This is a genomic window from Pirellulales bacterium (assembly GCA_036499395.1).
Classification (GTDB): Bacteria; Planctomycetota; Planctomycetia; order Pirellulales; family JACPPG01; genus JACPPG01.
Window position 1 is genome coordinate 173,015 of record DASYDW010000019.1, and the last position, 57,671, is coordinate 230,685.

43 protein-coding genes (1 of these 43 cut by a window edge) are annotated in these 57,671 nt (G+C 61.7%); 24 read left to right on the forward strand and 19 right to left on the reverse strand.

Features of this window, described 5'->3' with window-relative positions; genetic code table 11:
* From VGN12_04230 to VGN12_04245, 4 genes are all read left to right on the forward strand, one after another.
* Positions 1-18 carry the end of a DUF1553 domain-containing protein gene (locus VGN12_04230; protein ID HEY4308641.1) on the forward strand. 2,838 nt of this gene lie to the left of the window's left edge, so only the last 18 of its 2,856 coding nucleotides appear in the window; its start codon lies off the left edge, out of view; the stop codon is at positions 16-18.
* Positions 19-33: 15 nt separating this feature from the next.
* Positions 34-1,524, forward strand: coding sequence for a DUF1501 domain-containing protein (locus VGN12_04235; GenBank protein HEY4308642.1), 1,491 nt, complete (start codon positions 34-36; stop codon positions 1,522-1,524).
* A 250-nt stretch (positions 1,525-1,774) separates the two neighbouring features.
* The gene (locus VGN12_04240; GenBank protein ID HEY4308643.1) at positions 1,775-2,113 is read left to right on the forward strand and encodes a DinB family protein; all 339 of its coding nucleotides are present in this window, start codon (positions 1,775-1,777) and stop codon (positions 2,111-2,113) included.
* A 219-nt stretch (positions 2,114-2,332) separates the two neighbouring features.
* Complete coding sequence (locus VGN12_04245) at positions 2,333-4,174, forward strand: hypothetical protein (protein ID HEY4308644.1); 1,842 nt, start codon at positions 2,333-2,335, stop codon at positions 4,172-4,174.
* Between the two features lie 99 nt (positions 4,175-4,273).
* Here VGN12_04245 and VGN12_04250 read toward each other — a convergent pair whose 3' ends face one another.
* A complete protein-coding gene (locus VGN12_04250) occupies positions 4,274-6,733 on the reverse strand; it encodes a hypothetical protein (protein ID HEY4308645.1) in 2,460 nt (819 codons plus the stop codon).
* Positions 6,734-7,259: 526 nt separating this feature from the next.
* Between VGN12_04250 and lysS the strand changes: the two genes are divergently transcribed.
* The 4 genes from lysS (at position 7,260) to ilvE (ending at position 12,431) form a co-directional block, all read left to right on the forward strand.
* Positions 7,260-8,780: a lysine--tRNA ligase gene (gene lysS / locus VGN12_04255; GenBank protein ID HEY4308646.1), complete on the forward strand. Its 1,521-nt coding sequence runs from the start codon at positions 7,260-7,262 to the stop codon at positions 8,778-8,780.
* Between the two features lie 39 nt (positions 8,781-8,819).
* Entirely contained in the window at positions 8,820-10,685 is a 1,866-nt protein-coding gene (locus VGN12_04260; GenBank protein ID HEY4308647.1) for an FtsX-like permease family protein, read from the forward strand.
* Complete coding sequence (locus tag VGN12_04265; protein ID HEY4308648.1) at positions 10,678-11,490, forward strand: ABC transporter ATP-binding protein; 813 nt, start codon at positions 10,678-10,680, stop codon at positions 11,488-11,490. Before VGN12_04260 ends, VGN12_04265 begins: the two co-directional genes overlap by 8 nt.
* Positions 11,491-11,573: 83 nt before the next feature.
* Entirely contained in the window at positions 11,574-12,431 is an 858-nt protein-coding gene (ilvE, locus tag VGN12_04270) for a branched-chain-amino-acid transaminase (protein HEY4308649.1), read from the forward strand.
* A gap of 272 nt (positions 12,432-12,703) precedes the next feature.
* On the opposite strand, the gene VGN12_04275 is transcribed toward ilvE, so the two are convergent.
* On the reverse strand, positions 12,704-13,375 hold the full coding sequence (locus VGN12_04275) for a PEP-CTERM sorting domain-containing protein (protein HEY4308650.1): 672 nt from the start codon (positions 13,373-13,375) through the stop codon (positions 12,704-12,706).
* 267 nt (positions 13,376-13,642) lie between these two features.
* On the reverse strand, positions 13,643-14,335 hold the full coding sequence (locus tag VGN12_04280; GenBank protein HEY4308651.1) for a PEP-CTERM sorting domain-containing protein: 693 nt from the start codon (positions 14,333-14,335) through the stop codon (positions 13,643-13,645).
* 433 nt (positions 14,336-14,768) lie between these two features.
* Between VGN12_04280 and VGN12_04285 the strand changes: the two genes are divergently transcribed.
* The 5 genes from VGN12_04285 to VGN12_04305 all read left to right on the forward strand — a co-directional run bounded on the left by VGN12_04285 (position 14,769) and on the right by VGN12_04305 (position 20,950).
* Positions 14,769-15,782, forward strand: coding sequence for an RluA family pseudouridine synthase (locus tag VGN12_04285; protein ID HEY4308652.1), 1,014 nt, complete (start codon positions 14,769-14,771; stop codon positions 15,780-15,782).
* 322 nt (positions 15,783-16,104) lie between these two features.
* Positions 16,105-17,337: a dockerin type I domain-containing protein gene (locus tag VGN12_04290; GenBank protein HEY4308653.1), complete on the forward strand. Its 1,233-nt coding sequence runs from the start codon at positions 16,105-16,107 to the stop codon at positions 17,335-17,337.
* Between the two features lie 260 nt (positions 17,338-17,597).
* Positions 17,598-18,584 carry a hypothetical protein gene (locus VGN12_04295; protein HEY4308654.1) on the forward strand — a complete coding sequence of 329 codons (987 nt, stop codon included), beginning with the start codon at positions 17,598-17,600 and terminating at the stop codon, positions 18,582-18,584.
* Between the two features lie 170 nt (positions 18,585-18,754).
* The gene (locus VGN12_04300) at positions 18,755-19,876 is read left to right on the forward strand and encodes an alpha/beta fold hydrolase (protein HEY4308655.1); all 1,122 of its coding nucleotides are present in this window, start codon (positions 18,755-18,757) and stop codon (positions 19,874-19,876) included.
* Positions 19,877-19,981: 105 nt separating this feature from the next.
* The gene (locus VGN12_04305) at positions 19,982-20,950 is read left to right on the forward strand and encodes a sugar phosphate isomerase/epimerase family protein (protein HEY4308656.1); all 969 of its coding nucleotides are present in this window, start codon (positions 19,982-19,984) and stop codon (positions 20,948-20,950) included.
* Between the two features lie 33 nt (positions 20,951-20,983).
* Here the strand turns inward: VGN12_04305 and VGN12_04310 are convergent, their stop codons facing one another.
* The gene (locus VGN12_04310) at positions 20,984-22,324 is read right to left on the reverse strand and encodes an MFS transporter (GenBank protein ID HEY4308657.1); all 1,341 of its coding nucleotides are present in this window, start codon (positions 22,322-22,324) and stop codon (positions 20,984-20,986) included.
* A gap of 192 nt (positions 22,325-22,516) precedes the next feature.
* Between VGN12_04310 and VGN12_04315 the strand changes: the two genes are divergently transcribed.
* From VGN12_04315 to VGN12_04330, 4 genes are all read left to right on the forward strand, one after another.
* On the forward strand, positions 22,517-22,711 hold the full coding sequence (locus tag VGN12_04315; protein HEY4308658.1) for a hypothetical protein: 195 nt from the start codon (positions 22,517-22,519) through the stop codon (positions 22,709-22,711).
* A gap of 167 nt (positions 22,712-22,878) precedes the next feature.
* Positions 22,879-23,199, forward strand: coding sequence for a DUF997 family protein (locus VGN12_04320; protein HEY4308659.1), 321 nt, complete (start codon positions 22,879-22,881; stop codon positions 23,197-23,199).
* Positions 23,189-24,904 (forward strand): sodium:solute symporter, encoded by a 1,716-nt coding sequence (locus VGN12_04325; GenBank protein ID HEY4308660.1) that lies wholly within the window; start codon positions 23,189-23,191, stop codon positions 24,902-24,904. The genes VGN12_04320 and VGN12_04325 overlap by 11 nt, the downstream gene beginning before the upstream one ends.
* A 52-nt stretch (positions 24,905-24,956) precedes the next feature.
* Positions 24,957-26,585: an MFS transporter gene (locus VGN12_04330; GenBank protein HEY4308661.1), complete on the forward strand. Its 1,629-nt coding sequence runs from the start codon at positions 24,957-24,959 to the stop codon at positions 26,583-26,585.
* A 26-nt stretch (positions 26,586-26,611) separates the two neighbouring features.
* Here the strand turns inward: VGN12_04330 and VGN12_04335 are convergent, their stop codons facing one another.
* The 3 genes from VGN12_04335 to VGN12_04345 all read right to left on the reverse strand — a co-directional run bounded on the left by VGN12_04335 (position 26,612) and on the right by VGN12_04345 (position 29,937).
* Positions 26,612-27,229, reverse strand: a complete 618-nt coding sequence (locus tag VGN12_04335) for a cupin domain-containing protein (GenBank protein ID HEY4308662.1) — start codon at positions 27,227-27,229, stop codon at positions 26,612-26,614.
* Complete coding sequence (locus VGN12_04340) at positions 27,226-27,819, reverse strand: sigma-70 family RNA polymerase sigma factor (GenBank protein ID HEY4308663.1); 594 nt, start codon at positions 27,817-27,819, stop codon at positions 27,226-27,228. Before VGN12_04340 ends, VGN12_04335 begins: the two co-directional genes overlap by 4 nt.
* Before the next feature lie 213 nt (positions 27,820-28,032).
* On the reverse strand, positions 28,033-29,937 hold the full coding sequence (locus VGN12_04345; protein HEY4308664.1) for an amino acid permease: 1,905 nt from the start codon (positions 29,935-29,937) through the stop codon (positions 28,033-28,035).
* A gap of 248 nt (positions 29,938-30,185) precedes the next feature.
* On the opposite strand from VGN12_04345, the gene VGN12_04350 reads away from it, so the two are divergent.
* The 3 genes from VGN12_04350 (at position 30,186) to VGN12_04360 (ending at position 34,440) form a co-directional block, all read left to right on the forward strand.
* The gene (locus tag VGN12_04350) at positions 30,186-31,217 is read left to right on the forward strand and encodes an SMP-30/gluconolactonase/LRE family protein (protein HEY4308665.1); all 1,032 of its coding nucleotides are present in this window, start codon (positions 30,186-30,188) and stop codon (positions 31,215-31,217) included.
* Between the two features lie 44 nt (positions 31,218-31,261).
* Complete coding sequence (locus VGN12_04355; protein ID HEY4308666.1) at positions 31,262-32,740, forward strand: AAA family ATPase; 1,479 nt, start codon at positions 31,262-31,264, stop codon at positions 32,738-32,740.
* Positions 32,741-33,756: 1,016 nt separating this feature from the next.
* Positions 33,757-34,440 (forward strand): hypothetical protein, encoded by a 684-nt coding sequence (locus VGN12_04360; GenBank protein HEY4308667.1) that lies wholly within the window; start codon positions 33,757-33,759, stop codon positions 34,438-34,440.
* A gap of 279 nt (positions 34,441-34,719) precedes the next feature.
* Here VGN12_04360 and dxs read toward each other — a convergent pair whose 3' ends face one another.
* The 9 genes from dxs to VGN12_04405 all read right to left on the reverse strand — a co-directional run bounded on the left by dxs (position 34,720) and on the right by VGN12_04405 (position 45,835).
* Entirely contained in the window at positions 34,720-36,633 is a 1,914-nt protein-coding gene (gene dxs, locus VGN12_04365; protein HEY4308668.1) for a 1-deoxy-D-xylulose-5-phosphate synthase, read from the reverse strand.
* Positions 36,634-37,530, reverse strand: coding sequence for a farnesyl diphosphate synthase (locus tag VGN12_04370; GenBank protein HEY4308669.1), 897 nt, complete (start codon positions 37,528-37,530; stop codon positions 36,634-36,636). It abuts the gene before it with no gap.
* Between the two features lie 53 nt (positions 37,531-37,583).
* The gene (xseB, locus tag VGN12_04375; protein HEY4308670.1) at positions 37,584-37,964 is read right to left on the reverse strand and encodes an exodeoxyribonuclease VII small subunit; all 381 of its coding nucleotides are present in this window, start codon (positions 37,962-37,964) and stop codon (positions 37,584-37,586) included.
* 283 nt (positions 37,965-38,247) lie between these two features.
* Positions 38,248-39,375 carry a radical SAM family heme chaperone HemW gene (hemW, locus tag VGN12_04380; protein HEY4308671.1) on the reverse strand — a complete coding sequence of 376 codons (1,128 nt, stop codon included), beginning with the start codon at positions 39,373-39,375 and terminating at the stop codon, positions 38,248-38,250.
* 87 nt (positions 39,376-39,462) lie between these two features.
* Positions 39,463-40,242 (reverse strand): DUF2071 domain-containing protein, encoded by a 780-nt coding sequence (locus tag VGN12_04385; protein ID HEY4308672.1) that lies wholly within the window; start codon positions 40,240-40,242, stop codon positions 39,463-39,465.
* Between the two features lie 167 nt (positions 40,243-40,409).
* Positions 40,410-41,351, reverse strand: coding sequence for a lipid kinase YegS (yegS, locus tag VGN12_04390; GenBank protein HEY4308673.1), 942 nt, complete (start codon positions 41,349-41,351; stop codon positions 40,410-40,412).
* Positions 41,352-41,395: 44 nt separating this feature from the next.
* Positions 41,396-42,565 carry a hypothetical protein gene (locus tag VGN12_04395; protein HEY4308674.1) on the reverse strand — a complete coding sequence of 390 codons (1,170 nt, stop codon included), beginning with the start codon at positions 42,563-42,565 and terminating at the stop codon, positions 41,396-41,398.
* On the reverse strand, positions 42,566-43,981 hold the full coding sequence (locus tag VGN12_04400; GenBank protein HEY4308675.1) for an NAD(P)-binding domain-containing protein: 1,416 nt from the start codon (positions 43,979-43,981) through the stop codon (positions 42,566-42,568).
* 372 nt (positions 43,982-44,353) lie between these two features.
* On the reverse strand, positions 44,354-45,835 hold the full coding sequence (locus VGN12_04405) for an amidohydrolase (protein HEY4308676.1): 1,482 nt from the start codon (positions 45,833-45,835) through the stop codon (positions 44,354-44,356).
* 259 nt (positions 45,836-46,094) lie between these two features.
* Between VGN12_04405 and VGN12_04410 the strand changes: the two genes are divergently transcribed.
* A complete protein-coding gene (locus VGN12_04410) occupies positions 46,095-46,712 on the forward strand; it encodes a DUF1361 domain-containing protein (protein ID HEY4308677.1) in 618 nt (205 codons plus the stop codon).
* Position 46,713: 1 nt separating this feature from the next.
* On the opposite strand, the gene VGN12_04415 is transcribed toward VGN12_04410, so the two are convergent.
* Positions 46,714-48,099 (reverse strand): DUF2092 domain-containing protein, encoded by a 1,386-nt coding sequence (locus VGN12_04415; GenBank protein ID HEY4308678.1) that lies wholly within the window; start codon positions 48,097-48,099, stop codon positions 46,714-46,716.
* Between the two features lie 158 nt (positions 48,100-48,257).
* Positions 48,258-48,929, reverse strand: a complete 672-nt coding sequence (locus VGN12_04420) for a TetR/AcrR family transcriptional regulator (GenBank protein ID HEY4308679.1) — start codon at positions 48,927-48,929, stop codon at positions 48,258-48,260.
* A 310-nt stretch (positions 48,930-49,239) separates the two neighbouring features.
* On the opposite strand from VGN12_04420, the gene VGN12_04425 reads away from it, so the two are divergent.
* Positions 49,240-50,616 (forward strand): efflux RND transporter periplasmic adaptor subunit, encoded by a 1,377-nt coding sequence (locus tag VGN12_04425; protein HEY4308680.1) that lies wholly within the window; start codon positions 49,240-49,242, stop codon positions 50,614-50,616.
* A 22-nt stretch (positions 50,617-50,638) separates the two neighbouring features.
* Here the strand turns inward: VGN12_04425 and VGN12_04430 are convergent, their stop codons facing one another.
* Positions 50,639-50,818: a hypothetical protein gene (locus tag VGN12_04430; protein ID HEY4308681.1), complete on the reverse strand. Its 180-nt coding sequence runs from the start codon at positions 50,816-50,818 to the stop codon at positions 50,639-50,641.
* On the opposite strand from VGN12_04430, the gene VGN12_04435 reads away from it, so the two are divergent.
* Both VGN12_04435 and VGN12_04440 read left to right on the forward strand, forming a co-directional pair.
* Positions 50,799-54,209: a multidrug efflux RND transporter permease subunit gene (locus VGN12_04435; protein ID HEY4308682.1), complete on the forward strand. Its 3,411-nt coding sequence runs from the start codon at positions 50,799-50,801 to the stop codon at positions 54,207-54,209. The genes VGN12_04430 and VGN12_04435 overlap by 20 nt on opposite strands.
* A gap of 61 nt (positions 54,210-54,270) precedes the next feature.
* Positions 54,271-57,591: a multidrug efflux RND transporter permease subunit gene (locus VGN12_04440; protein HEY4308683.1), complete on the forward strand. Its 3,321-nt coding sequence runs from the start codon at positions 54,271-54,273 to the stop codon at positions 57,589-57,591.
* Positions 57,592-57,671: the final 80 nt, after the last annotated feature.

Genomic DNA, 57,671 nt, shown 5'->3' on the forward strand with positions numbered 1-57,671 from the left:
TTCATCTTTGTGGACTGACGTGCCATGCCGGACATGAATGACGACACTCGACTGACTCACGCCGGGCGCAACATGCTCGATCGGCGCGGCTTTCTCAATAGCTCGATCGGCGGGCTGGGATCAATCGCGCTGGCCGGACTGCTCCAGCGGCAGGGGCTGTTGGCTGCGACGAATCAGCAACCTTCACAGCGCCCCGCCATTCGCACCGAGGCACCGTTGGCCGCGCGCACCGGGCATTTTCCTGCGCGGGCCAAGCAGGTGCTGATGATCTTCTGCTCGGGGGCCTGCAGTCCGCTCGATACTTGGGACTACAAGCCGGAATTGATCAAGCGCCACGGGCAGCCGATGCCGGGCTTCGAAAAGCTGGTCACGTTCCAGGGACCGTCGGGCAATTTGACCAAAAGCCCTTACGAGTTCCGACCGCGCGGGGCCTCGGGCAAGTACGTCTCGGATCTGTTGCCACACCTGGGCGAGCAAGTCGACGAAATGTGCTTCATTCATTCGCTCACGGCCAAGAGCAACACGCACGGCCCGGGCGAAAACCAGATGAGCACGGGCTTCACGATCGAGGGCTTTCCGAGCATTGGCGCTTGGGTGAGCTACGCCCTGGGGAGCGAGAACGACAATCTGCCGGCCTTCGTGGCGATACCCGACCCACGCGGAGGCCCGCAGACCGGGCCAGCCAACTGGTCGAGCGGCTTTCTGCCGGCCGTGTTTCAGGGAACCAGCTTCACCAGCGATCGCCCCATCACGAACCTGGCGACGCCGGTTGGGTTGTCCGCAGCCGACGACAACGCCGCTCGCGACTTCGCGCGCTTCTTGAACGACAAGCATCTGGCACAACATGGCGGCGATAGCGAACTAGCGGCGCGGATTGCCAGCTATGAACTGGCGGCGCGTCTGCAACTGAGCGCGCCCGAGGTGGGCGATCTGTCGCGTGAAAGCGCCGCCACGACCGAAATGTACGGCGTGAACGATGCCAATCCGTTGCTGGCCGGTTTCGGCCGAAATTGCCTGCTGGCTCGGCGGCTGTTAGAGCGCGGGGTGCGGTTCGTGCAGCTCTTTAATGGCGCTTATGCGATGGGCGAGGGCGTAGGCAACTGGGACGGCCATAAGCAACTGAAAAGCGATTACGACCGCCACGGGCCGATCCTGGACAAGCCGGCCGCGGCACTGCTGCGCGATATGAAAGCCCGCGGGATGCTACAAGATACGCTGGTCGTCTGGACCACGGAATTCGGACGCATGCCGGTGTTTCAGCAAGGCGCGCAAGGCCGAGATCACAATCCCGAAGGGTTCACAGCCTGGATGGCCGGGGCCGGCGTAAAGCGGGCGTTCAGCTACGGTGCAACCGATGAGTTCGGCTATCGGGCCGTCGACAAACCGGCGACGGTCTATGATTTTCATGCCACGATCCTGCACCTGCTGGGTTTGGATCACACCCGGCTGACCTACACACATAACGGCGCCGACCGCCGGCTGACCGATGTTCACGGCCACGTGATCGAGGGCATTCTGGCCTAAAGAGCCCGCTGAAGAAGTCGACCGAGTTACGCGATCGCACGAACTGCTAGGGCGGAGGGCATCATGACCCAGGCATCGCCTGACGACATGGCAATCGGTGCGGCGTTTCTGGTCCAGTCGCGCGATCGCCTGGCCGCGGCACAGCAATTGATTCTTCACTGCGAGTTGCAACTGGACAAGCAGCAGTTGTGGTGGCGCCCCCGAGAAAGTCAAAACAGCGTCGGCAACCTGATCCTTCACATGACGGGCAATGTGGCGGGAACGGATCGTCAGTGTCGTGGGGGGAGCGGAGAGCGTGCGAGACCGGGCGGCGGAATTTGCCGAGCACGGACCGATCGCTCGCGATCAATTGCTGGCAGAGTTTCAGCAGTCGGTCGCCGACGCCGACGCGGTGCTGGCCCGTCTACCCCCCGCGCGGCTGCTGGAACCGCGGTCTTATCAAGGCGTCAACCGCCAATTCGATCTTGACAGCATGGCGGTAATTTTTCACACCCTATTGCATACGGCAGGTCACGCGCAGGAAATCGTGTTCATGACGCGACTTACACTTGGCGATGTGTACAAGTTCGCCAATCCGATCGGGAAATGAACAGCCAATTCCGCGGAGAATGCCGGCAAACTCTCGTCTGACGGGCTAGCGGCGCACGGGAAAATCGCGGCTCATGCGCGGTTGCCTCAGCGGCAGGAGCCCCCTATAGAAAAAGCAAGGTAGGACGCATACAGGGGCTTTTGCCTTTTCACTCCAATTCGGACATACTAACGGGCGGAACAGAGTTAAACACCACCTCTATTGCCACTTGGGGCGGCGATGGCAATTGCGTTCACATGTCCGAACTGCCTGGCTGATCTGAAGTTGAAAGATCAGTACGCAGGGGAATGCGTGAACTGTCCGCGCTGCAAGGTGCTGATGGTCGTGCCGGACATCGCCGACGAAGAGGAAGAGGACGAGCCGCGGCCTCCGGACGAGGAATCTTATCAGCCGAGCGAAGACGAATGGCTCGCGCATTTGGCGCAGCATGGCAAAGAGGAACCCGCCCCCGAAGCTAAGAAGGAATCGGCGCCGGCCGTCGACGTCGGTAAGGATCCGGCAGAAAAGATCCGATTTTTTTGCAAGAGCTGCGGCACGAAAATGAGCGCCGCGCCGGGGCATGCGGGACGGCGCGTCACCTGCCCCCAGTGCCACGCCAAGCAGCGCATTCCGGGCGGGCCCGACCTTTTCGGAGACACGAGCCAGGCGACGGCGGATCACACGGCGACGCGCCCGATAACGCGTCCCGACGGTGTGAAAGTCGGAAGCTCGGAAAGCCTGTTCGATGCGCTGGACGATGTGACGCTGCATGCAGGCCGACCACTTTCCCCCTATTCGCAAGCGGCACACGAGGAGTGGGAGCGGCGCTCAGCATTGCGAGAGCCGCACTGGCTGAAGTCCTGGTCGACGGTGTGGGTGGCTGCCGGGACGGCCGGCGGATTGATGCTGGCCTGGGTGCTGATGGCAGCGCCGAGCTTCTTTCGCGACCATATCCAGCCCTACTTCGACAAGCACGTGGCGCCCGCGATCGGCATGAAGGAAGAAAAGCCGACCCAGCAGTTCAAGGAAGTGAGCGAACAAGCGATCGCGGCGTGCGATGCGCTGGTGAAGGATCTGCGGCGGATCACGGACGTGCATGCGGCGAAGGCCACCATGCCGCAGTACATAACCGACCTGACGCAGATGTTTACGCTGCAGAACTCGGTCGAGACGTTGCGCGGGCGGATGGGCAATGCCCAGTCGGCCGACGAGTTTCAGAAACTGCAGGCGCGGATGCGCGACAGCCAAGACTGGCTGGACGTCGAGATGAAACGATGCTCGAAGATCTCAGGCGTTCCGCGCGTCATGGCCGATGCGCTGACCGAGGCCATCAAGCATGACGCGACCGGGCAAATTGCCACGACGTTGAAGCAGTCGGCGCTGGGGCGATCGCTGCTGGCCTGGGTCCCGGACTTGAAAATCCCGGACAACTACAAACCGGATGCGCCCCCGGAGCCGCTCGCCCCGCCGACGGATCCCGTGCCGCGCGCCGCAGGACGTATCGCGTTTCCGACTGTGGAGACGACGCCCTCTGCGGAGACGAGCACGATGACGGTCGAGAACGCGACAGCCGAACCGGCCCCGGTAGTGGACAAGTCCGCGCCGGTCGAAGGATTCGACGATTCGCCCGAAGTCGTCAAGGCTCGCGAGGCGGTCGCGCTCCTGGAAAAGTATGTCGGCATCCAAGAGAAGTTGATCGACGTTTCGGCCCGGATCGAGGATCAGAAAAGTGCCGCACAGAACGCGGTGCCGTGGATCGCGGCGGTCAAGAATTGGCAGGCGATGGAAAACATCCACGACGAGTTGGCCGGCCAGGAATTCGGCACGGTTGAAGCGGCCAAGTACACCGCGGCCAAAGAACGAAGCGATCTGCAATCCAAACAAATCGTCGCCGAGTTCGAGAGACTGGAAGAGATCGAGCTCCTGCCGGTTTTGAACAAGCGGCTGGTGAAGCAGAAGGGCAAAGCAGTCGGTTCGGCCGAAGCCATGGCCGAGGCCAACGACCCCGACAGCAAACCAATCCGATCATCGGCCCCCGCGGCGCTAAAACGCGTGCCCAAGAAAAAAGGGGACACGGAATAAGGGCCCAAGCTATCGCGGCCGATTCGCGTTTCTCATCAACGCGAGCGTTTGCGTTGAGCGAAGTTCGATAAACGGCGCGACGCCCAGAACTCGCGGCGACTAGTACTCTTTGTCCGCGCCCCCCTTTTTCCATTTGCGCTTGGGATTTTCCGACTCGTTTTCGGACGGGGCAGGACGGTATTCGGGAATCTCGACGACCAGGATTTCGACCGTCAGTGGCTCGGTCTTTTCCATCGCCCGTCGCGTGGCCGATTTTGTTTCTTCGGTGTCTTCCTCCATGTCCTCGGCGCCTTCCTGACGCGTGAAGATCACGTCGACGGTACGATCCTGCCCGTGCTCGACGCCCTGGCCCATCCAGTCGATCCACCGTCCGTCAGGGCGTGCGCGACTGGTGGCACCTTTCAGTTGTGCGTGATAGTGCGTATTCAGCTTGAACAGGCTGGCCGTTTCCTCGATGCGTACGTAATGCACCGCTAGCGGCGTGATGTTCAGTGACTGCAGCCGCTTCGGCAAATCGTCGGGCCAGCACATGTGATACTCGGCCACCACGTGGGCGTCGTCGTGCAGTTGCAGCGGGAAACGGCCGGCGCGCGTGGCCACGCTGTCGCCGCCGGGTTTCTGTTCCGTGGGGGCGGTCGAGATTGTTGTTCCGCCGACCGTCGATTTTGCCGAACGATTGATCATGTGCTCGTGCCCCGCGCCGGACTGCGCCGCGGTATAGAAACGAGCATTGAGCGAGCGGACGAACTCCTCGGTCGATTTCATCCAGGCGTAGCGCGACTTTTCTTCCTTCTCAACGCGTTTTTCCTTCCCCCCGCGCTGCGCCGTGCGTTGTGCGTTGGCCTCGCCGCGCCTGGTGCGTGGTTTCTGCTTGAGGGGCTCCTCTTTGCGCGGGATGTGTTTGACCACGACTAGCATGCCGGGATCGTGAACCAAGTCGCCGAAGTTCGCCCCCAGCTTGATCTCGTCGGGGCCTTCATCCCAATGTGCCTGATTTAATTCCCCCAGCGCCATGCGCATGGCCTTGGTCGGCACGGATACGCCCAGTTGCAGCCCATCATTGAAATCGGCGAAAGTCTTAGCGTCTTCGGCACTTTTTGCCAGACTCGAGACGACGTCGTCACTCCAAATGCCCTTGATCACTCCGCGCAGCGCCGCGATGTCCCCGTGCGACTCCTCGTCGGTGGCGGCGTCCGGCGAACTGGCAACCGGCAGGCTGCCCGAGTTCATGCCCAGCAATCGATCGACCGCGGCAGCGCTGTAACTGGTGAAGCGGCGTTCCAACTCGCGCCGTGACGTGTCGTCGATCTTTGTGCTGTTGAACAGGTGGGCTTGCGCCATCAGGTTCTTGGGATCAGGCTTCATCAAGATCGCCATGACGGCGCTACGTTGATCGGCCGAGGCGCTCTTGTGCAAGGCGGCATCGGCCAGGGCCGAGCGCACCTCGGGCGAGGCTCGATCGTCGAGCGCCGCCAGTAATTGCACCTGCAGCGCCGGATCGGCCGTTCCGCCGGGGCGCAGCAGTACCGCATTCACGGCTGCCGCCAGCAGCATGTCTTTCTCTTCTTTGGCGGGCTTGATGAGAATCGCCCGCGCGGCCATGCCCGTGACGATCGGGTCGGCGACCGCGGTCCTCAATTCACCGAGCAATAGCCTCTTCAGCGCGTTCCGCGCGGTTGGCGTTTGATTGGCGCCGAGCGCGCCGATGATCGCCCCCACGGTGACATCTTCACTATTCACCACTTCGGGCGCAGTAGGCGCGGCCGCCGGAGTTGCGGCCGGCGCCGCAGCGTCCGTAGGCGGAGCGCCAGCGGCCGGTGCAGCCGCGGCCGGCGCCGACTGATTACGCTTATCCAAAAATGCACGGACGCGCGGGTCAGTGGCGTCGACAGTCGTACCATCGGGCAACGTGATCTTGCCGTCGGCAGAGATCTTAATGTCGGGCATCCCGGCCGGGGCAGCCGCCGGGGCCGCGGGCGTGCCTACTGGATTGGCCGGCGCGCCTGCCGCCGAAGCGACTTCCGTACCAGCTGGCGGGCGGAGCAAGTCGACCAGCAGCTTCGCGGCATTCTCGCTGCTCGATTTCGTCGCTCCCAGATTGGTGACCGCGGCGATCAAGCGCGGATCGCGCTCGGCCCGCGCCTTGCGATAATCCTCCGGTTTCCAAGAGGCCAGGTTGTCACCGCGCGGCGCGGCAATGGCCAGGCTGGCAACTCCAGGAATTGCTTGTAGGGCTTGTTGCGGTGAAAGCGGAGGAGTGGCCGCGGTTGGAGTCGCGCCAGCGGCAGGTGCCGCTTCGCCCGCCGGCGCTACAGCGCCGTCTGCCGGAGGAGCGGCAGCTGAGGGCGTGGCCGGGGTGCCGGGTGCAGGACTTGTCGCTGTCGGAGCAGGGGCGGCGGCCGCTGGCGCTGCAGCCGGAGCTGCCGCGGTTTGCGGAGGTTGTGGCGTAGCGGCCGGCGCCGCGGCTTGCGGGGCCGGGCTCGAACTGCCGCCACAGCCTGCCAATGTCAGCAGCAACGCAAACGGCGTGGCCGCGACGACGGGCCGCAAGCGCTGCAAGCAGCTCAGTGTCCTACAGGGCGCATGAACCCACCCGGCCATGGGAGCATCCTTTTGACAAGATCGAGAAATCTGTTCCGTCGCGTGCCCCGCGAATAGCCGCGCTGCCGCTAGGCTAAGAAATTCAGTATGCCAGAAGCCGATGCGAAAGGCCATGAATACCGAGGCGAAATAGGTGCTTGTCGGCCGCCCGCAAGCGCAGGGCTCCGCGCGTTGAGACCGGCGCCCTGCGCGCCTCGACTTGCCCGCTCGACGAGGGCAATCGCGGCGGCAAAGGCCATCGACAGCGTGGTTTTCGCCCTGAATCGCACCGGCCGAGCACTGACATTGACCGATGCCGCAGGTTCACTAAAATGTTGCGCTCTTTGAAGTTATTGTCGATCCGCGGCGTGAGGGGCGGGCTTCCTTGATGCGGATTGATGGGCCGCCGTACGGTAAGTGCCGCCGGCAGCCTGAGAGTTTTCCCACTTCGGACCCCGGCGTTCGTGCCCCAGGCCCCAGTAATCGAGCGATGACCCAGTCGGCGATGAGCGATCCAGCGCAAGGCGACAACGCGGAATCCGACCTGACCATGCATCAGGCGGCGCGGCGGGAGAAGCTGCGCAAACTGATCGAGCTTGGCGTCGATCCCTGGGGGCAGCGCTTCGACGACCACCAGAAAATCGGCGACATCCGCCAGCGCGAAGGAGAGATTACTTCGACGCCGGCCGCCGAAGGCGAGCGCGGGCCCGAACAGCACGGCCCGCAGGTGCGCGCGGCGGGGCGAATCATGCTGCTCCGTCGCAAAGGGGGATCGATCTTTGCGAATATCGCGGACTGGTCGGGGCAAATTCAATTGCTCGTCGGCAAGTCGCAGGTGGGGGAGCAGAATTGGGCCCTCACCGATTGCTTCGACCTGGGGGACATCATCGGGGTCGAAGGTGAGCTGAAGCACACGCGCACCGGCGAGCTGACGATTTTCGTCGCCAAGCTGTACTTCCTCACTAAGTCGCTCGAACCGCACCCGGACAAGCATCATGGTCTGGCCGATCCCGAACAGCGGCAGCGCAAGCGCTATCTCGACCTGATTCATACCGAAGGTTCGCTCGACCGGTTTGTGAATCGCACGCGCGTTGTGCATTCGATTCGTCAAACGCTGGCCGGGCAGGGTTACATCGAGATCGAGGGGCCGACGCTCCACTCCATTGCCGGAGGCGCCGCGGCGCGGCCATTCAAGACACATCACAACGCGCTCGATATCCCGCTGTTTTTGCGGATCGCGCTGGAATTGCATCTGAAGCGGTTGCTGGTCGGCGGCGTCGAGCGCGTGTATGAGCTGGGGCGGGTCTATCGGAACGAGGGAATCAGCCAGCGGCACAATCCCGAGTTCACGATGCTCGAGGTCTATCAGGCCTACGGTGATTATCGCACGATGATGGACCTGGCCGAAAACCTGATCGTCGACGCGATCCGTGCCACGGGCCAATCGCTGCAATTGCCGTGGGGAGAAAAGACGGTCGACTTTACGCCTCCTTTCGCCCGCAAGACTTACGACGAGTTGTTCGCCGAGCACACGGGCGTTTCGCCTACGGACGAAGCGGCGATGATCAAGCTCGCGCAATCGATCGGGCTCGAAACGGCCGGCAAGCACGCCGACGTGGTGAAAAGCGAGATTTTCGAAGCCAAGGTTGAAGACGCGCTCGTCGGTCCGATCTTTGTGATCGATTACCCCGCCAGTATTTGTCCGTTGACGAAGCGCAAGGCTTCGAATCCCAACGTGGCCGAACGCTTCGAACTGGTCGTCCATGGGATGGAACTGGCCAACGCCTACACGGAGTTGAACGATCCGGACCTGCAAACCGAATTGTTCAGCACGCAATTGGCCGGCCTGCCCGAGTACGAATCGATGGCCAAGATGGATCATGATTTCCTGCGTGCGATGCGGTACGGAATGCCGCCGGCAGGAGGAATGGGGATCGGCATTGATCGACTGGTAATGCTGTTGACCAATAGCGCTTCGATCCGTGACGTCATTCTATTTCCGCTGTTGAGGCCGGAAACCAACTGACGCGTTAACACGTGTCGCGACTAGCTCAAAGGATTGAGCATGTACAAATTGCTGCTTTGCTGGCGGTATCTTCGGACGCGCTGGATTGCGTTGGCCTCGATCATCAGCGTCACGCTGGGCGTGGCCACGATGATCGTCGTGAACAGCGTCATGGAAGGCTTTCGCAACGAGATGCAGCAGCGCATCCACGGCATCTTGTCCGACCTGGTGTTCGAATCGAACAGCCTAGCCGGCTTCTACGACGCCGATTGGCACATGGAACAAATTCGCCAGGTGGCAGGGGACGACATCGAGGGAATGACCCCCACGGTCGTCGTTCCGGCCATGCTCAGCTACGAGTACAACGGCGGCTCGATCACGCGGGCCGTGCAGTTGATCGGCATTGACGAACGGACGCAAAGCCAGGTTGGCGATTTCTGCAGCTACCTGCAGCACCCAGAGAACCGCGAACACGTCAGTTTTCAATTGCGTGAAGGGGGCTACGACGTCAACGATCACCAGGCGGGCGCCGGTTCGCCGCCGCGCGACGATATGGCCGACGCCGGATGGAAGCATCGTCGGAAGTGGGTCGAGCGGCAACGGATGCTGGACTCGATGCAGCCCCGTGCCGATCGAGGCGCGCGGAACGATATAGATCCCTTTGCTGAGCCCGTGCAATTGACCTCGGCAGGCGTGCCGATCGCTGATTCATCATCGGCCGAATCGGCGAAGACCGAAGAAATGCTAACGGCGACCGAGCCACCGCTTCTGGACGAAACCGGCGAAGCGGCCAACCCTCTGCGTACCGCGGCCGCGACGGCTGTTGCTCCGGAAGTCGAAGTCGCGGTCGATAATTCGCCGGTCAGCGACGAGCCGGCCGATGCCTCGTCTCTCGCCGCGGCTGCCGAGCCCGAACCGACGCTCGCACCTGCACTCGAATCAACGAACACGCCGGCTGCAGAAACCGGCAGCAGTGCCGACGAGATCGCGACCCAGGCGCCGGCCGCGGCCTCGGCAAATCCGTTCGCCAAGCACGAGCAGCCGGCCGAAACGTTCGACCCGATGAAGCAGCAGCATCCGGGCGCCGTGCTGGGTATCGCCACGGTGACGCACCCGATGCCGGGAGGAAAGACGCTTTTCCTGTCGGTGCCGGGTAACGACATCCAGTTGAGCTTTCCGACGGCTGGCACGCCGCCCGACGTGAGCCACGCTTCGTTCACTGTGGTCGATTTGTACGAAAGCAAAATGAGTGAGTACGACGCCAGCTTCGTCTTCGTGCCGATCGACATCCTGCAGCAATATCGCGGCATGTTTGATCCCGAAACCAAGATCGGCTATGCCACGAGCATCCAGATCAAGCTGAAGGCGGGAGCCGACGGCAACGTGGTTCGCGACAAGTTGCGGGCCGCCTTCGCGCCGCAGGTGTACAACATCTCGACATGGCGTGACAAGCAAGGCCCGCTGCTGGCGGCCGTACAGATGGAAACAGCGATCCTGAACGTGTTGTTGTTCATGATCATCTTCGTGGCCGGCTTCGGCATTCTGGCGATCTTCTTCATGATCGTCGTCGAGAAGACGCGCGACATTGGCATTCTGAAAGCGCTCGGCGCCTCGCGACGCGGGATCATGGGCATCTTCCTGGGATACGGGCTGTCGCTGGGATTCGTCGGCGCGGGCGCCGGCCTGGTCATTGGCCTGTTATTCGTCGCTTATATCAACGAAATCGCGGACACGCTGGGAATGATCACGGGGCAAGAGGTTTTCGATCCGTCGATCTATTACTTCCAGCAGATTCCGACAATTGTCCAAGCGGGAACCGTGACCTGGATCGTGGCAGGAGCGCTGGCGATCGCGGTGCTGGCAAGCGTATTGCCGGCGCGTCGCGCGGCTCGTCTGCATCCTGTGGAGGCGCTACGCTATGAATAATCCCTTGGCGGCCAACACCATCTCCGACGTGACGGCGCGCGACCGCGTGCAGGTGCCGGGCACTCCCCACTATGCGGCCCAGGCCGGCTTGCTCGACAAGACGCTGGCCGTCACGCCGCGGCTGCAAGCCGTGGCCCTGCGCAAGAGCTATCGCAAGGGGCAGGTCGAGATTCCGGTCCTCAAAGGGGTGAACTTCGACGTGCGGCCCGGCGAGTTCGTGTCGATCATCGGCGCCAGCGGCTCGGGCAAGAGCACCTTGTTGCACCTGCTGGGGCTACTTGATGGGCCGGACGCGGGCGAAGTGCGCTTCGACGGTACGAGAATCGATAATCTGCCCGCTCGGCGGCGCGATGCTTTGCGCAATCGGCAGTTCGGCATGATCTTCCAGTTCTATCACTTGCTCCCCGAGTTGAGCACGTTGGAGAACGTGTTGGCGCCGCAAATGATCGCCTCAGGGGCGTGGAGCTACATGCGCGCCCGCCGCCGGCTGACGCAAGAGGCCAAGGATTTGCTCTCCGTGGTGGGGCTGGCCCATCGCATCAAGCACCGCCCACGCGAGCTTTCCGGCGGCGAAATGCAGCGCACGGCGATCGCCCGGGCCCTGATCATGCGTCCGCAGGTTTTGCTGGCGGACGAGCCGACGGGGAACCTGGATCGGGCGACGGGGCGGGAAATCCTGCGCATTCTGCGAACCTTGAACACCCAAGAGAACCTCACTATAGTCATGGTGACGCATGACTTGGCCATTGCCGAAGAGGCGGACCGCATCGTGCGGTTGGGCGAAGGTGGCGTCGAAGGAGCCTGATCCGAACGCGGGTCGGGCTTGTCTCTTTTTCGCGCCGGGCGTTTTGCTGCCGCGCCACATCCATCAAAGGCGATCTCGTTTTCATGTCGCTCAAGATTTACATCAACGGTCAGTTGCTCGACAAAGAAGACGCGAAAATCAGCGTCTACGACCACGGCCTGCTGTACGGCGATGGCGTTTTCGAGGGGCTACGCAGCTATAACGGTCGTGTCTTCCGGCTCGACGAGCATATCGACCGCCTGTACGACTCGGCCAAGGCGATCTGGCTGGAAATCCCGCTAACCAAGCGGGCTATGGCCGAGGCCGTGAACCAGACCTTGAAGACCAACGGCCTGACGGACGCCTATATCCGCCTGGTCGTCACGCGCGGAGCGGGCAGCCTGGGATTGGATCCCAACCGGACCAGCGATCCGCAGGTGATTATTATCGCCGACAAGATTCAGCTCTATCCCCCCGAGCTTTACGAAAAAGGGCTCGAGATCATCACCGCCAGCACGCAGCGAAACCATCCCGCGGCGCTGAACGCGCGGATCAAATCGCTGAACTACCTGAACAATATTCTGGCCAAGATCGAAGGGCTGCAAGCCGGCTGCATCGAAGCCCTGATGTTGAACCACAAGGGGGAAGTCGCCGAGTGTACGGGCGACAATATCTTCCTGGTGCATGACGGTGTGATTTCGACCCCGCCGACCGATGCCGGAATCCTGGCAGGCGTGACGCGCGCAGCCGTGATCGAGCTGGCCGAGAAGGCCGGGATTACTGTGCGCCAGGTCCCCATGACGCGTCACGACGTGTATGTGGCCGACGAATGCTTTCTGACCGGAACCGCGGCCGAGGTAATTCCGGTCGTGAAGGTCGATCAGCGCGTGATCGGCAATGGCGAGCCCGGGCCGATTACCCGCAAGTTGAAGGCCCAGTTTCATGAACTGGCGCGGGCGTAGCCTAGTCCGAGGCCCGCGAAAGTGTCAGGGGCTCTCGCCTTCAGGCCTTCGCATGTCAGGCCCATGAAAGCGCGGCCGGCGATGATTGAACTGAACAGCAGTTCACCGGTTCGTTGAGTGCTCTCGTCAGCCTCGTTTCGCTCGTGCTTCCTCCAACGCGGTTCAGCCTGCGCTTTTTAAGGCAACTCTCTTTCGTGAGTCGCATAACGCGCGCAAAAAAAGACAGCCGCGATCAGGCGACTGTCTTTTTGGTGTTTCGGTCGGGATACCGCTTAGTTCTTCGAGCGACGGCGGATCAACGCCAATGCCGAACCGGCGATTGCCATCAGCACGAACGTCGAAGGCTCGGGGATCGGTGTCGGCACGTAGTTCGGCACCGTCGTCGTGGCTTGCAATCCACCGCCGACTACCGCGGCCGTACCACGTGTTGGCGGCTCGGGGCTGGTGAATAGAACGATTTGCGATACACCACCCAGGCCGATGACGGGGGCACTGAAGGACCAGCGTGACGAACTGGGAGGAGAGTCGGCGAACGAGCTGCCGCTGGGCAGCGTGCCATAGTTACCGTTGGCCACGGGCAGATACCCGATGTTTTGCGCCAACGACGCGGGGAGCAAATCGACAGTGAGCAAATTCGCACTTCGCGAGACATTCGCGGTCGCGCCCGTATTCGTCAGTTCATACGCGTAAACGTATTGCGTGCCGTTGCTGGGGTCCGCTCCGGGCCCGAAATACGCATTGAACTGACCCGGTGCAAAGACTGCGTAGTCAATCGACGCGTTCAACGTCTTACCGGCGATCAAGCCCGATGCGACGGTGCTCGTGCCGCTGAAGCCGGGAATCGCGTCGGGATTGAGCGGCAGTGGCCCTGCGACTGCGATAGTCGCGAAGCATGCCAGCGATAACGCGGCGGCAATGCCGGTCATTCGAGAAATTGTGCGCATTAGCTGTGACTCCGTTTCCCTGCCGGAAATGTACTTCCCGACCTCGATGCTCACTCTGATTGTTGTAACGTCGTTTGATCGCTCCCGCACGACTAGCCAGCGAAAAAATCAAAAAACGATGACTGGCTACTTACCCCGCACAACAGTTTGTTACCGAACGCTCAACTCTATTTCTGCGAATCTCACGATGATGGCAGATCAACTCTGCCAACGCCTTGCTGATTTACTGCTTGCTGATTCACGTAGACCTAATTGACGTTGTTTCGACTAGCGAACACGCATCCGCCTGCGAGCGACCGGAATCATTCCAGCAGCGGCCAGCAAGCCCAGCATGATGGTCGAGGGCTCGGGCACGTTCGTATTGCCTGGCACCGGGATCAACGTGGCTGGATCGGCCGACGTACCAGCGGACGAGCCGTGGTCCGACAGGGCGAACGATCCCAGGGCTGGCGAGTAGGGGCTCTCGAAAACCAGTCCGTACGAATTTCCGCCCGGTTGAATGATCGAATGGAAGAACCAGTAGACCGAGCTGGGAGCCGTATCGGACGGGTCCGTCAGGATTGCGCTTTGCTGACCCACTGTACCCAGGTCAGAAGCGGTCAAGCCGGCGCCGAGAGCGGGATCCGCGGTCTGTCCTTGATTGGTGACGGTCGTGGCACTGAAGCCGATCGACAACGACGAAATTGGCGAGGCGTTCGCCGCGTTACTCTCATGCAACTGATACATGTAGACGTAATCAGACGTCGACGGTGAGTAGCCACTGTACGGGAAGGTATTGGGTGAAAAGACCCAGTACTCGATGCTGCCCTGCAGCGAATTGCCGGAGCTGTTGACCGTCCCGACATAGGGGATCGATCCGTGGTCGAGAGGGACCGGAGTGGCCGAAGCCGATGAAGCGAAGAGAAGGGTAAGGAGCGCAGCACCATATGCTGCGTGCTTCAACCAAGTTGCCGATTCCATCACTAGCGTCTCCTTCGTAATATCGAAGACGGGCGTTATTGCCGACTCAACGTCTTCGCTCTTGCGGCACTCACCGAGGTCTCAACTCGCTCGAAACGTGAGCTACCGCGACGGCAGCCCTGTTCGATACGTCCCCGAAGCGTTTAGACTCTCTTGGGAGACCCCACTTGGGATGAGGTTACCCACCGATAGCGGAAGAAGCAAGCGATAAGATTTAAAAAACCAGACAATTCGTCGTAGGCGGACCGACCAAGCTATCGAGACCAGAAGTCAATTTGGGTCCTAAAGTCCATGAAGGTAATGGATTTACAGAGCGTGTCAGTTGCCTCGCCGGGGCGCCCTGGACGCCCCCCATTCGGATTCAAAATTCTCGCGGCCGCTAGCATCGGAGTTCGTTAACCGAGCGGCCATATCAGGAATTGCCCTTATTCGCATGATGGCGGAATCGAAAAAATCGGTGCTTCACGTGTCGCCGGAAGGGGCCAACCAGACCCTGTCGGCCGCGCTGCGCCGCTGGATGCCCGACAAGAGCTGGAACGAGATTCGGCAGCTCATGCGGGCCCGCCGTGTACTGTTGGACGGCAATCTCGCCCAGGACCCGGGTTATCGACTCAAAGCGGGGCAGGTTATCAAACTGCTTGAGCAATCGCTTGCGCCGCCGGCCACCGAGCAGGACGTGCGCATTTGCTATCGCGACGCGGAGGTCGTCGTCGTGGAGAAACCGGCGGGCATGACCAGCATTCGACATCCGGAAGAAATGAACTGGCCGGCGCGGCGCCGTCAATTGCAGCCGACATTGACCGAGTTGCTCCCCCGAGTGCTCGCGCGGATCGAAGCGAAACAGGCGGGCCAGAACGCAGGCCGCGCGGTGCGAGCGGTCCATCGCTTGGACCGCGAGACGAGCGGAATAATGGTTTTTGCCCGCAATATCAAGGCCGAGAGCTTTCTAGGCCGGCAATTCCGCGAACATACGATTCGCCGCCTTTACTGGGCGATTGTCGCGGGGCGCGTCGAAGAGCAAACGATCGATACAAACCTGGTACGCGACCGCGGCGATGGTCGACGCGGCACAGCCTCGCATGACGAGGCGGGAAAGCGTGCCGTAACACATGTTCGCCCCCTGGAGCATCTGTCCGGCTTCACGGTTGTCGAGTGCAGGCTCGAAACTGGGCGCACGCATCAGATTCGCATTCACTTGGCAGACCTCGGCCATCCCGTCTGTGGAGACAAAGTCTACGGTGGGCGCGGTAACGCAAAACCCTCGTCACGCACTGCCGTGGCGCCGCGCCTGGCGCTACACGCGGGGCATCTCGGGTTCATTCACCCTACCAGCCATCGGCTAATGGAATTCGAGGCCGCGGTGCCCGAGGCGCTGCAGCAATTCTTGGCACGACTGCGGGCCAGTTCGCCAGGAACAACGCGGCGCGGGAACTCGGACGCCTCTTAACACCGACTGCGTTTCGGCGTTCTCCCAATGAAAGGGCTCACCCCCCCCTCTGCAGCGGTGTGGCCGGATCGTCGCAAATGCTTTTCCCAATGGGATTAACGGAAAGAATTCTTGCTTCGCGTGCGCAAATTCAGTACTGTCGAAAGTACGGAGCAGATCGAAGAAAATGGCGGGCGGGTCCCAAGAATGGGGCGCGCGTCGGGGGAGTGGTTCAGTTCGCAGCCCCCGACAAGTCCCACCGCCGTCGCACATTGATGTGCTCGCACCGTGAATCGCGCATTCGCGGCTTGCGATAGGACGGTGGTGCAGGAGACCTTTGCGGATGATAAGGCGCCGAAATTTGCCGAGCGCCGCGCTGGGCGCGGTTGTGATCTTGTTCTCGGCGCGCATGGCGACGGCTGTGATCGTGGCTGGCGATTACCAGAACACATCGGACGCGACCGTCAACATCACGCCTCCGGCGAGCGACCCGGGGTTTTATAATGTCGGCGCGACGGGTAGTGCCTCGGCGATTTATCTGGGCAACGACTGGGTACTCACCGCGTCGCACGTGACGGTGGGGGCAACGACTTTTTCTTTCCCCGATGCGACGAATAGCGGGCAGATCGATACTGCGACGTATAACATCGTCGCCAACTCGGGCATCATCTTGACGAACCCGACGGGCGCGAACGCGGGGACCAACAGCGATCTTATTCTGTACAAGATCGACCCCACATCGTCGTCGTTCGGGGAACCGAACCTTCCGCATTTGCTGTTGTCGTCAAGCGCCCCCACGGTCGGGCAAACCGTGATGGCAATCGGCCGCGGTGCTGATCGCGCCGACTCGCTGACGTACTGGGACAGCTCGCGGCCTGTGTGGCAAACAACGCCCCAAGCATCGGCCATCCATTCGGGCTATCTCACGACGGGACCGCATGTCGAGCGGTGGGGCGAGAACACCGTTTCGACCGCAAGTATGCAGCAAAACATGGGAACCACTGCCAATCCGATTTGGATTCAGGCATTTAGCACGACGTTCAATTCCGGCGCTTCGGCGCTGGCCAACGAATTTCAGGTGACTCTCGGAGATTCGGGGGGGGCTGTCTTTACTCAGTTTGGCAACACCTGGATGCTGAGCGGCATGATCGACAGCATCGGGCTGCAAAACGGACAGCCCTACTCGACCAACGGTAATACGAATACGGCCGCCTTTGGTGACACCTCGATTCTGGCGGACATCTCGTTTTATCGGGATCAGATTCTGTCACTTGTTCCGCTACCAGGCGACGTCAATCATGACGGCATCGTCAACGCACAGGACCTGGCGCTGGTGTCCTCGAACTGGCTGGCGACGGGCACGGGCGTGACCGGAGACTTGAACGGCGACGGCGTCGTCAACGCTCAGGACCTGGCGATCGTCTCTTCGAACTGGACCACCGCGACCAGCAATGCCCCATTGTCAGGCGGCGGTCAATCCGCCGGAGGCACGAACGTGCCCGAACCGGCGACGGCGCTTTTGGCCCTGTTGGCCGGTCTGCTCCTCTGGGCCGCGCGGCGGCAATTGTCGCGCTAACACGCGCGACGGTGCTTTCCACTCAGCGGGGCACTCACCTGTGCGCGCCTGACAGCCATCCGGAAAGTAATCGAAATTAAAAGCAGTCAAAAATATTTGACTGCACGCTAACGATTTGATACTGTCCTCGCATTGCGCAAATTGGATACATCTTGCGCAATTTGGTCGTCCGGTTTCCAGGTCCGCGCATGCCGGGCCCCGTCGGAGAGACGCTAATCGATTTAACGCGGCAGTAATTCACGCGGCAGTGAGAGACGCTAATGAGACTCATCAGTGCGAGTGTTCTTTGCCTTGCCGTCGCGTTAACTCAGGTTGCCCGAGCAGTCGTCATCGCCGGCGACTACACCAATACCAGTGACGCGAACGTCAATACGTCTCCCCCGGCCGATGATTTCGGCTTTTATAACGTTGGCGCCGTGGGCACGGCGTCCGCGATTTACCTGGGGACGGATGGCCAGGGAAACGGCTGGGTTCTATCCGCCGATCACGTGACCTTGGGACCGACGACGTTCTCCTTTCCTGACGCGTCGAACCCAAATCAGATCGACACGGCGACCTATAGCATCGTCAACAACTCGGGCATCCTTCTGAAGAACTACTCGGGCCTGGGCGCCGGCCACAATAGTGATCTGATCCTGTACAAGATCGATCCCTCCTCGTCGTCTTACGGGCTGCCGAACCTGCCGCGGCTGAATATCGGCACCGCGTCCCCCTCGGTGGGTAACACCGTGATCGGCGTCGGCCGAGGCGTCGACCGGGCCGCGACAGTCACGAACTGGGATGCGAGCTGGACTCCGACCAACCAGCCGAACCCTGCCTTTACCGGCTACACCTTGAACTCGACCCACACAATGCGGTGGGGCGACAACACGGTCAGCATGACGAATGCTGACATCAACGTCGGCACCCCGTCGAACCCGGTATACGTCAACTCGTTTTGGACGCAGTTCGATCAAAACGGCACGGCCAACGAATTCCAGGCCACGACCGGCGATTCGGGCGGCGGTGTATTCCAGAACGTCGGCGGCCAGTGGTACCTGACCGGCATGATCGACGCCGTGACCAAGGTCGCGGCCATGCAGCCCTCGACCGACGTGGTATTCGGCGCCTCGACGATTATCGCCAATCTGTCGGCCTACCAAAGCCAGATTCGGGCCATTGTGCCCGAGCCAGGAACCTGGTCCCTGGTGGCTGCCGGGGCGCTGGCCTGGTTGTCGCGTTACGCCATTCGGCGGCGCGCTCGGTAGAACCCAGTCGAATCTGGGCCGGCCATGCATTCGCTTGTGACCTTGCCCGCGCGGCTGCGCACATCCCCGTGTGTTAAACTCGCCGCTACTCTCTGGCGGGACGACTTGCCCGTCGAGATTATTGGCGGAACCTGATCGTCGAATGCCTCTTTCCCTTTGAACGGACGCCCATGATGCGGCTGATCTTTGTTGTCCTTTCCATGACGGTCATCTCCTTCTCCCTCGGGATGGCCTTCGCCGAGGAACCGGCTTACACGGACCACGCACGATTGCTCGTCTTTCGCGATGCTCAGGGCGAGGAACAGCCCGTGAAGAACGCGCAAGATTGGGGCATCCGACGGCGTCATATCCTGGACGGCATGCAAGAGGCGATGGGGCCATTGCCCAACCGCGAGGCGCTGCCGCCCCTGGATATTACGGTGCGCGACGAGGTCGCCGAGGAGCGGGGCGTGCGCCGGCAAACAATCACGTTCGCCAGCGGCGACGGTGATCGCATCACGGCGTACCTTTATCTCCCACCGGTTTCAAAAGCGACGCGCCGGCCGGGCATCCTGGCACTGCACCAGACGTCGACGATCGGCAAGGGAGAGGTAGCCGGTTACGGCAAATCGAAGAATCAGGCCTATGCGACCGAACTGGCCGCGCGCGGTTACGTCGTGATCGCGCCGGACTATCCCTCGTTCGGCGATTCGCAGGATTACGACTTCAAGAGCGACAAATACGTCTCAGGCACCATGAAAGGGATCTTCAACCACATGCGGGCGGTCGATTTTCTGGCCGCGCGGGAGGACGTCGATCCTGATCGCTTGGGCGTGATCGGGCATTCGCTCGGTGGGCACAATGCAATGTTCGTGGGGGTCTTCGATCCACGGTTGAAGGTGATCGTCTCGAGCTGTGGTTGGACGCCGTTTCACGATTATTACCGGGGCAACCTCACCGGCTGGACCAGCGACCGGTACATGCCGCGGCTGCGCGACGATTACAGCCTCGACCCGGACCGGGTGCCTTTCGATTTTTACGAGGTCGTGGCGGCACTCGCCCCGCGGGGTTTTTTTTCGAATTCCCCGCTGCGCGACAACAATTTCGAGGTCGCGGGCGTGCGAAAAGCAATCGCGGAAGCGGAAAAAGTGTACGAATTGCTCGCGGCCGGCGATCGATTGCAAGTCCGCTATCCCGATTGCGAACATGACTTTCCGCCCGAAGTGCGCCGCGAGGCTTACCAGTTCATCGATAAGATCCTCGCCCACAGCCCGACCGCGGATGTGCCGGTAATCGGGCAGGCGGTCAAGTAGGGGTTTGCACGGCCGGCGAGGCAACTATCCTTGAGGCAAGCTTTTTCACTCGCGGCAATATTCAGGCCCTGCACTTCGCCGGATATGGAATTCATGGATCGCCCCTTGAGACGTCGTACCATGCTCGCACAAAGCGGTTTGGCCCTCGGAGCTGCCCTGTCGAGCGCCGTGGCAAGCGATCAATCCAAGGCCGTGGCAGCCGAACAGATTTCGCTCTCTGCGGGTGCGACGGAAACCGAGCCGTTCGTCTACGGCTTCAACACCAGCACGATCCGGGGCCAGAATCTGCCCCTGCCCGAGGAGATCGATATCATCGCTCGGGCCGGCTTCAAATCGGTCGAGCCGTGGATTCGCGAGGTCGACGATTATGTAAAGCAAGGCGGCGCGCTTCCCGACTTGGCGAAGCGCTTTCGCGATGCGGGCCTGAGTGTCGACAGCGTGATCGGCTTTTTCGATTGGATCGTCGACGACGACCAGCGCCGGGCCAAGGCGCTCGAAGAAGCGCGGCGCAACATGGAACTCGTGGCCGCGATCGGCGGAACACGGTTGGCCGCGCCACCGGGCGGAGCGACCGACGTGGCAGGGTTCGATTTAAATAAAGCTGCCCAGCGCTATGGCGAGTTGCTGGCCTTAGGAAACAAGATGGGAGTCGTTCCGCAGGTCGAGGTGTGGGGCTTTTCGAAGACTCTGGGCACACTGGGCGAGGCGGCTCACGTCGCGATCAATTGCGGGCAGCCGAACGCCTGCATCTTGGCCGACGTTTATCACCTCTATAAAGGGGGCTCGCAGATCGAAGGGCTGAGGCTGCTATCCGGTTCGTCGATGCACGTCTTTCATTTCAACGATTACCCTGCCACTCCGCCGCGACACGAGATAAACGACGCGCAGCGCGTCTTTCCAGGGGATGGCGTAGCGCCGCTCGGGGAGATCCTGCGAAGTTTGCGGGACATTGGCTTCCGAGGCGTACTGTCGCTCGAGCTATTCAACCGCGAGTATTGGAATCAGGACGCGCTCTTGGTCGCGCGGACCGGATACGACAAGATGCGCGCCGCGGTGCAAAAGGCGCTTGCCTAAATCGTTGCCCCGGGCGTGGACTGCCCAGCGGCCTCAAGTCCGGTGGGCGTTGCCAAACACCGGGATCGTACAATTCACGGCCAGCCAACAGATGCTGCTGGCGGCGTAAGTGGCCGCGATCAGCATGAAGACGGCATGCCACGAATACATCTCGGCAACCAGCCCCAGTGCCGGCGCGGCGATCACGGTCCCCAGACCGCCGACGCCGTTGCCCAGGCCGAAGATCGTGGCGGCGTAGGGACCGGAAATATCGGTCACCGTTCCCCAGGTCGTTGGCTGCGCCCAATCGCTAAAGACTTTCGCGCCGAACAACACGCCGCAAAACGCACCGGGCGAGTCGAAGAAAGACAGGGCCAAGACCACCAGACCGCCGGCCACCAGGTTTCCCACGCCCCCGACGAACGAACGGGCCCAGCGGCGCCCAACCACGCGAATCATGAAATCGTTGACATAGCCGCCGATAAGTCCGCCCAGCGCGCCGCCAAAAAGGGGTAGCGAAGCGTACAGGCCCATGTCGATGTTCGTGAGCCCATGCACGCTTTTCAGGACCGACGGCATCCACACGACGTAGATCGTGTCAGCAAACGTGGCCCCGAAGAATTGCAGCAGAAAGAACAGCAGGTTCAGCGCCGACCTCGACGAGATCGAACGCCACCAGGGAAGCACGAGCCTTTCATCGACCACCGACCGCGTTATCGCCGCAGGGTCGGCGGGCGAGTTTCCTTCGATGATGGCCAGTTCGGCAGCATTGACGCGCGGGTGCTCTGCAGGCGAATCGCGAAAGACGACAAACACCGCCACGCCCAGCAGCAGGCCCCAGCCGGACAGGATCACGATGCTGGTGCGCCAATCGAGCCCTAGGATTCCCAACATGAACGAGGCGAATAGCAGGTTCGCCGTGAATCCGCCCAAGCGGCCAAAGAACGAAGCGATCCACCCTTGCAGCGAGGTACGGATCGACAGCGGGAACCAGGATTGCGTCACTTTCCCGAGTGCCGGGTAGCAGCCGGCCTGCGTGACACCGAACAACAGGCGCACCCAGTACATCGCTTGCCGGTCGGGCGCCCAAGCGTGTAGGGCCACGACGCCGGACCAGGCCAGAATGATGCCGCTCAAAAAGAGATGCGTTCCCACGCGATCCACTAGCAGGCCGCAGGGAACCTGCAGCGCCACGTAACTGCTGTAGAACGCCGACTGCATGAAGCCCAGGTCCGTCAGGCTGACGTCCCATTCCTGGGCCAACGTGGGCATGATCAGCCCGAACGTATAGCGGTGCAGGTACAGGGTCCACGACGCGGCGCAAGACAGGCCGAAGATTTGCCAGCGGACGCGTGACGGCTGCGCGGCGTTTTCGGGGATCCGCGGGTCGCGCACGTGGAATTCTCCAGCCTGGCACTCGAGGCGAGTCGTATCTTGGCCGTGCGCGCGGCAGGCGTCAATCGGATGAAGCGCGGCCGGGCAGCGTCTTCCCGCGTCCCGCCGCAACCGTTTTCGAGCTTACGCCATCCTGAAGGGGATCTAGTCCGCATCGCGTCTCCCGACGGGTATCATGGGAGGATGAGCGAAATGCCTCCGCCATGGCTGAAATATCCACAAATCCCGTTGGGATCAATCGGATGGCGAATGGGATTCGGGGAGGATTATTGGTTCGAGTGGCGGAACTGGTACGCGACGCTCACGCCCAAGGCGCAGTCCCAATACCGTGCGAATCATCCCGAGCCGCACGAATGGACCGGCTTCTACTCACGCGCCGCGCCTTAGGAATGCTCAAAACGGTATCACACCACAGAATTTCAGACTGACCCACTACCGAGTGCGCCGGGAATTTGCTTCCACCGTGGGTCGTCGCTTAGGATGTGGGTCCTGCATGCCTGCCCCAGCGTCCCGCCTTGATGAATTGCCGTCTCCCAGGTCTGGCCGATCCTTTGATGAACCGTCCTGCTCTTGATCCTGTCTTCGTCAGCGCGCGGCGCGAAGCGATCGTGGCGGCATTGATCTGGGCCGCGGCCACGGCCTGGTCGGTCGGCTACTGTGCGCTGTTTGGTTACGGTCGCACGCCGGAATCGCTGACGTTCGTGCTGTGGTTTCCAGATTGGATTTTCTGGGGCATCGTCGCGCCGTGGCTGGCCTGCGTCGTGGTCTCGATGTGGTTCGCGTTTTTCTTCATGCGCGACGAGGATCTAGGAAGCAACGACCAGGACGAAGACGCCGATCCCTTCCAGCCGCAGGAGCGTGGAAATGGGGGATAACGCCGCGCAAAACATCGCCGGCGGGCCCGGCGCCGGTGCGATTCTGGCCCTGCTGATCGTGATCGGCATCTCGGTCTATTTGGGAACGCTTGCGCAGCGGTCCATCAAGAAGGGACAATTCCTCAAGGGATATTTCCTCGGCAACCGCGGCTTGGGTGCCTGGGCGCTCGCCTTGACTGCCACAGTGCAAAGCGGCGGAACCTTCATGGGCTATCCGTCGTTCGTCTATTCGCACGGCTGGGTCGTGGCCGTATGGATCGGCAGCTACATGGTCGTTCCGATCACCGGCTTTGGCGTGCTGGGAAAACGATTTGCCCAACTCTCCCGGCGCACCGGCGCGATTACGATACCCGACCTGTTGCGCATTCGCTTCGGCAGTTCGGCCGTGGGATTGATCTCGTCGCTGTTCATCATCCTGTTCATGTCGTCGATGATGGTCGCGCAGTTCAAGGCCGGCGCCATTGTCATGAAGCTGACTCTGCCCGGCGCCAAATCACTGGTGCTGAGCGAGGATGACTCGCCACCTGCCCCGACGGTAGTGACGAGTGCCGAAAACGCTGCCGGCGAGAGCGCCGCGCCGCCGAAGCCGAAATTCGATTGGGACCACATTATCGGCCTGACCGTGTTCTCGCTGACCGTGGTCGGCTACACGCTAATCGGCGGATTCCTGGCCTCGGTCTGGACCGATTTGTTTCAAAGCATCCTGATGTTTTTCGGCGTCATCATCTTGTTCCTGCTGGTCGTGCCGCTGACTGGCGTGGGATCGATGTCGCAGCCCACGCTCGATGCCGTGGCCGCGACGGGACCGGAATACGCGTTTGGGCCGGGCTACTCGCCCGAGGGGCGGCAGTTTCTGCCGGTGAGCTTGGCCTTTTCGTTCTTCGTGCTGTGGATCTTTGGCGGCGTGGGATCGCCGGCGGGGTTGGTGCGGCTGATGGCCTCGCACGATACGCAGACGATTCGCCGCTCGATCGTGTTATTGAGCATCTACAACACGTTCATCTATCTGCCGCTGATGGTGATTTGCATCAATGTGCGGTCGATCTTTCCGGCGCTCGACAAGCCGGACGAGGTCATCCCGCGTTTGGCGCTGGCTTCGACCGGCCATATTCCCGGCGGCTCGTTTATCAGCGGCTTGATCTTGGCGGCGCCGTTTGGTGCTGTCATGGCCACGGTCAGCACCTACCTGGTCGTGATCGCCTCGGGCGTTGTGCGCGACGTTTATTTGCAATTCCTGCGACCACAGGCCGGCCAGATGGAAATCCGCCGTATTTCGCAAGGGGTGATGATTTTCTTCGGCCTGCTTTCGTTCGCATTGAATATCTATCCGGTGAAATACCTGCAAGCGCTCGTGGTCTTTAGCACGTCGACGATCGCCGCCACGTTGTTGGTGCCAGCCATCATGGCCGCCTACTGGCGCCGGGCCACGGTGCCCGGTGCGATCACGGCGATGTTCGCCGGCTCGGCGACCATGCTCTCGCTGTTCGGCGTCGGCTGGGTGCGTGTCTATCAGGGTTACGATCAAGGCCTCGGACCCGATACCGCGTTTCGCGCGTTCTATCTACTGGGCTTGGAGCCGATCGTTTGGGGCTTGCTGGCCTCGACGATCGCCGGAGTGGTGGTGAGTTACCTGACGCAGCCGCCGGACGAGCAACTGGTTTCGTGGCTGTTCGATCGCCAGGCGGATCAGCCGGCGCAGGCGTAACACCTCGTATTTCTTTCGTTGCGAACGCACCCTGAAGGCTTACACTGTCTCCATGCCTGCCCCGGTCGATAAAATCCGAACCGCAACAACGGCCGCCGCGCACGCGACCGGCGCAGCGGCGGGAACGATCGGGCGCGAGCAGTACATGGCGCTGGCCGCGGCGCTATTGGGCTGGTTGTTCGACGGCGCCGAGATGGGCGTCTTCTCGATGGTCGGCCGGCAAGCCATCAAAGACTTGCTGCAACGAGAAGCCGTCACGAGCGCCGCCGCCGATGGTGTCGTCGCGGCAAGCGAAGGCACGATTGCTATCTGGTTCGGCGTCGTCACGGCCGGCTTTCTGGTCGGCGCCGCGACCGGCGGAGTCCTCTTTGGCTGGCTGGGCGATCGCATCGGCCGAGTGCGGGCGATGACGCTCAGCATTCTCACGTATGCGCTTTTCACCGGGTTATGCGGCACGGCCACCAGCGCCTGGCAATTGGGCACGCTGCGTTTCGTCGCCGCGCTCGGGATGGGGGGAGAGTGGTCGTTGGGCGTGGCCCTGGTGATGGAGATCTGGCCCAATCGATCGCGCGCGTTTATGGCCGGCTTGATCGGGGCCGCGGGCAATGCCGGTTATCTGCTCGTCGGCGGCGTGGGGCTGGTGCTGAACACACTGCTCGTCCGGCTGGGCACCTGGGCGGCCGATGCGGGGGTCGAGCAGGCTTGGATTGACTGGCTACTGGCCAACGGCGGTTGGCGATTATTGATGATGTGCGGCACGGCGCCCGCCTTGCTAACGTTTCTCGTGCGCTTGTTCGTTCCGGAATCGGCGCGATGGGAACAGGAGCGCGACCGTGGCGCCACCAGCCATTGGGCAGCGCGCGACCTCTTCGCGGTTGTTCTGGGCGCGCTAGGCCCGGCACTGATCATCTTTCTGTGGGCGCCGCGGACCGAGCCGTTTTCAGTGGCGATCCGCGCCGCCGGAACGGTCCTGGGCCTGCTTGTCGCGACGATCGGGTACACCTATCCGGTGGTGCGCTATGTGGGCCGGCTGGGTGCCGCGAGCAGCGATGCGCATGTCCTGCGGCCAACGATCGGCCGGATGCTGCTGGCGGCGGGGCTTAGCGGGATCGCGCTCTTAGGGACCTGGGGAGCGGCGCAATGGGTTCCCACCTGGGCCGACAAGATCACGGCCGGTGGGCTACACGTGAAAGAGTACGCGCTCATGGCCTCGGCAGCCGGAGCGATCGTGGGAACGATTCTGGCCGCGCTTGCCGGTGATTTTTTCGGGCGACGTTGGACTTACGTTTTAATGTGCGTTTCGTCCCTGGCTTCGGCCGTGTGGATGTACCAGTTTCACGCCGAGTATAACGCCGGCTTCCTGGTGGCTACGTTTTTGCTGGGCGGTTGCACCGCGTCGTTCTATGGCTGGTTGCCGCTCTACCTGCCCGAGTTGTTTCGCACGGCGGTCCGCGCTACAGGGCAAGGCTTTGGCTTCAATTTCGGACGTATTCTGGCGGCGGTCGGCGCGCTGCAAACCGGGAACCTGGTGCGAGCCTTCAGCGACGACGTGACGATCGGCGGCGTCACCTTGCCCGGCGGCTATCCATTGGCCGGCACGACGATGAGCATGATCTACATCGTCGGTATCGCACTGATTTGGTTGGCCCCCGAGACACGCGGCAAGCCATTGCCGGAATAGCTCGCGCGGAGTTAACAAATCCGCGTTCAATCGAGCGGGCTGCTGATCAATAGCAGGCAGCCATGCTCGGCGACTTGCTGGGGTTGCGACTCGCCCGGCTTCCAGTAGCGGTATTCCCCGGCCGACAGGCGTTCTTCGCCGATCGACAGTTCACCGTGCAAAACGACGCATTGCTCTCCTTCGGCGTGCGTGTGCGCCGGCAAAACGCTGCCGGGGGTCATGTGCACGAGAGCCGTGATGCGGCGATCATCGCGATCGTAGCCCAGCCGCTGCAGGACGATCCCTTCAAGCTCTGCGACGGGACGCCAGTTCCGCGCCGCGTCGAGCACCTCGGGCAGGCTCTTTTCGACTTCCGCCACCAGCGCCGCCACGCCTGCGACCTGTTGAGGCGACAATTCGCCGAGGCTCTCGTTCGCGCGGGCTAGTGCCGCGATCCGGGCCGCGGCGCTGGGGACGACCGGTTCGTCCGCCGCGCCGAGCGCCGCGAACAGCGGATCGAGCGCGAGCATCTCTTGATCGCACTGCGGGCAGCCCTCCGCCAGGTGCGCCTCGAACGCGGCGCGCTCCTCGTCGGTCATGGCGCCCGCCAGATAAAGGGTCGCCAACTCTGCAGAATCATCGATCGAATGGCCTTGGCTTGTCACGCGCCGTTCCTCTTGCCGTCTGCGTCCAGCAGCTTGCGCAGCGAACGAATGCCGAGCAGGATGCGTGTCTTGGCCGTTCCAAGTGGGATGTTTTGCTGCCGTGCGACTTCGCGATGGGTCAGCCCGCCGAAGTACGAAAGCGAGATCGCGGACTGTTGCTCGGCAGGGAGCTTTGCTAATGCCTGCTTCATGCGCGCGGCCGCCTCGTCATGAGCCAGGCCGGCCATCAGATCGACCGGTGCGGCGCTTGCAGCGGACAATGATCCCGTGGCATGCGGCCGGCGGCGGCGGACGAAATCGATCAACCGCGAACGGGCAATTAGCATCAGCCAGACTTCGGGGGACGAACGATCGGGCGAGTATTGGCCCGCCGCGCGCCACACGTGATGGAATGTTTCCTGCAAAACGTCCTCGGCATCAGCGCGATGTCGTAGACCGCGCAACAGGTTGCCCAAAACGCGCGGCGCGTAAAGGTCGTAGAACAGCGCAAACGCCGGACGATCGCCGGCGGCCATGCGCGCGAGCAAATCCTCGCCGCGGATGCCCGTGGGCGCTTCGGATTCGACGGCTATTTCGTCCCAGATGGCCAAAACGTCGCTCGCGAGGCGATGATGAGCGGTTCGACGCACGCCCTTTAAGCATAAGCTCTGCGCGGGCGGGGCTGCAACGAGGCTGCGGCAGCCGGTGCCTTCTTGAGGATGACGCCTGTAGCCGGAGTCTGCGACCCTGGAGCGCTACCGTGAAAATCCCAGCCTCGCAGAGGCCAGCTACAGAAGACTGGCGCAGATTTTCAACTTTGCCGCTCAACCGCGCAGCGGTGTGTCGCTGCCGGTCATGCCGTGATGCTTGATCTCGTGCAGCGTCTCTTTGGCCAGCCGGCTGTGGAAACGGCTGTAACCCAGGTAGATCACCAGCCCCACGCCCAGCCAGACGGCCAACCGCAGCCAGGTATCCCAGGGAAGGAAAAGCATCAGGGCCAAGTTCACGAAAATGCCCAGTGGTGCGACCAAATAGATCACGGGGCAAACAAAGGGGCGATGCACCCCCGGCTGCCGCACGCGCAGGATGAGAACCGCCGCGCACACGACGACGAAGGCCATCAGCGTGCCGATATTGACCATTTCTTCGAGCTTGCGAATCGGCGTGAACGCCGTCACGACGCAAATCACGGCCCCGGTTAGCATCGTCGCCAGGTGAGGCGTGCGGAATCGCGGGTGTACGTGTCCGAAAATCGGCGGCAACAGTCCATCACGCGACATCGCCATGAAGACGCGGACCTGGCTGAGGAACGTCACCAGCAGCACGCTGGTCATGCCTGCCAGGCCGCCTGCGGCGATCACCGCCGTGGCCATGCGCAACGAAGAGCTTTGTTCACGGTGTGCCAGATCGCTGAAGGCCTTTGCGATGGGGGCCTTGTCATCGATCGTCGGATAAGGGACCAAGCCCGTGATCACGGCCGAGACCGCGATATATAACACCGTACACAGCCCGAGCGAAATCAGGATGGCCATCGGCACGTCGCGTTGCGGGCGGATGGCTTCTTCGGCGTGAGTCGAAATCGAGTCGAAGCCGATGTAGGCGAAAAATACGATCGACGCGCCGAGCATGATGCCGGAAATGCCGTACGGGATGAATGGCGAGCGGGTAGCATCGTCGATCGGCACCAGATAATGGTTCAAACCCAACAGGCCGATCATGCCCCACTTTTCCGCGGCCATGTGCGGCGCTTTCTCGCGCACTTCGGCCAGCAGCTTTTCGGCCTCGGCTTTTTCCTCGGGCGTGGTGGCCAGACTTGGCTCGTGGATGCGTTTGGCGGCCGCCAGCGCTTCCTCAGCCTCGAGCGGGGTGATGTCTTTTTCTTCGAGCATGCGTTCCGTCTCGGCCTTGGCTCGCTCGAGCTTGTAGGCGGCCAACGCGTGCTGCTGCAACGCCGGGGCCCGCTCGATGGCCTCGGCCGTGCTCAGCTTTTCGGTGTGGATCAGGTGATCCTTGGCCAGCTTCGGGATCGCCGATTGCTCGGGCAGGATACGCTCGTTCGACGGAATGTCGGTCCAATTGGCCTGATTGACGTACGACCATCCCAAGACGATCACGAAGACCACCACGGCCAGTTTCACCAGGACCAGCACCGCGTTGGTCGACGCACTTTCGCGAATTCCCTTGATCAGCACGGCCGTAATCAGCAGCATGATCAGGATCGCCGGCAGATTGATGGCGAATGTTAGAGGAGCACCGTCCGCGTACGAAAATGGATCGCTCGACCAGCGCGCCGCGACGCGGGGCAGGTGCAGCGCCTCGAGTAATTCGTTGAGATATCCGCTCCAGGCCGAGGCCACGGTCGCGCAGCTCATGGCGTACTCGAGCATCAAGTCCCAGCCGATGATCCAGGCAAAGAGTTCGCCGAGCGTGGCGTAGGCATACGTGTAGGCGCTGCCGGCCACGGGGGCCATGGCGGCGAATTCGGCATAGCACAAGGCGGCAAAGGCACAGCCTATGGCGGCCACGGTGTACGAGATGATGATGGCCGGCCCGGCATCGATCGCGGCGGCGCGCCCCGTGGTGACAAAGATGCCAGCGCCGATAATCGCGCCCACACCCAGCGCCGTGAGCGAAACGGGACCCAGAACGCGATGCAGTTGATTTTCGCCGGCCATCTCGGCCAGCAGGACTTCGATCTTCTTGCGCCTCAGCAATTGCTTCAAAAACATCCGGCGTCCTCGTGGCTGACCCCATCGCTCCCACCGCAGTTGCGGTAGTCTAACCGTGCGCAGGACCGGCGGCCAAGGCGTCATCCCCGATTTCGGCCGAATTGCGCGGCCCCGTCGAGAAGCACATCAGGTTCGATTCGCTTGCTTGACCGGCGCTGCAGGCCGGTGCAAGATGATTCGCGCCCTCGGGCCACCTGCGCGGAGCAGGCGAACACGAACGACAATGATTCTCGGCGGAGATAACCCCCATGATTTTCCGGCGGTGGTGGCCCTTGGCGGCGGTGACGGCGATGACCTTCGTGGCGAACTCGGGTGCTTCGGCGGCCGAGAAAAAGGCTTATCCGACGTTCGGCAAGATCGAACGCAAAGACCCTCGCTTCGATCAGTTGATTCCGCAGGATGCCGTGCTCGAAAAACTGGCCGAGGGCTTTGATTGGGCCGAGGGGCCCGTGTGGGATAAGAAAAACCAATGCCTGTATTTCTCTGACATTCCGCCCAATAGCGTGATGAAGTGGAAGGACGGGGAGGGCATCTCGCTCTTTCTGAAGCCCAGCGGTTACACCGGCACCAAGCCACGCGGTGGGGAGCCGGGCAGCAACGGCCTGCACTTCGATTCCCAGGGACGGCTCGTCCTGTGTCAGCACGGCGACCGGCGAATCGCGCGGCTGAAACCGGACAATAAGTCGTTCGAAACGCTGGCCGACAAATACGAGGGGAAGCGTTTCAACAGCCCTAATGATGCCGTATTCAAATCGAACGGGGATCTGTACTTCACCGATCCGCCGTATGGGCTGGAAGGTTTAAACGACGATCCGGCCAAAGAGCTGAAATTCAATGGCGTCTATCGGCTGGCGAAGGATGGCACGCTGACGCTACTGACGAAAGAAATGACATTCCCCAACGGCATCGGCTTTTCGCCCGACGAGAAAACGCTGTACGTCGCGCAATCCGATCCGAAGTCGCCGATCTGGAAAGCGTTCGATGTGAAGGCGGACGGAACGTTGGGGTCGAGCCGGGTGTTCGCCGATTCGACGGCTTGGTTCGAAGCGAAGCGCAAGGGACTGCCCGACGGTTTGAAGGTGGATCAAAAGGGGAACGTCTTCGCGACCGGGCCGGGGGGCGTCCATGTTTTCGCGCCTGACGGAGCGCATCTGGGAACGATCGACACGGGCGAAGCCACGGCCAATTGCGGCTGGGGCGAGGACGGCACGGTGCTGTACGTCTGTGCCGACATGTTCCTGGGCCGGATCAAGACGAACACGAAGGGGCAAGGCTTCTAACGCCACGAGGCGCCCCAGGCCTGACGTCGGCCGAGGTTATCAACGTGTTCGACGAACTGAAGCTGTCGATCCGCTCTGGGCGAGCGTTGTTAGCGGTGGAAACGCGCGATGAAGAGCGCGCCGTCGAGATCGCGCATCGTGCGGCGGCCGATTTGCAATTGGTCGTCTTCGAATGGAGCGTCACGACCGGCCTGATCCAAACCCGGCCCTCGCGGCAAGAAGTGGGCGTTGGTGCAGGAAAGCCCACCGCGGCGCTTGAGCATGTGCTGAAAAACCGCTACCCGAACGCGGTGTATCTCTTCAAGGACCTGGGTGCGCATCACCGCGATCCGTTTCTATTGCGGCAATTGCGCGACATCGCGGCGCTCGAACGGCCGACGGTGTTGCTCGTGGATGCCGATCCTCTGCCCGAGTCGATGCGCCGGCTGACGATGCCACTGTCGCTAAAGCTGCCCGAGTCTGACGAATTGCGCGAGGTGGTACGTGCCACGTTTCGGGCGGTGAAAAACCAGAGCTTTCACGAGGTGACCAGCCGGCTGACCAAACGGGAAATGGATCAGTTGGTGCAAACCTTGCGCGGGCTCACTCGCGCTGATGCGGCACGCGTCGTGGCGGCGGCGATTCATGTCGATAACGCGCTGACGGCCGAGGATTTGCCGCGGATCATCGAGGACAAACGCAGCCTGCTGCAAACCTCGGGCTGCCTGGAGTCGATTCCCGTCAACGTCGCGGTCGACGAAATCGGCGGGCTGGCGAATCTCAAGCATTGGCTCGCGCATCGTCGCAACGGCATGACCTCGCGAGCGCGTGATTTCGGCCTGGAGCCGCCGCGCGGCATTTTGCTCTTGGGCGTGCAAGGCTGCGGCAAGAGCCTGTGCGCGAAAATCGTGGCCTCGGATTGGAACATGCCGCTGCTGCGGATGGACCCGGGCGTCCTGTATCAAAAGTTCGTCGGCGAGACTGAAGACCGACTGCGGGCATCTCTGGCGCAGGCGGAACGGATGGCGCCCGTCGTGTTGTGGATCGACGAGATCGAAAAGGCCTTCGCCTCGGCCGGCAGCGAATCGGCCGATGGCGGGTTGTCGCAGCGGATGTTCGGCACGTTGCTCACCTGGATGCAGGAGCACACCTCGCCAATTTTCATGGTGGCCACGGCCAACAATCTCGATGCGTTGCCGCCCGAACTGATGCGCAAAGGGAGGTTCGACGAGGTGTTCTTCGTCGATTTGCCGGACGGCGAGTCGCGGCGGCGGATTATCGAAATCCATCTGGCGCGGCGTAAGCGCGACCCGGCCCTGTTCAAGCTCGACGATCTGGTTGCCGTAACCGATGGATTCAGCGGGGCCGAAATCGAGCAATTGATCATCGCGGCGATGTACGAAGCGTTTGGCAGCGGCAGCGAGTTGGTCGACGAACACCTGATCGCCCAAGCCAAAGCCACACGCCCGTTGGGCGTGCTGATGCGCGAACGAATCGCCGCCCTACGCCACTGGGCCCACGGACGATGCGTGCCGGCAGACTAGCTGCGTAGACTTAGCTGGCTGGAATTAGCTTGGGGGGTGGGCGTCTCGCCCGCCTTCTCGGTTCCGCAAAATTGTGGTGCAGACGTCCCGTCTGCATCCTAACGGCTTGCCGAGCTTGATTTCTGCGTGGGGAATATACGACGGCCCAACAGCGTGCGCTAAGGCGGGCGAGACACCCGCCCCCCCAAAATTGCGCAGGACGTCATCAAAGTCTCTGCGCTAATGCTAAACGCAAACACAGCCACCGATCGCGTCAGGTGTCATCCGTTAGGCCGACAACCGCGAACCAGAATCCTAGGAACGCCAGGGATCCTATCCAGACGTAGTATCCTACAAACACATTTCCCGTCAGTGATTTCGGGAGCAGCAGACCCGAGACCGATCACGCCACAAGAATTGGAGACGCGAACCAGGAGTCTTCCCCCGCTGAAACGAATATGAATGGCGCGGCACAAGCCACGATATTCGCTAGCAGAATTATGGGAACTAGGACGAGGATCGCTGGCTCGACGAGAAAAACTATCGGGTGAATCAAGAATTGAATTGCGCTAACAGCCTGCCATCCCGAGATTGGCGTTCCTACCGGCGTGTTCGTCATCGCTATCGAATCTAATGCAGGCATCCAATAAGACAATTGATGTAACAACCACGCCGCAACGATGCCTGCACCGTTAACCGAGAAGATTCGGCGAGACCAGTCGTCCAGGCTACGGCGAGCTGCGTATGCCATTCGGATTCGTCGATATGCCTGAGTTGATCGGCGAGTTCGTCGACGGGGGGCGGGCGTCTCGCCCGCCTTTGGCATCTCTTAGTACGCTGCTGCACGAATAACGCTTATCGCGATGCCTCTTTGCAAACCGGCAGGGACAGCCGTCTGCACCACAACTAGGGAGAACCGGAAGGCTGACGGGACATTAACATGCCACCATCTGGCCAATCGCAAAGCATGTTGACGTCTGAGCTATGTTTGAAAGTGTTCGCCGTCGAACGTGTTTTCGCCACGCGGTGCGCACCCGATGAACACCACAGCTATCGGTTCCCTACGCCCGCCTTTCCAATTCTCGTTGCGCGCCCTGCTGGTTGCCTCGGCAATCGCGGCTGAATGTTTCGCTGCGTTCCGATTGCTTGGCTCTGGGCTGACTCCCGACCAGTTCGCGAAAGTCATCGCCGCACTGTTGGGAATTGCCGTCGGAGTTTTGTGGGGCGGTCTTGCCACTTTCGTCCGTTGGCAGATCGCCAAGCGCCGCTACGGTTCCCTGTTGCTCTGTGCGCCGGTACCAAGATCGCGATCGCTCCGGATGATGCTGGTGTTCGGCATTGTTTCCTGCGCGCTTGCCATCGGGCTTGCACAATTCGGGCTAGAACCCGGAGCTCCGCGTTGGCAGAACATCGCGTGGTTTGGTGCGGCGCTATTGGGTGGCTCGCAACTTATCGAGGCTCTGTTTTATGTCCGGCGGGCGGCGATGCTGGAATCGATCGCGTTTTATGAAAATGGCATCCTCTGGCAGGGACGGCAGTTCCTTCCCTGGGAGTCGATGCGACGCTCTCGCTGGGATTCTTGCCGCAGCAATCTTTGGTTGCGCAAGGAGCGGGTGCTCGTATGCCTGGAACTCGACCGACATTCACCGGAATGTCGCAACGAAGCGGACCGAATCATCCGCAAGCATGTGCCAGAGATCGTGGCCGAATTTCGCCAATGATCGATCAGCAGGTTGGCGGGGGGGCGGGCGTCTCGCCCGCCTTAGCACAAATCGTCACATTGTCGCACATCACTCGAACAGCGATGAGTCTTGGGGAAATCTGCAGGATGCAGATGGGACGTCTGCACCACAATTTTAGAGAGTCGGCGGAAGACGGGACCGGCGCTAATTAGATCAGCAGCCGATGAGAAGGCGGGCGGGACGCCCGCCCCCCAAGTTCAAGTCAGCCGCTGATGGGGAGAGTGGTCGCCTATCACCGGGCAACTACCAGCACAACGCTTAGCCCACGCGTCGCTCGTCCGATCGCAATAGTTGGGCTTCGGTGGCCCATTCGCGCACCGTGGCGACAATGCCGGCTGCGTCCAGGCCCAGTTCGGCCAGCAGCTCGGGGCGCTCGCCGTGCTCGACATAGCGATCCGGCAAGCCCAGGCGGCGCACATGCGCGGCCGAGAGACCGGCGTCGGCTGCCGCTTCGACCACCGCGCTACCAAACCCGCCAGGGAGCGCCCCCTCTTCGACGGTCAGCACCAGGCTGGCCGTTTCCAGCGCTCGCAGAATCGTTTCCGTATCGAGCGGTTTGATAAACCGGGCGTTGATCACACCAACGTCCAGCCCTTCGCTGCGCAGCTGGGCCGCCGCGCGGGTGCAATCGCCTAGCAGCGTTCCGCAGGCGATGATCATGCAGTCGTGCCCCCATTCGAGGACCTCGGCGCGACCGGGCTCGATGGGCATCGGAGTGCGTTCAATCTTCTCGGCCGAGGCTTTTGGATAGCGCAGCGACGTGGGGTTGTGATGCTGCAAGGCAAAGTCGAGCATCGCGACCAGGTCCGATTCGTCACCCGGCGCCATGACGGTCATGTTCGGGAACAGCCGCATGTAGCCGATGTCGTACGACCCGTGATGCGTCGGGCCGTCCGGGCCGGTCAGCCCGGCGCGATCGAGCATGAACGTCACGGGCAGATTCTGCAGCGAGACCTCTTGGAAGATCTGGTCGTAGCTGCGCTGCAAGAAGGTGCTGTAAATATCGACAATTGGACGCAATCCGGTCTTGGCCTGGCCGGCGGCAAAGGCCACGGCGTGCGATTCGCAAATGCCCGTGTCGAAGAAGCGGTCCGGGAAGGCGTCGCGCACGCGCTCCAGGTTGTTCCCCTGGCACATGGCCGCGGTCATCACGGTGACCTTGGGGTTGGCCTTCATCGCTTCGGCGATCGCGGCACTGGCGACATTAGTGTAGGCGCGGGATGAACTCTTCTTGACGGCGACGCCGCCGTCGCTTTCGCGGCGGAACGGGGCCGGGGTATGGAAGAAGACCGGATCCTCGGCAGCCGGCTGGAAGCCGTGCCCTTTTTCGGTAACCACGTGCAGCAGCACCGGACCTTCGACGTCCTTCACCAGCTTCAGGTATTTGCACATTTGGCCGATGTTGTGGCCGTCGATCGGGCCCATGTAGCGGATGCCCAACTCTTCGAACAACATGCCGCCGTGCAGGCCGGCCTTGATCGAATAGCGGGCCTGATCGAGCAATCGCTCCATCTGGTCCCCCAAGGGAACCATCGACAACGCCTTCGAGACCTCGTGCTTCAGCCCGGTGTACAGCGGGTTCAACCGCAAGCGATCGAAATAGTCGGCCATGCCGCCAACGCGCGGGCAGATAGACATCTTGTTATCGTTCAGGATCACGAGCATCCGCTTCTTCAGGCCGCCCAGGTTGTTGAGCGCTTCGAAGACGATGCCCGAGGGGAACGCGCCGTCACCGATGACGGCCACCGAATGGCGATCTTCCTGGCCCGGTTGCAGATCGTCACCGCTCTTCAAACCGAGCGCGGTCGAGACGCTCGACCCGGCGTGCCCGGTCATGAACAGGTCGTAGTCGCTCTCGTGCGGATTGGGGTAGCCCATCAGGCCCCCCTTGGTGCGAATCGACGAGAACTCGCGATAGCGCCCCGTGATGAGTTTATGCGGATAAATCTGGTGGCCGGTGTCCCAGATCAGTCGGTCGCGGCTGAAGTCGAACGACGTGTGCAGCGCCAGGCAGAGCTCGACCACGCCAAGGTTCGAGGCGAAATGAGCCGTTCGGTTCGAGACCAGGTTGCACAGTGCTTCGCGCATCTCGGCAGCCAACTGCTCGAGCTGCACGAGCGACAGGCGCTGCAGGTCTTTGGGACTTTCGATGCGGGAGAGTAGCTCGTCCATTTAGTGGTTCCTTTCCAGCACTGCTCGGGCCAGGGCTTCCAATCCCTCGGCTTGAGGACCCAAAGACGCGATGGCCGCCCGAGCCTCGGCAATCAATTGCCCAGCCCGACGGCGACTTTCGTCGACACCCAACAAACCGGGGAAAGTCAGCTTTCCCCGATCCGCGTCCTTGCCGGCCCGCTTTCCCAACGCCTTTTCATCTCCACCCACGTCCAACAGATCGTCCACAATCTGAAACGCCAGGCCCAGCCGCTGGCCATATTTTTCCAAGGCCGACCGCTGTCGCCGCGAGGCGCGGGCGATCATGGCTCCCAGGCGAATCGAAACCTGAAACATGGCGCCGGTCTTCCGGCGATGAATTGCTTCCAAACGTCCGATGTCAGCCGCCGCGGCGGTGCCGTCCAAATCGTCGGCCTGACCACCCACGAGCGCCGCCGGACCGGCAGCGCGGGCTAGCTCCAGGCAGCAGTCGGCCGCGACACGGGCAGGACGAACATCACGTGAGAGAACTTCGAACGCCATGGTCAACAGCGCATCGCCGGCCAGCACGGCCAATGCCTCGCCGAATACCTTGTGGCACGTCGGCCGGCCGCGTCGCAGGTCGTCATCATCCATGCACGGCAGATCGTCATGGATCAACGAATAGGCGTGTACCATTTCGACGGCGCAGGCGGCCGGCATCGCGGCCTCGATATTTCCACCGCAAGCCTCGGCCGTGATTAACACCAGCAGCGGGCGCAGCCGTTTGCCAGGGGCCAGCAAGCTGTAGCGAATCGCCTCGCACAGCCGCGGAGGGCAATCGGGGGGTAACTTCGTATACGAATCAAGCGCATCGCCGATCGAGGCCAGCGCACTGGCAGAGAATTCGGAAAACGATGCGGTCGACGTTTCCATCATCGTCGCAACGACTTAGGGGGCGCTAGGGGGCGGACGAATCAACGATCGTCATTCTAAAAGAGGCCACGAGGTTCGTCTATGACGTCATTTATTTCCTCGGAAGGCGGGGGGGCAGCCTTGGCCGGCCGAGCCGCCGAACGCCGCTTTCCTCGCGATTGAGCCTTTTCCTCCAGGCTCTGCTCCGGGCCCGGTTCGAAGGGTTGCGTGACGGGGTTACCGTCAGCATCGACGCCGCACAACAGCTCGATCCGCCGCTCAGCATGGCTCAACAGCTCGTAACACTGCTTCAACAGGCCGACGCCGCGCTCGTACCGGGCGAGGCCTTCGGCCAGGCCCAACCGCCCCTCTTCCAGGTCGTGCATGATCGTTTCGAGCTCGGTCAAAGCGTGCTCGAAGCTGGGCGAGGTCGTACCGTCGGGTTGCTCGTCGCTCAAAGTCGGGGGCTCCACGAAACGCTTCGGTGGGATGTCTTAGTAGAGGTAGCGGCAGCGACCGCGACGTGCGCGGGTCACAGCGTCACGATATCAGATCGAGCAAGACGAAGTACAGCCACCGGCGCGACGGTCTGCAGGGACAGTTCGACGCTTCCTTTTAACCCCTCTCCCCCGCGGGGGAGAGGGTAGGGTGAGGGGGCCGCGTTTCGCAACGACGGTCCACTGCTAGTTCCCCCTCACCCGACCTCTCCCGGAGGGAGAGGAGTAGAGTCGCGATCACCGCTTACCGCCGCAACAGCTTTGACCAAATGGCATCGCTCACCAGCAGCCCCTCGCGCGATAACCGCAGCGCGTGGCCATCATCCTCGAATAGTCCGCGGGCGACAAAGTCGCGTAGCGCCGGTCCTGCGAGCGAGTCGATCGAGAATCCGAATCGCTCTGAAAAAACCTCTCGCGCAATTCCCTCGCGCCGCCGCAACGCCAGGACCAATCCCTCGCGAGCCCGATCCTCGGGCGACAGCGTTTCCGTTTCGGCCACGGGCGATTCGCCGGCCAGCACCCGTTTCATCCAGGTCGTGGTGCTGCGATGATTCATCTCGCGGCGGCCATCGAGATAGCGCGCGGCGCCGGGCCCGGCCGCGAAGTATTCTGCGCCCGCCCAATAAACTTCGTTGTGCCGGCAGCGTTTGCCCGGCCGCGCGAAGTTCGACACTTCATAATGCTCGAACCCGGCGGCACCGAGCGTATCGATCGCCGTCAGGTACATCTCGCGCTCGAGTTCTTCGTTCGCCTGCCGCAGCTCGCCGCGCGTCAATCGCCCCCAAAACGTCGTGCCGCGCTCGAAAGTCAGCCCGTATGTTGAAACATGATCGGGCGCGAGCGCTATTGCCTGTGCGAGGTCATCGCGCCAACCATCGGCCGTTTCACCCGGCGCGGCAAAGATCAGGTCGAGCGACGCCTGCAAACCGGCCTGGCGAATCGCCTGGACGGCGCGGGTAATATCATCCGGACCATGATCGCGTTCCAGCGTGTGCAGTTTGTCGGCGTCGAACGATTGTGCTCCCAGGCTGACCCGCGTCACCCCATGCTCGGCCAAAATCCGCGCCACCTCGGGCGAGATGTCGGCCGGATTCGCTTCGACGCTAAATTCATGGCCCGCGGATAACGCGAACCAGCGCCGGATGATACGGAGCAGTTCGGCGAGCTGCGCCGGCGGTAAATGCGTCGGCGTGCCACCACCGATGAACACGGTGTCCACCGCCCGCGCCGTCTCGAGCCCCGCCAGCTCGCGCTCGATCGCCGTCAGGAAATGCTGCGTTAGATCATCGCGCCCTGCGACGACCGTGAAGTTGCAGTACCCGCAATGATGCCGGCAAAAGGGGACGTGAATGTAAGCAGCGCGAGCAGGCATGCAAAACGAGCGACGAAAGAATCGGGATCAGCAACCGCGGCAACTGCGGACCGTGATGCATTCTATCAGTCGCCGATGCCCGAGGTTTCACACCCGTCGTAGCGGGAATACCTCGACCTCGACGCCCGGGCAGTACGCCGCGTGGCAGGGTTGGCCGCCGGTCACGATGCCGTTGGCCGCCAGCAGTGTCTGTTCGCACGCCAGCAAGCGGGCTTCGTGAATCACGTACGGCGAATGATGAACGACGCCGCGATACAAGGGGCCGCTCCCCGCTTGTGCGAACAGAATGTACCGGTCGAGCAGAAAATGTTCGAGCGTCCCCGGCAACGTACGGCCAGCCGGCAATGGTCGGGCAGGCTCGTCCGCTCCCAGCAGCGGTCCGATCTGCGCCACGACATGCGCATCACCCCGCCGGCCGTTGCCACGTCGCGACGCTTCGTAATGGGCAATCTCTTCCGTGACGCGCACCGACATCGCCGTGTGTCTGTAATTCAGGTTCCACCACCAGCGCGCCACCGACACGGCCAGCGCACCGGTCGCGTCGAGGCTGAAGAACCAGACGCCCGGGTCGCGCCCCTTGTGGTGTACGTACGTGCGAACATTGATTTCGTGGAACGCGCTCACGCCCGGCACCGGCGGGAACCACCAGGGCCGCAATCCCGAAATCGAAAACGGCACCAGCCCCACCCAGGCGCTGCCGTCGAAGGTATCGAGCGTCAGCCCGCGCGGCAGCAACGGGGCTACCAATTCCGGTGCGACGCGCCAGTGCACGAACAACAAGTCATGCCAATGGTGATAGCCGGCGGGACCTCCCGCAGGACGACTGGCTGGCGTCGCACGATCAATTTCCTCAGCCATGACGGACATGGGATTGCCTCCTGCGCTACACGAAACTGCGAAATCCAAGGCGGCTTAGCTCTGCCGCACCTAGGGCACGAACCGCAAGAGAAGACGCAAATTAACGGCCATCTGCGTCAGCTTACGCGCCATCAACACCGGCCCGCAGCGCAAGCAAGGGTTTCTTAGACGGGGTTCTAACGAACCACCGGCGCCGACTTCGGCAGAACAGCGCGCAGCGCTCGCGGCAACAACTCGAAGCGGAACGTCTCGGCCGCGAGCGGCTCGCCGTCTAGATTCATGTACAGGCCCGCCGTCGACGAAATTTCGACCCACGGCACCTGGCGATAGATCACGCTCTGATAGTTCTCGTGCGGTGGCGGCGCGAGCAACTCGCGCAATAGCGCGAGCGCCTGATCGTAAGGAACGTCCGGGACGACCATCAGGTCCAACAGCCCGTCGTTCAGCAGCGCATGCTCGCACATCTGAAATCCGCCGCCGGCCTGGCGGCCGTTGCCGACGGCGAAAACGTAGCTCGCCCCGTGCCAATTAAAGTCCGGCGCTCGAACCGTGATCGTCCGCGCTTGCAAACGACCGATCGACGCGACTCCCGATACTAAATACGCCACGCGTCCTAATAGTCGCTTCACCTCGGGCGGAGTCTCGACCGTGACCTGTGTGCCGAATCCGCCGGTGGCCACGTTGATAAACGTCCGACCATTAACGCGTCCGACGTCGATCGGCGTCACTACTCCTTCGGCTACGTCGACGAGTGCCTGCGTCAGGTCATCGGTCGGCACATGGCAACCGCGGGCAAAATCATTGGCCGTCCCCATTGGCAGAATGCCAAACGCCGCCCGGGTCGGGTTTGCTGCGTCTGCCGCGCTGCTCTCGATCAGGCCCGAGACCACTTCATTGATCGTGCCGTCACCGCCGGCCGCCACGACAAAATCACATTCCGTGACCGCGGCCTGGGCAAAACGTGCCGCATCTCCTGATTCCCAAGTCACGCTGACCTGAATCCGATGCCCACGCTCGCGCACGACACGCACCGCCTCGCGCAAGCGCGGATCGCCCGCCACCTTGCCGTTGACGATGACGTGCAGCGTGCGGGAAATGCGACAATGGGGTTTATTCATGGCGTCATAAAGTTTACTACGAGGCAACGGCCTGGAGTCGGAGGCTACTTGGCCGTGATCTTGCAATTCGGCAGAGCTTTTTGCAACTGGGCCACGCCGACGTCCGTGACGTTCGTCTTCAAGATTTGCAACTCTTTCAGCGACGAGAGCTTCGCCAACTCCGCAAGGCCCGCATCGGTGATCGCGGTTTCGGCCAAGGACAAGAATTCGAGTGTCGTGAGCTGTGTCAACCGCGCAAGTCCGGCATCGGTCACTTGGGTGTGCCCAAGACTCAATTGCTTGAGAGTCGGCAGTCGCGCGACAAACTCCAGCCCGCGGTCATCGAGCGGGGTTTCGTGAAGATAAAGCCCTTCCAGGCGATTCAATTGAGCCAGGTGCGCCAGACCTGGGCCATGAACGTTGGTCCGGGTCAACGACAACGTCTGCAGTTGTTTAAGTCCGGCCAGCGCGATCAATCCCTCGTCGTCGACCGGCGTATCGTCGAGAACCAGTTCCGTAAGCGACGCGAGGTGCGCGAGATTCTCCAGCCCGGCGTTGGTAATCTTGGTTTGGCGCAGATCGAGCAGTTCGAGGTTCTCCAACTTTTGCAGATGCGTCAATCCGGCATCCGTGATCGGGATGTCGTACATCCACAACCGTTTCAAGCTGCGCAAGTCTGCGACTGATGCGAGCCCCGCGTCTGTCACGGAACTGCCGCTGAAATCCAGCTCTTCCACATGCGTAAGCCCCGCGACGTGCGCCAGGCTTTCGTCCGTCACCGAGCGATTACGAAACAGAAACACGCCCGACACCTCGGGCAAATCATGCAGGAAGCTCAGATCATCCGGCGTGGGCGAGCGACGACCGACATTCACCAGTTTGACCGTGCGAAAATAATCTTCTCCCAGAAACGTCCGCAGCCATGTGGGCGTCGTGACGCCGGCGATCAGGCCATGTGTATCTCGCAGCTCGAAATTGTCGGTTTCGATCGGCTGCCCCAGCGCGTCGCGGCCGTAGATGAATTGGACGTAGCCACCCAAGCCTTCGATTTTGGTCAACGCCCGCGCCTGGCGATGGGCGCGATTACTGATGATCGCCAACCAAACGGCCAGAAGCGTCAGCGCGACCAGGACACCTCGCAGACTCACTCGCAGCCAGCGCCGGCTGTTTGATTTGGGTTCGCGGTCCATGTTCGACGTTTCGACCATTTGTCCGCCGGGATGGGATTCATCCACCTAAGAAGCTTCACCACGCACGGCCTGCGTCGCGCCGGCATGCGTCGAATGCGCGGTGGCTATCGCGCCGCTGAGGTTCTCGCGCGCTCGCGCTGCGACAGACGGACGGTTGCCCACGGCCGACGCGCGCCGTGCGCCCGCCCGCATCTCGCGCTTCAATTGGGCCATGAAGGCGTCGAAATCGACCTGCATCGTGTGCCGCTTCGATTTTACGAAGCGGCGGAACATCGCCGTCCGTTCCGCTTCGATCTGTTCTTGCATGGCCGCAGAGTTGGGTAGCGTGTACCGGCCGCACAGGTATTCACCCGCCAGGCAGGCCTGCCGCTCGGCGATGGGAAAAATCGCCCCCAGTGGTTGCATCAGCCCGATAAAAAACAAATTGTCGAGCCCCGGCTTGAACATCCGCAAATACAGCGGCAAATCATTATCAGGCGCCGCGAGGAAATCCTCGTCGAAGAACGGAAACGTCACCTTGTAGCCGGTGCAATAGATGATCACGTCGATGTCTTCGCTCGTCCCGTCGACGAAGCGCACGCGCGGGCCGGCCAGTTCGGCAATGTTCGGCTTGGGTCGGATGTCGCCGTGCGCCAGCCGATCCAAAATCACGCTCGATACGCTGGGATGAGCTTCCAGCAATTTATGATCCGGGCGAGGCAGACCGTAATCCTCCATCCGGCCCACCTGCAGCCGCAGCATGGGCGCCATGAACTTTCGCGATAACCACCACGGCAGCCAGGGAACAACCCAATGGTCGGCCGGCCGTCCCAGCAGATACTTCGGCACGATGTGCGCTCCGCGCCGCGAGCTGAGAAAGACCTTATTGGCCACGTAGCTGCATTCGACCGAGATATCCATCGCGCTGTTACCCATGCCGAGAACCAGCACGTTCTTGCCGCGAAACGCCTCGGCATCGCGATAATAATGCGAGTGGATCGCCGTGCCGTCGAATCGGCCAGGGAAAGCAGGCTCAGGCCAGCGCGGATCCCAATGATGACCGTTGCACACGAATAACGAGTCGTACAGCCGTTCCTCGCCCGTCGACAGCCGCACGCGCCACAGACCGTCAGGCTGGCGCTCGGCGCGCTCGACGCCGGTGTTGAACGTGACGCGCTCGCGGACGCCAAAACGTTCGGCATAGCTGCGAAAGTAGGCCAGCACCTGCGTGTGATGGCAATAGTTCGGATATTCGGCCGGCATCGGGAAGTCGGAATATTGCATCCGCGACTTCGACGTGTCGATATGCAGCAACCGATAGGCGCTGCTGACCTTGTTCGGGTTGTTGAAGTACCAGTTGCCGCCGATATCGTCGCTGCGGTCGAAGCAATCGAAGGGCAACCCACGCTCGATAAGCGCCTTGGCCGTGGTCACGCCACTCGAGCCCGCACCGATGATGCACGAATAAGGGAGCTTGCTCATGTGATCCTCCACCCGAAACGTCATGCAACTGCTGTCGCCAGTCACAGCAAAGCGAGGGCGTTCTAGCCCCGCAGGGGCGGCAGCATGTAGCCGTGGGCGCGAGCCCACGGAACCTAATCGCAAAACGAACTGTCTTAAGCCCTGCAGGGGCGACATTAAAAAATCAATGTCGCCCCGACGGGGCTTTTGTCGCAGTACGAGACGGTTTACCGTGGGCTCGCGCCCACGGCTACACAATATCGCCCCTCCGGGGCTCAAGCGTCGTTTTCCCCCGATTCGCCGTTCGACGCACATGCACGATATAGGTCGTCCTTGGCGGCGATGTTGCACACCGACGACTGCTCTGCATTGTGTTGTCCGAATATTCGGTCCCTATTCGGCAACGCCACCCACCACGGGCGCCTTGCGATAATCGAGCGGCGGCTTCTGACCGGGCGTCAGCAGAGACTGGTATCCTTCCTTGCCGACGCGCCGCGCCAACTCATCCTTCGCCGCGGCAATTGCCTCGGGCTTGGTCGCCAGGTCATACGCCGTTGCGGCCAACACCTTTGCGGCCAACAGCATTCCCTTACGACCGATCGTTGTGCCGCCGGCGGCCGTGGCTTGCCAACTGTGACCCGGCGTCCCCGGCACCCAGCACACGGTCGAAAATCCGGTCGTTGGCACCACCCACGACACGTCCCCCACGTCGGTCGAGCCCTTGTTCTGCCCTCCCTTGTTGTCGGACACTTCCCGCAACGTGTCGAGCGCCGCCGGTTTTGGCAGCGTCGTGGCGATCCGTGCGGCGAACTTCTCCTCTTCCGGCGTGAATTTCAGATCATTCAATGCCTGTAGATTCGCCAGCGTGATTCGCGACAGCGTGTCGTTCGGCACCAGCTCGTGCGTGCCTCCCAAATAATCGACTTCGAGCTTCGTCTCGGTCGCGAGCGCACCGGCCTCGGCACATTTCACGAGGCGTGCGTAAACGGCCTTGGCAACGTCGGATTGCGGATGCCGTACATAGTAGAAGACCTCGGCAAAATCGGGCACCACGTTCGGTGCTCCCCCTCCCGCTGTGATCACATGATGAATTCTCGTCAAATCGGGCGTGTGCTCGCGCAACAGCTCGGACGCATGATTCGTCAGTTCCACCGCGTCCAGGGCCGATCGTCCTTGCTCGGGCGAGGCCGCGGCATGAGCGCTCGTGCCGTGAAAACGAAACTTCGCCGCCATCCGCGCCAGACAGGTTGCATCGCCGGCAGCATTGCGACTGCCAGGATGCCAGTGCAAGGCGACGTCACAGTCGTTGAACAAGCCAGCGCGAACCATGAACACCTTGGCCGCGCCCCCCTCCTCGGCCGGGCAGCCGTAGAAGCGCACCGTGCCGGGCAGCTTGTCTTTCTTCAATTGCTCGGCCACAACAATCGCCGCGGTGGCCGACGCCGTGCCAAATAGATGGTGCCCACATGCTTGGCCATATCCGCCAGGGATGCGTGGCAACTGCTCAGGCACGGCCTGTTGCGAAAGGCCGGGCAGCGCGTCGTACTCTCCCAGGATCGCGATCACCGGCCGGCCACTGCCGGCGGTCGCCGTGAACGCTGTTGGAATGCCGGCCACGCCGCGCTCGATCTCGAATCCTTCGCGCTCGAGCATCTGCGTCAGCAGCGCCGATGACTTTTCTTCCTGATAACCAGGCTCGGCCCATTCCCAGATTTGCAAAGCCGCCTGCCAGGCCGCTTCGGCCCGCGCATCGATGGCCGCCGGCAGCGCTCCTTTATCGGCGTGACAAGTCGCCGGCGCCATCAGCACCGCCGCACCCCATAAGCAACCGATGAGCCGTAACGCGCCGCAATCGATGAAAAATCGAGAATGCATCGGACCTGCGAATTGCCGAGAAAGGAAAACCGGGGAACCGGGCTCTCAGTGTACACCCACCCCCGGGCGAAGTCATATAAACCGTGCCGGGGCAGCGTAGTCTTTTGATCTTGCGGGCCCCCGTACTCGCCGCCGGCAAATCGCCCGCGCTGAGCTATGTTAATTCAGGCGCGCAAGCGTCAAGTGTCCGACAATCACCAGTGCCGATAAAACCCGTCGGCCTTAAATCCGTCCCTGCCAGCTCGCGCCGCGCCGACCGATGGAATACCGTCTGGAAATGATTCGCCGTGTCCTGCATCCCGACTTCGGGATGGGCTGGAACGCGGCGCTGGCTCTGGTCCCCTTGGCGATGGCCGTCGCTTTGTTCCGACCACGCTGGCGACGTGGGATTTTCTGGTGGCTGGGCGTGATCGTGTTCTGCCTGTTTCTGCCGAACTCGGCCTACACGCTGACCGACGTTCTGCATCTGGTGAACCACATCCGCCGAGAACCGCACCTGCCGGTGTGGAGCGTGGCGCTGGTGCTGATTCCGCAATACGCGCTGTTCATGATGGCCGGCTGGCAAGCGCACGTGCTGTCGCTGATGCGCTGCGGCGATTATTTGAAGGCCATCGGCCGAGAGCGGCTGGTCTTCCCCTGTGAGATCGCGTTGACGTTATTGGTCAGCCTGGGCGTCTACCTGGGGCGCTTTCAGCGATTCAATAGCTGGGACGTCATCAGCCAGCCTGAGAGATTGGCACTGACCACGATCGACAACTTCACGCGCCGGCATCCGCTCGAAGCAATGGCCGCAACGTTCGGTGTGTTGTGCGTGCTGTACTACGCGACCAAGATCGTCGATCGCGCGCTGATTGAGTACGGAGAGCGCCGCTGGTAGGTTATTTTCCCCCGGCAGCGCCATTGGGAACTGGCGGGCCGGCAACCGGCGGACCAGCCTGAGTCGGCGCCTTGGCCGCGGCGGCTTTCGCCTTTTTCTGGGCAGCCAAATCCTTCCCCGCGACCAGCGCTGCGAGTTCTTCGCGCAAGTCCTCTTCGAATTCCGGCCCGACCCCGACGTGTACGACCTGCACTGTGCCATCCTTGCCGATGAGCACGGTTTGCGGAATCGACTGCGCCTGATACTCCTCCGAGACGCGGCCGTCTCGATCGAGCGCGATCTTCATCACTAGGCCCGCCTGCTCGGCAAAGTTTTGCACCAGCTCAGGCTCTTCCTCTCGATTCACGGCGTATAGCACCACGCCTTGCTTCTTGAACTCATCGGCCACGCGCTCGACGATCGGCATCGCCATCCGGCATGGTTTGCACCAGGTTGCCCAGAAGTCGAGGATCACGATGTTCTTGCCACGTAGCGCCGCCAAGTCGAGTTTGCCACCACCCAGCACTGCCAGGTTCGCGGCCGGCGCCATCTTTCCCAGCAGCGGATGCGGCGGCTCTTCCGGCGCGACAGGTAGCGGTATCTTCACCATTCCTGCCGTTGGATGGAACGTAAACACGTCGGCCGCCAACAGCGGATTCTCTTCCCAGTCTGTATATTTCACGACGCAGGTCACGCGCACATTTTGCAAAGGCGCTTTGCCCTGCGCTGCCGCTTGTCGGGCCAGCCCCTTATTCATGTCGGGCACGAATTGGCGAATGACCGGCTTCGGGCCGGCATCGATCCATAATTGCCAATCGGTCACGTCCCCTACGGCGTTGATCAAATGGCATTTCGTATCGCCCAACATCGCTTCACCGCCGTAGGTGGCCGATTCGATCATCCGCAGCAGCGTCGCGCCTGGGTCCTTGGCCAACAGCGCCCCGGTAATCGGACCGGCATTTCCCTCGGTGACGATCGCCGAAGGAACCGGATTGGCGATGATTCTGGCCCAACTGTTCCAGCGATCGGGCGTGTCGTCCAGGAAATATTTTCCCACCGAGGTCAGCGCCACGACCAACGATTTGCCGTCGCTAAAAAGTTGCGCCGCGTCATCGCCCGATTTTGCGCTCACGGCCAGCTTGTTGGGCCGCTCGGCCACGATCCGCGTCGTCACTTCTTGCGATTGGGCCTGTTGACCTTGTTTGACTTGTGTCGTTGCTCGCACCGTGAAGCCAAATCCCGGCAGCTCCGTGACGTGTTTACCCCAGGCATTGATGACGGTTACAACTTGCGGATCGATCGCGGACTTTCCCGGCGGTCGCGGGCCGACAATCTGCGCACGTGAATCAGCGCACAACATCACGCCGAGCAGAACGGCAAACGCGACTAATCTCCCTGCAATCCGCATCACGTATTCCCTATTAGTTTCCTTACACTGAAACTGCGCTCAGCGCTACGGCAGGCGATTCGGCACCACCGCCAGAGAATTATAGGCAGAATCGCCCCGGGGCGTCGGTGGGCCCATCCCCTGCCCCCCATGTCGAGTGGCCGTCACCCAACGGGCTCTTACTCGAGCGGCCCCTGCGCGGCCGGAACAGTCCGCTCTTGTTCGCTCAGCAATCCGCGCATCACGATTTCGACCAGTGATTGATACTGCTCGTTCAGTGACACGGCGCGGCCGACGAAATGATTCGTGAACATCGTGCCGTACAGCAGGTTGCCGATCGCGTCCATGATCCGCTCGACCGGGATGTCGTCGCGATAACGCCCCCGGGCGATCATTTCGGCATGAATGGGGCGCCACTTTTCGCGATTCTGATCGCGATACTCGAAATACGTCGGCCGGCTGCGACCTTTGAAATTCGCCCGTTCTTGAATCAGCAGCTCGACGTGTTCGGGATGATCTTCGAAGAATTGCAGATAGGCCCGAATGCCGCGTGAAATACGCTCGATCGGATCGACGTTTTCTTCCGCCGCCTTACCGACCACGCTCTGCATTTGACGCATGCCCGCATCGACGCAGGCGTAGAACAGCGCCTCCTTGCTGGAGAAGTACAGATAAAGTGTCCCCTTGGCGATTCCCAATTCGGAGGCCACCCGCTCCATTTCGCAAGAAGCGTAACCGAGTTCGGCGAAGAGTCGCGCGGCCGTTTCAATAATCGCCTGGCGTCGTTCCTCACGGCGTCCCGGCGTACACGGCTCAGTAGATTGTGCAGTTTGGATTGGCTGCGCTGACATGAAATTACCCACAGAAATGGCCCACCCCCACTTCTCCCCAACATTCCGGCCGCCGATGCCCCCCTCGAAATGGTTTGAACCCCGCCTGCTCGGCCGGTCGAACCCGTCTGCTCGTTCCAATGTCCCCGATGAGCAGATATTGCACGTCCTGCGGTCCTGTCTATAATCTACCAAGATGCCGGCTGACTGACTAGTCAGTCAGATATACTTTCCATGGCGAGCCCTCCTGCCCCGACACCCTGCTCCTGCCCAATACAACGCCCCCCGAGCGGCAGCAGCACTCGAATCAGCCGCGAAGAGGCGGCGAGATATGTCATATATGGCAATCGACTGCGACAATTCGACACCGGCCAACTTGTCCGCTCGCGCCACGAACCTGCTGCTCGCCGGCGGATTCGTGATGTTACTGGCCGGCCTGGCCACTTCCACGGGCTGCAATCGTAAGGCCGCGGGTCCGCCGCCGGTCAAGATTCAACAGGTCATGTATACGACCCCCGTCGAAGAGGTCGTCTCGGAATACGAGGAATTCACCGGCCGCACGGCCGCGATGAAAACTGTCGAGATCCGGGCCCGTGTCAGCGGTTACCTCGATAAGGTCAATTTCGCCGACGGCGCCGAAGTGAAGATCGGCGATCTGCTGTTTCAAATCGATCCGCGCTGGTTCAAGGCCTCGGCCGATCAGGCCGCGGCCAACGTCAGCCAATACGAGTCGCGCATCGAGCGTTTGGATCGCCAGGTGACGCGGGCCACGCCGCTGATCGAAAATCACGTGAAGTCGCAAGAGGAATTCGATCAGTACACGTTCGATCATGCCGAAGCCAAATCAACCCTCAAGGGAATGCAGGCGGCCAAGGAATTGGCCGACCTGAATCTCAGCTACACGCGTGTTCTCTCGCCAATCGACGGGCGCATCAGCCGCCGCATGGTCGACCCTGGTAACCTGGTCCGCGCCGATGAAACCGTGCTGACCACGATCGTTTCGATCCACCCAATCTATGCCTACTTCGATATCGACGAGCGCACCGTGTTACGTCTCCGTCGCTTGGTGCGCGATGGGCGTATCAAGTCGCATCGCGAGACCGAGATCACGGTGCAGGTCGCCCTCTCGGACGAGGATCAATTCAATCTCTCGGGCGTAGTCGATTTCGTCGACAATCAGGTCGATCCCACGACCGGCACGTTGCGATTGCGGGCCGTGATCCAGAATCCGAATCGTCTGCTTTCACCTGGTTTGTTCGTTCGCATCCGCTTCCCGATCGGCGATCCGCATCCGGCGCTGTTGATTCCCGAAGAAGCGCTCGCCACTGATCAGGGACAACGCTTCGTGTATGTCATCGACGACAAGAATCACGTGGTCTACCGCCGCGTGCAAGTGGGCATGCTGTTGGGTGGCAAGCGCGTCATCACGCAAGGTCTGGCCCCCGAAGATCGCATCGCCGTGTCGGGCCTGCAGCGTCTGCGGAAAGATCTGGAAGTCGACCCGCGGCCGCTTAACGGCGGCCCCTCGGCAAACGCCAGTTTGCCACCCGCAGGAAGCTCCGGTGCGCCGGTGGCAGGTGTCGCTGCTCCGCCCGCGGGCGGTGCAAATCCGCCGCCAACTGAGGGCGCTAATCCGCCGCCGGCCACGATTGTCGAAACCAAGGCCGCTTCGGCTCCGCCTCCTCCCACCGCGCCGACAGCCCGGTAGTCCACACCTTAGTCGTCCAAGCTCAGCCCGCGGCGTCGGCGAGAATACTCGACGAGTTGCCTGTTTCGCGTTGCTGGCCCCACCGGGCTTGTGTTTCGTTTTGCTTGCCGAAGAGTTGGCCGCGTGCCGTATCGGGCTCGGGCGGACTGCTTTGGCAATGATCGTTAGCAAGTGAGCTGCGCGTGTTTTCGCGATTCTTCATCGACCGGCCGATCTTTGCGTCAGTGCTGTCGATTTTGATCACACTGGCTGGCGCGGTCGCTTTCTACACGCTGCCGCTGGCCCAATTCCCGCCGGTTACGCCCCCCACGGTGCAGGTCGACTGCAACTATCCCGGTGCGAGCGCGCAGGTCGTGGCCCAAACCGTCGCCGCGCCGATCGAGCAGCAGGTCAACGGCGTGGAAGACATGCTCTACATGGCTTCCCAAAGCACCAACGACGGATCTTACACACTGACCGTCACGTTCAAGCCGGGCGTGGATCTGAACCTGGCGCAGGTACTGGTGCAAAATCGCGTCGCTCTGGCGATGCCGCTTTTGCCCGAGGTCGTGCGGCAAACGGGCGTGACGACGCGCAAGCGCTCGCCCGACATTTTAATGACGGTCAGCCTGAATTCGCCCGACCGCCGCTACGACCAGCTTTACCTCAGCAATTACGCGCTGATGCGCATTCGTGACGAATTATCGCGTCTGTCCGGCATTAGCGAAGTACTGGTTTTCGGCCAGCGCGACTACAGCATGCGCATCTGGCTCGATCCAGACAAACTCACCACGCGCGATCTGGAAGTCACGGACGTCGTCAATGCGATCCGCGAACAAAACATGCACGTCGCGCTGGGCCAGATCGGCCAGCCGCCGGCGGTCGATGGCCAGGTCAAGCAGATGCCGCTATCGGTACGCGGACGTCTGACCTTGCCCGAAGAGTTCGAGAATATCGTCATCAAGTTCACGGCCGACCGCCGCAGCGTGCGTATTCGCGACGTAGGGCGCGTCGAAATGGGGGCCCGCAGCGAGGACATCAGCAATCGCTTCGACGGCAAGCCCACCGTAGGCCTGGCGATCTTTCAGCTCCCCGATGCCAATGCCCTCGACACGGCCGACCGCGTCAAGGAGAAGATGGGCGAGCTGTCGCACGACTTTCCCGACGGCGTCATTTACGAAATCGGCTACGACACCACGCCCTACATTCGCGAGTCGGTCAGCGAAGTTTTCAAGGCGCTGCGCGATTCGGTGTTTCTCGTCGCCCTGGTGGTACTCGTCTTTCTGCAGGGCTGGCGGCCGTCGATCATTCCCCTGGTCGCGGTGCCCGTGGCCATCGTCGGCACTTTCGCCGCCATGGCGTGCGTCGGTTTCAGCCTGAACAACTTGACGCTTTTCGGACTGGTGCTGGCGATCGGCATCGTCGTGGACGACGCCATCGTGGTCGTAGAGGCCGTGGAATATCACATTGAGCACGGGCTAAAGCCGCGCGACGCCGCGATCCGCGCCATGGACGAAGTCGCCGGCCCGATCATCGCCGTGGGGCTTGTGCTCTCGGCAGTGTTCATTCCGTGCGCTTTTATTTCTGGAATCGTCGGCCAGTTCTTCCGACAGTTCGCGCTGACGATCGCCATCTCGACCGTTATCTCGACCATCAATTCACTGAGCCTCAGTCCGGCCCTGGCGGCACTCTTATTGCGGCCGCGCGAGGGCAAGCAGGACCTGATCACCCGGTTGCTCGACCTGGTGCTCGGCTGGTTTTTCCGCTTCTTCAATTTCGGCGTGCGCAAATCGACCGGCGCCTACATCGGCATTGTCGGGCGGATGTTGCGCGTGCCGGTGATCGTCCTGATCATCTACGGCGGACTGCTTTACACGACGTATTGGGGTTACGGCCAGTTGCCCAGCGGATTTATTCCCTCGCAGGACAAGGGGTACCTGGTCGCCAGCGTGCAGATGCCCGACTCGACCAGCCAGCAGCGCACGTCGCAGGCCATGGAGGTGATCGAAAAGATCGTCATGGAAACGCCGGGCGTGAAGAACGTGAACTCGGTCATCGGCAACTCGTTCATGCTCAGCGCCTACGGCTCGAGCTTCGGCTCGATGTTCATCATCTTGCACGATTTCGACGAGCGTAAGTCGCCCGATCTTGCGGCCGACGCGATCATGGCTTCGCTCCGCAAGCAATTCGCCGCCAAGGTGCCTGACGCCTTGGTAAACGTCTTTCCGCCGCCGGCCGTGTCCGGCCTGGGGCGCGCGGGCGGATTCAAATTCATGGTCGAAGACCGCGGCGACCTGGGCCTCGTCGAGTTGCAGCGGGCGACCGACAACATGGTCGCCAAGGGAAATCAAACCACCGGCCTGGCCGGCCTGTTCACCGTCTACAAAACCGACTCGCCGCAGCTCTACATCGACGTCGACCGCAAAGCCTGCTTGACCGCCGGCGTCAGCCTGGCCGAATTGTTCGACGCGCTGCAATCGTACCTCGGTTCGCGCTATGTCAACGACTTCAATCGGTTCGGCCGCACCTGGCAGGTCATCGTGCAGGCCGACACGCATTTCCGCGACCAGGTCGAGGATGTAAAGCGACTGCGCATCCGCAATCCCAGCGGAACTATGGTCCCGTTGGGATCGCTCGCCACGGTGTCGGGCGTGGGCGGGCCGCTCGTGCTCACGCGTTACAACATGTACCCGGCCGCGGGCATTAACGGTAACTCGGCTCCCGGATTCAGCACCGGGCAGGCGATTACGGCGCTCGAGGACCTGGCCCATCGCGAGCTGCCGAATTCGATGTCGGTCGAATGGACCGAGCTGGCCTACCTCGAGCAGCTTTCCGGCAACACCGGCATGATCGTGTTCGCCTTCTCGGTGATCTTCGTCTTCCTGGTGCTGGCGGCGCTGTACGAAAGTTGGGCCATGCCGCTGGCCGTGATCCTGGTCGTGCCGATGTGCGTGCTCTGTTCGATCGCCGGCGTGGCGATCGCAAACATGGACATCAATATCTTCACGCAGGTCGGGTTCGTGGTGCTGATCGGCCTGGCCTGCAAGAACGCGATTCTGATCGTTGAGTTCGCCAAGTACCGTCGAGAGCAGGGGACCCCGGTCCGCGAGGCCGTGTTGCAAGCCTGCGAGTTGCGTTTGCGACCGATTTTGATGACGTCGTTCGCCTTCATCCTGGGCGTACTGCCGCTCGTGATCGCCACTGGCGCCGGCGCTGAAATGCGCCGCGCCCTCGGCACCGCCGTATTCTCCGGCATGTTGGGCGTGACGTTCTTCGGTATCTTCCTGACGCCGATCTTCTTCTACGTCATCGACCGGATGTCGCACTGGCACCTTTTCACACAAGGTCCGCTGGCGCGGATCGCGCGGGTCCTGATCCTGATCCTGTCACCGCACCAGTGGTGGCTAGCCGCCCGCCGGGCCACAACGAAACTTCCGAACAAAAAGCACACCGCCCCTGCGTCAGCGCCAGACGCGGATCACCCGAACGGCAGTGAATCGCCCGAACCCGATCAGGTACTAACCGCAAGCAGCGCAGCAACCAATGGCGCCGAAGCGAACGGCACACCACCGACAACCGCAACTCAAAAGCTGCCACCGCACCAAACCCCTTAGCAAACTATTCCGGCCCCGCACGGCCAACTAATAACCGACTAACGACTGGTCACTAACCACCGTGTTTTCCAAATTCTTCATCGATCGACCGATTTTCGCGACCGTGCTTTCGGTTGTGATCACGCTGGCTGGCGCGATTGCCATTTTCGCGCTGCCGGTCACGCAATATCCCGAGATCACGCCGCCGACGGTCGAAGTCTCGACGACCTACCCTGGTGCGAATGCCAACGTCGTGGCCGACACCGTGGCCGCTCCGATCGAGCAGCAGGTCAACGGCGTCGAGAGCATGATGTATCTCTCTTCTCAATGCACCAACGACGGCAACTACGTGTTGACCGTCACGTTCGAGCCGGGCACGGACCTGAATATGGCCCAGGTCATGGTTCAGAACCGCGTTTCGCTGGCCGAGCCGATCCTGCCTGACCTGGTCAAGCGGCGCGGCGTGACGGTGAAGAAGAAATCGCCCAGCGTGCTGATGATCGTCAACCTGTTTTCCCCCAACGGCAGCCGCGACAACCTGTATCTGAGCAATTACGCCACGATTCAGTTGCGCGACGAGTTGTCCCGCCTCCCTGGCGTTGGCGCTATCGCCTTCCTCGGCCAGCGCGACTACAGCATGCGCGTCTGGCTCGACCCGCAGCAGATGGCGATGCGCGGCATCAGTTCGGCCGACGTCGTTCGCGCCATCGAGCAGCAGAATACCCAGGTCGCGGCCGGCCAGATCGGCCAGCCTCCGGCGCCCAATGGCCAGGTCTTCCAATACACAATGACCACCCTGGGCCGGTTGGCCGAAGAGTCGCAATTCGGCGATATGATTCTGCGCGCCGATGCCGAGCGGCGCATCATCCGCATGCGCGACGTAGCCAAGATCGAGCTGGGGGCGCTGGCCTATGACCAGATCTGCACGCTCGATACGCAGCCCTCGGTCGCGCTCTCAATCTATCAACGCCCCGGCTCGAACGCGCTCGATACCGCTCAGCAAGTGCGCGACAAGATGGACGAATTGAAAGCCCGTTTCCCGGAAGGGGTCGACTACGCGATCGTCTATGACACGACTCCGTTCATCAAGGAGTCCGTCAACGAAGTGTTCCTCGCCTTGCGTGACGCGGTGGTGCTGGTGGCCATCGTGGTTCTGATCTTTCTGCAAGGCTGGCGCGCCGCGATCATTCCACTGGTCGCCGTGCCCGTGGCGATCGTGGGCACATTCGCCGCGATGGTGGCCGCCGGCTTTAGTCTTAATACGCTTACGCTGTTTGGCCTCGTGCTAGCCGTGGGCATCGTCGTCGACGATGCCATCGTGGTCGTCGAAGCCATCGAGCATCACATAGAAGAAGGACTTTCCCCGCGCGATGCTGCCGTGCAAGCCATGCAAGAGGTCGCCGGCCCAGTGATCGCCGTCGGTCTGGTGCTGACGGCGGTGTTCATCCCGTGCGCGTTCATCTCGGGCGTGATCGGACAGTTCTTCAGACAATTCGCCGTTACGATCGCGATCTCGACGATCATCTCGGCATTCAATTCACTGACGCTCAGCCCGGCACTCGCTGTGCTGCTGTTGCGTCCCCGCTCGTCAGGACATGGCGAGGCCTTACCCCGCTTCGGCCTGGCTCTGGCCGGCGTTTGGGCGGGCAGCCAATATCTGGCACCCTGGCTACCGCAATGGATTCCCGTCGTGCTGAACGACATGCCTCTGGGCCTGGGTTCGCCCTGGCCGTGGATCGGCGGAGCCATTGGCGGCGTCGGCGCCTGGTTTGCATCGGGACTGATCAACGCCGTGCTACTGTTGATTTTCCGCGTCTTCAACGCCGGCTTTAATGTGCTTACCGGCGGTTACGTGGCCACGGTCAGCTTCATGCTGCGGACGAGCCTGATCGTGCTCATTCTCTACGGCGGGCTGATGGTGCTCACGTACAAAATGTTCGCCGACACACCGACCGGCTTTATCCCCTCGCACGATAAAGGATACCTGATCGTCAACGTCCGCTTGCCGGACTCGGCCTCGCTCGCGCGTACCGAAGAAGCGATGCACGACATCGAGGAACTGGCCGGCAAGGTTTCGGGCGTCAGCCACACCGTGGCCATCGCCGGGCAGTCGCTGCTGATGGGGGCCAACGCTCCGAATTTCGGCTCGATGTACGTCATGCTCGATGAATTTCACGAACGAGCGCACGATCATCGCACGGCCGACGTCATTGCCGAGGAGCTGAAGGAACTTTTCGAGGCCGAAGTCGGGGACGGCGAAGTGAACATTCTGGGCGCCCCGCCGATCGACGGCCTCGGTACCGCCGGCGGGTTCAAGATCGTGATCGAAGATCGCGCCGATACCGGATTGCCTGCCCTCGAGGCAGTCAGCACCGAAATCGTTAACAAAGGGACCGAAACGTCGGGCCTGCGCGACCTGTTCACCAGTGTTCGTGCCAACACCACCTGGCTGTACCTGGATATCGATCGCGCCGCGGTAAAGGCGATGGATATTTCGATGACCGACGTGTTCAACACGCTGCAGGTCAACTTCGGTTCGCTATACGTCAACGACTTCAACCGCTTCGGCCGCACCTGGCAGGTCAACGTCCAGGCCGATGCGCGTTATCGCATGCAGCCGGACGATCTGAAGCGTCTGTACGTCCCCGGCAAGCAGGGACAGATGGTTCCGTTCACGGCCTTTACGAAAATCCGCGAAATCAGCGGGCCGGTGATGCTGGTGCGCTATAATCTTTATTCGGCCTCGTTCATCAATGCCGACGCCGCCCCGGGTACCAGCTCAGGCGAGGCGATCGATCTCATGCAGCAGGTATCCGAAGGGGCGCTCGCGCCTTCGATGCGGGCCGAATGGACCGAATTGGCCTTCCTGCAGCGCCGCGTCGGCAACACTGCGATGTTCGCGTTTGTGCTGGCCGTGGTGCTGGTGTTCCTGGTGTTAGCCGCGCAGTACGAAAGCTGGGCCCTGCCGCTGGCCGTGATTCTGGTCGTGCCGATGTGCTTGCTATGTTCCGTGGCCGGCGTGATCGTGGCCCACATGGATATCAATATCTTTACGCAGATCGGTTTCGTGGTGCTCGTCGGCCTGGCGTGCAAGAACGCGATCTTGATTGTCGAGTTCGCCCGCTCACGCCAGGTGGCGGGAGTCGGCCGTTACGAGGCGACGCTGGCCGCCTGTCGGCTGCGTCTGCGGCCGATCGTGATGACCTCGCTGGCGTTCATCTTCGGCGTCGTGCCGCTCGTGCTCAGCGAAGGGGCGGGCGCCGAAATGCGCCGCACGCTCGGCACTGCCGTGTTCGCCGGCATGCTCGGCGTCACAGTCTTCGGCATCTTCCTGACGCCGGTCTTCTTCTACGTCATCCAATGGTTCTCAGACTGGCGCGAGAGCCGGAAGAAGGCAGCATAGCTCTCGGTGCAATTGGGCCGCGAGTATTCGTAGGGTGCGGCCGCCTGATGTAGTGTGCGTCCTCGACGCTCCGAAATCAC

Bases quoted from the DNA above. Each gene is read 5' to 3' on its own strand.
- VGN12_04405 (HEY4308676.1), bottom strand. From the start codon at position 45,835: ATGCATTCTCGATTTTTCATCGATTGCGGCGCGTTACGGCTCATCGGT.
- VGN12_04285 (HEY4308652.1), top strand. From the start codon at position 14,769: ATGATGGCGGAATCGAAAAAATCGGTGCTTCACGTGTCGCCGGAAGGG.
- VGN12_04400 (HEY4308675.1), bottom strand. From the start codon at position 43,981: ATGAGCAAGCTCCCTTATTCGTGCATCATCGGTGCGGGCTCGAGTGGC.
- VGN12_04425 (HEY4308680.1), top strand. From the start codon at position 49,240: ATGTCATATATGGCAATCGACTGCGACAATTCGACACCGGCCAACTTG.
- VGN12_04360 (HEY4308667.1), top strand. From the start codon at position 33,757: ATGAACACCACAGCTATCGGTTCCCTACGCCCGCCTTTCCAATTCTCG.
- VGN12_04235 (HEY4308642.1), top strand. From the start codon at position 34: ATGAATGACGACACTCGACTGACTCACGCCGGGCGCAACATGCTCGAT.
- VGN12_04370 (HEY4308669.1), bottom strand. From the start codon at position 37,530: ATGATGGAAACGTCGACCGCATCGTTTTCCGAATTCTCTGCCAGTGCG.
- VGN12_04295 (HEY4308654.1), top strand. From the start codon at position 17,598: ATGAGACTCATCAGTGCGAGTGTTCTTTGCCTTGCCGTCGCGTTAACT.
- VGN12_04300 (HEY4308655.1), top strand. From the start codon at position 18,755: ATGATGCGGCTGATCTTTGTTGTCCTTTCCATGACGGTCATCTCCTTC.
- VGN12_04345 (HEY4308664.1), bottom strand. From the start codon at position 29,937: ATGTTTTTGAAGCAATTGCTGAGGCGCAAGAAGATCGAAGTCCTGCTG.
- yegS (HEY4308673.1), bottom strand. From the start codon at position 41,351: ATGAATAAACCCCATTGTCGCATTTCCCGCACGCTGCACGTCATCGTC.
- VGN12_04275 (HEY4308650.1), bottom strand. From the start codon at position 13,375: ATGCGCACAATTTCTCGAATGACCGGCATTGCCGCCGCGTTATCGCTG.
- VGN12_04260 (HEY4308647.1), top strand. From the start codon at position 8,820: ATGTACAAATTGCTGCTTTGCTGGCGGTATCTTCGGACGCGCTGGATT.
- VGN12_04320 (HEY4308659.1), top strand. From the start codon at position 22,879: ATGAACCGTCCTGCTCTTGATCCTGTCTTCGTCAGCGCGCGGCGCGAA.
- VGN12_04430 (HEY4308681.1), bottom strand. From the start codon at position 50,818: ATGAAGAATCGCGAAAACACGCGCAGCTCACTTGCTAACGATCATTGC.
- VGN12_04330 (HEY4308661.1), top strand. From the start codon at position 24,957: ATGCCTGCCCCGGTCGATAAAATCCGAACCGCAACAACGGCCGCCGCG.
- VGN12_04415 (HEY4308678.1), bottom strand. From the start codon at position 48,099: ATGCGGATTGCAGGGAGATTAGTCGCGTTTGCCGTTCTGCTCGGCGTG.
- VGN12_04245 (HEY4308644.1), top strand. From the start codon at position 2,333: ATGGCAATTGCGTTCACATGTCCGAACTGCCTGGCTGATCTGAAGTTG.
- VGN12_04385 (HEY4308672.1), bottom strand. From the start codon at position 40,242: ATGTCCGTCATGGCTGAGGAAATTGATCGTGCGACGCCAGCCAGTCGT.
- lysS (HEY4308646.1), top strand. From the start codon at position 7,260: ATGAGCGATCCAGCGCAAGGCGACAACGCGGAATCCGACCTGACCATG.
- hemW (HEY4308671.1), bottom strand. From the start codon at position 39,375: ATGCCTGCTCGCGCTGCTTACATTCACGTCCCCTTTTGCCGGCATCAT.
- dxs (HEY4308668.1), bottom strand. From the start codon at position 36,633: ATGGACGAGCTACTCTCCCGCATCGAAAGTCCCAAAGACCTGCAGCGC.
- VGN12_04280 (HEY4308651.1), bottom strand. From the start codon at position 14,335: ATGGAATCGGCAACTTGGTTGAAGCACGCAGCATATGGTGCTGCGCTC.
- VGN12_04265 (HEY4308648.1), top strand. From the start codon at position 10,678: ATGAATAATCCCTTGGCGGCCAACACCATCTCCGACGTGACGGCGCGC.
- VGN12_04290 (HEY4308653.1), top strand. From the start codon at position 16,105: ATGATAAGGCGCCGAAATTTGCCGAGCGCCGCGCTGGGCGCGGTTGTG.
- VGN12_04325 (HEY4308660.1), top strand. From the start codon at position 23,189: ATGGGGGATAACGCCGCGCAAAACATCGCCGGCGGGCCCGGCGCCGGT.
- ilvE (HEY4308649.1), top strand. From the start codon at position 11,574: ATGTCGCTCAAGATTTACATCAACGGTCAGTTGCTCGACAAAGAAGAC.
- VGN12_04315 (HEY4308658.1), top strand. From the start codon at position 22,517: ATGCCTCCGCCATGGCTGAAATATCCACAAATCCCGTTGGGATCAATC.
- VGN12_04240 (HEY4308643.1), top strand. From the start codon at position 1,775: ATGTGGCGGGAACGGATCGTCAGTGTCGTGGGGGGAGCGGAGAGCGTG.
- VGN12_04350 (HEY4308665.1), top strand. From the start codon at position 30,186: ATGATTTTCCGGCGGTGGTGGCCCTTGGCGGCGGTGACGGCGATGACC.
- VGN12_04410 (HEY4308677.1), top strand. From the start codon at position 46,095: ATGGAATACCGTCTGGAAATGATTCGCCGTGTCCTGCATCCCGACTTC.
- VGN12_04420 (HEY4308679.1), bottom strand. From the start codon at position 48,929: ATGTCAGCGCAGCCAATCCAAACTGCACAATCTACTGAGCCGTGTACG.